General features: G+C 41.7%; 55 protein-coding genes and 1 pseudogene. 9 read left to right on the forward strand and 47 right to left on the reverse strand.

Features of this window, described 5'->3' with window-relative positions; genetic code table 11:
• The 5 genes and pseudogenes from V7D18_RS10090 to rimP all read right to left on the reverse strand — a co-directional run.
• The coding region (locus V7D18_RS10090) for a translation initiation factor IF-2 N-terminal domain-containing protein (protein WP_426153964.1) at positions 1-438 on the reverse strand (438 nt) is incomplete at its 3' end.
• A 55-nt stretch (positions 439-493) separates the two neighbouring features.
• Positions 494-823 (reverse strand): annotated as a pseudogene (locus V7D18_RS10095) (L7Ae/L30e/S12e/Gadd45 family ribosomal protein); the annotation flags it as partial.
• Positions 816-1085 (reverse strand): RNase P modulator RnpM, encoded by a 270-nt coding sequence (gene rnpM / locus V7D18_RS10100; protein ID WP_104435550.1) that lies wholly within the window; start codon positions 1083-1085, stop codon positions 816-818. The pseudogene V7D18_RS10095 and the gene rnpM, both read right to left, overlap by 8 nt.
• 35 nt (positions 1086-1120) lie before the next feature.
• Complete coding sequence (gene nusA / locus V7D18_RS10105) at positions 1121-2266, reverse strand: transcription termination factor NusA (protein WP_426153967.1); 1146 nt, start codon at positions 2264-2266, stop codon at positions 1121-1123.
• 29 nt (positions 2267-2295) lie between these two features.
• Entirely contained in the window at positions 2296-2763 is a 468-nt protein-coding gene (gene rimP, locus V7D18_RS10110; RefSeq protein WP_426153969.1) for a ribosome maturation factor RimP, read from the reverse strand.
• Positions 2764-3030: 267 nt separating this feature from the next.
• Here rimP and V7D18_RS10115 point away from each other — a divergent pair, with 267 nt between their 5' ends.
• Both V7D18_RS10115 and V7D18_RS10120 read left to right on the forward strand, forming a co-directional pair.
• Positions 3031-3798, forward strand: coding sequence for an ABC transporter ATP-binding protein (locus V7D18_RS10115; protein ID WP_426153971.1), 768 nt, complete (start codon positions 3031-3033; stop codon positions 3796-3798).
• Complete coding sequence (locus V7D18_RS10120; RefSeq protein ID WP_426153973.1) at positions 3791-4588, forward strand: ABC transporter permease; 798 nt, start codon at positions 3791-3793, stop codon at positions 4586-4588. Before V7D18_RS10115 ends, V7D18_RS10120 begins: the two co-directional genes overlap by 8 nt.
• A 149-nt stretch (positions 4589-4737) precedes the next feature.
• On the opposite strand, the gene V7D18_RS10125 is transcribed toward V7D18_RS10120, so the two are convergent.
• The 7 genes from V7D18_RS10125 to V7D18_RS10155 form a co-directional block, all read right to left on the reverse strand.
• Positions 4738-5355: a helix-turn-helix domain-containing protein gene (locus tag V7D18_RS10125; protein ID WP_426153975.1), complete on the reverse strand. Its 618-nt coding sequence runs from the start codon at positions 5353-5355 to the stop codon at positions 4738-4740.
• A gap of 226 nt (positions 5356-5581) precedes the next feature.
• Positions 5582-6598 carry a pirin family protein gene (locus V7D18_RS10130; RefSeq protein WP_426153977.1) on the reverse strand — a complete coding sequence of 339 codons (1017 nt, stop codon included), beginning with the start codon at positions 6596-6598 and terminating at the stop codon, positions 5582-5584.
• Positions 6591-7052, reverse strand: coding sequence for a MarR family winged helix-turn-helix transcriptional regulator (locus V7D18_RS10135; RefSeq protein WP_426153979.1), 462 nt, complete (start codon positions 7050-7052; stop codon positions 6591-6593). Before V7D18_RS10135 ends, V7D18_RS10130 begins: the two co-directional genes overlap by 8 nt.
• 160 nt (positions 7053-7212) lie before the next feature.
• Complete coding sequence (locus V7D18_RS10140) at positions 7213-7560, reverse strand: type II toxin-antitoxin system RelE/ParE family toxin (RefSeq protein WP_426153981.1); 348 nt, start codon at positions 7558-7560, stop codon at positions 7213-7215.
• Between the two features lie 8 nt (positions 7561-7568).
• Complete coding sequence (locus tag V7D18_RS10145; protein ID WP_426153983.1) at positions 7569-7730, reverse strand: hypothetical protein; 162 nt, start codon at positions 7728-7730, stop codon at positions 7569-7571.
• An 82-nt stretch (positions 7731-7812) separates the two neighbouring features.
• Positions 7813-8115, reverse strand: a complete 303-nt coding sequence (locus V7D18_RS10150) for a type II toxin-antitoxin system RelE/ParE family toxin (RefSeq protein WP_426153985.1) — start codon at positions 8113-8115, stop codon at positions 7813-7815.
• Between the two features lie 3 nt (positions 8116-8118).
• Positions 8119-8367, reverse strand: coding sequence for a type II toxin-antitoxin system prevent-host-death family antitoxin (locus V7D18_RS10155; RefSeq protein ID WP_426153987.1), 249 nt, complete (start codon positions 8365-8367; stop codon positions 8119-8121).
• 270 nt (positions 8368-8637) lie between these two features.
• Between V7D18_RS10155 and V7D18_RS10160 the strand changes: the two genes are divergently transcribed.
• Positions 8638-9999, forward strand: a complete 1362-nt coding sequence (locus tag V7D18_RS10160; protein WP_426153989.1) for an MATE family efflux transporter — start codon at positions 8638-8640, stop codon at positions 9997-9999.
• Between the two features lie 70 nt (positions 10000-10069).
• On the opposite strand, the gene V7D18_RS10165 is transcribed toward V7D18_RS10160, so the two are convergent.
• The 8 genes from V7D18_RS10165 to V7D18_RS10200 form a co-directional block, all read right to left on the reverse strand.
• Positions 10070-10423 (reverse strand): hypothetical protein, encoded by a 354-nt coding sequence (locus V7D18_RS10165; RefSeq protein WP_426153991.1) that lies wholly within the window; start codon positions 10421-10423, stop codon positions 10070-10072.
• 10 nt (positions 10424-10433) lie between these two features.
• On the reverse strand, positions 10434-11399 hold the full coding sequence (locus tag V7D18_RS10170; protein WP_426153993.1) for an ABC transporter ATP-binding protein: 966 nt from the start codon (positions 11397-11399) through the stop codon (positions 10434-10436).
• The gene (locus tag V7D18_RS10175; RefSeq protein ID WP_426153995.1) at positions 11392-12471 is read right to left on the reverse strand and encodes an ABC transporter ATP-binding protein; all 1080 of its coding nucleotides are present in this window, start codon (positions 12469-12471) and stop codon (positions 11392-11394) included. Before V7D18_RS10175 ends, V7D18_RS10170 begins: the two co-directional genes overlap by 8 nt.
• A 12-nt stretch (positions 12472-12483) precedes the next feature.
• A complete protein-coding gene (locus V7D18_RS10180) occupies positions 12484-13401 on the reverse strand; it encodes an ABC transporter permease (RefSeq protein ID WP_426153997.1) in 918 nt (305 codons plus the stop codon).
• 17 nt (positions 13402-13418) lie between these two features.
• A complete protein-coding gene (locus V7D18_RS10185) occupies positions 13419-14378 on the reverse strand; it encodes an ABC transporter permease (protein WP_426153999.1) in 960 nt (319 codons plus the stop codon).
• Between the two features lie 87 nt (positions 14379-14465).
• Entirely contained in the window at positions 14466-16205 is a 1740-nt protein-coding gene (locus V7D18_RS10190) for a peptide ABC transporter substrate-binding protein (RefSeq protein WP_426154001.1), read from the reverse strand.
• Between the two features lie 181 nt (positions 16206-16386).
• The gene (locus tag V7D18_RS10195) at positions 16387-18069 is read right to left on the reverse strand and encodes a M3 family oligoendopeptidase (RefSeq protein WP_426154003.1); all 1683 of its coding nucleotides are present in this window, start codon (positions 18067-18069) and stop codon (positions 16387-16389) included.
• A 1-nt stretch (position 18070) separates the two neighbouring features.
• Entirely contained in the window at positions 18071-19183 is a 1113-nt protein-coding gene (locus tag V7D18_RS10200) for an ArsR/SmtB family transcription factor (protein WP_426154005.1), read from the reverse strand.
• 299 nt (positions 19184-19482) lie between these two features.
• Here V7D18_RS10200 and V7D18_RS10205 point away from each other — a divergent pair, with 299 nt between their 5' ends.
• Complete coding sequence (locus V7D18_RS10205; RefSeq protein ID WP_426154007.1) at positions 19483-20046, forward strand: GNAT family N-acetyltransferase; 564 nt, start codon at positions 19483-19485, stop codon at positions 20044-20046.
• Between the two features lie 25 nt (positions 20047-20071).
• On the opposite strand, the gene V7D18_RS10210 is transcribed toward V7D18_RS10205, so the two are convergent.
• The 5 genes from V7D18_RS10210 to V7D18_RS10230 all read right to left on the reverse strand — a co-directional run bounded on the left by V7D18_RS10210 (position 20072) and on the right by V7D18_RS10230 (position 26334).
• Positions 20072-20326, reverse strand: coding sequence for a hypothetical protein (locus tag V7D18_RS10210; protein ID WP_426154009.1), 255 nt, complete (start codon positions 20324-20326; stop codon positions 20072-20074).
• Positions 20327-20427: 101 nt separating this feature from the next.
• Positions 20428-21252: a MerR family transcriptional regulator gene (locus tag V7D18_RS10215; RefSeq protein WP_426154011.1), complete on the reverse strand. Its 825-nt coding sequence runs from the start codon at positions 21250-21252 to the stop codon at positions 20428-20430.
• Between the two features lie 19 nt (positions 21253-21271).
• Entirely contained in the window at positions 21272-22615 is a 1344-nt protein-coding gene (locus V7D18_RS10220; RefSeq protein ID WP_426154013.1) for an MATE family efflux transporter, read from the reverse strand.
• Between the two features lie 138 nt (positions 22616-22753).
• Positions 22754-24526: an ATP-binding cassette domain-containing protein gene (locus V7D18_RS10225; protein ID WP_426154014.1), complete on the reverse strand. Its 1773-nt coding sequence runs from the start codon at positions 24524-24526 to the stop codon at positions 22754-22756.
• Positions 24523-26334, reverse strand: coding sequence for an ABC transporter ATP-binding protein (locus tag V7D18_RS10230; protein WP_426154015.1), 1812 nt, complete (start codon positions 26332-26334; stop codon positions 24523-24525). The genes V7D18_RS10225 and V7D18_RS10230 overlap by 4 nt, the downstream gene beginning before the upstream one ends.
• Positions 26335-26530: 196 nt before the next feature.
• Here V7D18_RS10230 and V7D18_RS10235 point away from each other — a divergent pair, with 196 nt between their 5' ends.
• Complete coding sequence (locus V7D18_RS10235; protein ID WP_426154016.1) at positions 26531-26911, forward strand: cupin domain-containing protein; 381 nt, start codon at positions 26531-26533, stop codon at positions 26909-26911.
• A 75-nt stretch (positions 26912-26986) separates the two neighbouring features.
• Here V7D18_RS10235 and V7D18_RS10240 read toward each other — a convergent pair whose 3' ends face one another.
• Positions 26987-28981 (reverse strand): FAD-dependent oxidoreductase, encoded by a 1995-nt coding sequence (locus tag V7D18_RS10240; protein ID WP_426154017.1) that lies wholly within the window; start codon positions 28979-28981, stop codon positions 26987-26989.
• Between the two features lie 245 nt (positions 28982-29226).
• Between V7D18_RS10240 and V7D18_RS10245 the strand changes: the two genes are divergently transcribed.
• Positions 29227-30789 (forward strand): PucR family transcriptional regulator, encoded by a 1563-nt coding sequence (locus V7D18_RS10245; RefSeq protein WP_426154018.1) that lies wholly within the window; start codon positions 29227-29229, stop codon positions 30787-30789.
• A 59-nt stretch (positions 30790-30848) separates the two neighbouring features.
• Here V7D18_RS10245 and citC read toward each other — a convergent pair whose 3' ends face one another.
• From citC to V7D18_RS10285, 8 genes are read right to left on the reverse strand one after another with little or no spacing between them, the layout of a single operon-like run.
• The gene (gene citC, locus V7D18_RS10250; protein ID WP_426154019.1) at positions 30849-31844 is read right to left on the reverse strand and encodes a [citrate (pro-3S)-lyase] ligase; all 996 of its coding nucleotides are present in this window, start codon (positions 31842-31844) and stop codon (positions 30849-30851) included.
• 11 nt (positions 31845-31855) lie between these two features.
• Complete coding sequence (gene citG / locus V7D18_RS10255) at positions 31856-32746, reverse strand: triphosphoribosyl-dephospho-CoA synthase CitG (RefSeq protein WP_426154020.1); 891 nt, start codon at positions 32744-32746, stop codon at positions 31856-31858.
• Entirely contained in the window at positions 32747-34309 is a 1563-nt protein-coding gene (gene citF, locus V7D18_RS10260) for a citrate lyase subunit alpha (protein WP_426154021.1), read from the reverse strand. It abuts the gene before it with no gap.
• A gap of 1 nt (position 34310) precedes the next feature.
• A complete protein-coding gene (locus V7D18_RS10265) occupies positions 34311-35213 on the reverse strand; it encodes an aldolase/citrate lyase family protein (RefSeq protein ID WP_426154023.1) in 903 nt (300 codons plus the stop codon).
• The gene (gene citD, locus V7D18_RS10270; protein ID WP_426154024.1) at positions 35210-35509 is read right to left on the reverse strand and encodes a citrate lyase acyl carrier protein; all 300 of its coding nucleotides are present in this window, start codon (positions 35507-35509) and stop codon (positions 35210-35212) included. The genes V7D18_RS10265 and citD overlap by 4 nt, the downstream gene beginning before the upstream one ends.
• Positions 35510-35522: 13 nt before the next feature.
• Entirely contained in the window at positions 35523-37811 is a 2289-nt protein-coding gene (locus tag V7D18_RS10275) for a hydratase (RefSeq protein ID WP_426154026.1), read from the reverse strand.
• 49 nt (positions 37812-37860) lie between these two features.
• Positions 37861-39003, reverse strand: coding sequence for a 2-methylaconitate cis-trans isomerase PrpF family protein (locus V7D18_RS10280; protein ID WP_426154027.1), 1143 nt, complete (start codon positions 39001-39003; stop codon positions 37861-37863).
• A gap of 14 nt (positions 39004-39017) precedes the next feature.
• Positions 39018-40292 (reverse strand): SLC13 family permease, encoded by a 1275-nt coding sequence (locus tag V7D18_RS10285; protein ID WP_426154029.1) that lies wholly within the window; start codon positions 40290-40292, stop codon positions 39018-39020.
• A 195-nt stretch (positions 40293-40487) separates the two neighbouring features.
• Between V7D18_RS10285 and V7D18_RS10290 the strand changes: the two genes are divergently transcribed.
• On the forward strand, positions 40488-41396 hold the full coding sequence (locus tag V7D18_RS10290; RefSeq protein ID WP_426154031.1) for a LysR family transcriptional regulator: 909 nt from the start codon (positions 40488-40490) through the stop codon (positions 41394-41396).
• A gap of 60 nt (positions 41397-41456) precedes the next feature.
• Here V7D18_RS10290 and V7D18_RS10295 read toward each other — a convergent pair whose 3' ends face one another.
• From V7D18_RS10295 to V7D18_RS10350, 12 genes are all read right to left on the reverse strand, one after another.
• Positions 41457-42029, reverse strand: coding sequence for a nitroreductase family protein (locus V7D18_RS10295; RefSeq protein ID WP_426154033.1), 573 nt, complete (start codon positions 42027-42029; stop codon positions 41457-41459).
• Between the two features lie 159 nt (positions 42030-42188).
• Entirely contained in the window at positions 42189-43721 is a 1533-nt protein-coding gene (locus V7D18_RS10300; RefSeq protein WP_426154035.1) for an ABC-F family ATP-binding cassette domain-containing protein, read from the reverse strand.
• A 400-nt stretch (positions 43722-44121) separates the two neighbouring features.
• Positions 44122-45309, reverse strand: coding sequence for an MFS transporter (locus V7D18_RS10305; RefSeq protein ID WP_426154037.1), 1188 nt, complete (start codon positions 45307-45309; stop codon positions 44122-44124).
• Positions 45310-45321: 12 nt separating this feature from the next.
• Complete coding sequence (locus tag V7D18_RS10310) at positions 45322-46536, reverse strand: HD-GYP domain-containing protein (protein ID WP_426154039.1); 1215 nt, start codon at positions 46534-46536, stop codon at positions 45322-45324.
• 286 nt (positions 46537-46822) lie between these two features.
• Positions 46823-47713 carry a TIGR03943 family putative permease subunit gene (locus tag V7D18_RS10315; protein WP_426154041.1) on the reverse strand — a complete coding sequence of 297 codons (891 nt, stop codon included), beginning with the start codon at positions 47711-47713 and terminating at the stop codon, positions 46823-46825.
• Positions 47710-49257, reverse strand: a complete 1548-nt coding sequence (locus V7D18_RS10320) for a permease (protein WP_426154043.1) — start codon at positions 49255-49257, stop codon at positions 47710-47712. The genes V7D18_RS10315 and V7D18_RS10320 overlap by 4 nt, the downstream gene beginning before the upstream one ends.
• 3 nt (positions 49258-49260) lie before the next feature.
• Positions 49261-50223 (reverse strand): CobW family GTP-binding protein, encoded by a 963-nt coding sequence (locus tag V7D18_RS10325; protein ID WP_426154045.1) that lies wholly within the window; start codon positions 50221-50223, stop codon positions 49261-49263.
• A gap of 22 nt (positions 50224-50245) precedes the next feature.
• Positions 50246-51052 (reverse strand): metal ABC transporter permease, encoded by an 807-nt coding sequence (locus V7D18_RS10330; RefSeq protein ID WP_117416245.1) that lies wholly within the window; start codon positions 51050-51052, stop codon positions 50246-50248.
• Positions 51039-51746, reverse strand: coding sequence for a metal ABC transporter ATP-binding protein (locus tag V7D18_RS10335; RefSeq protein ID WP_426154047.1), 708 nt, complete (start codon positions 51744-51746; stop codon positions 51039-51041). Before V7D18_RS10335 ends, V7D18_RS10330 begins: the two co-directional genes overlap by 14 nt.
• A gap of 19 nt (positions 51747-51765) precedes the next feature.
• Positions 51766-52722, reverse strand: coding sequence for a metal ABC transporter substrate-binding protein (locus V7D18_RS10340; protein WP_426154049.1), 957 nt, complete (start codon positions 52720-52722; stop codon positions 51766-51768).
• Between the two features lie 55 nt (positions 52723-52777).
• Positions 52778-53089 carry an AraC family transcriptional regulator gene (locus V7D18_RS10345; RefSeq protein WP_426154051.1) on the reverse strand — a complete coding sequence of 104 codons (312 nt, stop codon included), beginning with the start codon at positions 53087-53089 and terminating at the stop codon, positions 52778-52780.
• Between the two features lie 23 nt (positions 53090-53112).
• Positions 53113-53520 (reverse strand): Fur family transcriptional regulator, encoded by a 408-nt coding sequence (locus V7D18_RS10350; RefSeq protein WP_288827246.1) that lies wholly within the window; start codon positions 53518-53520, stop codon positions 53113-53115.
• A 207-nt stretch (positions 53521-53727) separates the two neighbouring features.
• Here V7D18_RS10350 and V7D18_RS10355 point away from each other — a divergent pair, with 207 nt between their 5' ends.
• Together V7D18_RS10355 and V7D18_RS10360 are read left to right on the forward strand one after the other, a co-directional pair.
• Positions 53728-55536, forward strand: coding sequence for an aminotransferase class I/II-fold pyridoxal phosphate-dependent enzyme (locus V7D18_RS10355; protein ID WP_426154053.1), 1809 nt, complete (start codon positions 53728-53730; stop codon positions 55534-55536).
• A gap of 18 nt (positions 55537-55554) precedes the next feature.
• Entirely contained in the window at positions 55555-56133 is a 579-nt protein-coding gene (locus tag V7D18_RS10360; RefSeq protein WP_426154055.1) for a class I SAM-dependent methyltransferase, read from the forward strand.
• Positions 56134-56213: 80 nt separating this feature from the next.
• Here the strand turns inward: V7D18_RS10360 and aspS are convergent, their stop codons facing one another.
• On the reverse strand, positions 56214-57539 hold the full coding sequence (gene aspS, locus V7D18_RS10365) for an aspartate--tRNA(Asn) ligase (RefSeq protein WP_426154057.1): 1326 nt from the start codon (positions 57537-57539) through the stop codon (positions 56214-56216).
• Between the last annotated feature and the right edge of the window lie 132 nt (positions 57540-57671).

Raw genomic sequence — 57671 nt, forward strand, 5'->3', positions numbered from 1 at the left:
TCTTTCCTCACGGTTTCCCTGATAGCTGCCCTGCGGTCTGTCTTCACGGTTTCCTGCACTGTGCTCTCTCACTGCACCTTCTGATGTATGCTCATTCCCCTGACGGGTTCTTTGCATGTCATCTCTCTGTCCCGTGTTCTGGGCAGGTTTCTGGGCAGGTCTTGATGTTCCCTGTCCCTGTGGCTTCATCTGTGCATTCTGCGGTCTGAATACAGCCGCAATTTTTTTCTTTGGTGCTTCAGAATCATCACTGTTTGCTGCCTCAGGACGTGCAGGTGAAGTTCCCCTGCTGCCTGTCACTTCCTTTTTTACAATTGATGCCTGTTCATCGGTGATGTTTGAAGAGCTTTTTAAATTTATATTATGTTTTTCCAATATGTCCAGTATCTCCTTACTCGTGTCTTTTCCCAGTTCTTTTGCCAGATCATAAACTCTCATGCTTTCCTCCATTCTGTGCACATTCATCAGCACATACCGGTAGATGTGAAGGATCATTCTCACACTGACTACCTGCATTCGTATTCATTAGTTTCCCGATTGCCTTTGCAAACCCATTATCCACGACAGCAAGAGACGTCCTCATCTCCTTACCCATAGCGTGACCCAGTTCTTCCTTTCCTGCAAAGAAATAAATTGGTACCTTATAGTAAGTACACGTATTGGTAAACATCTTCCTTGTATTGTCTGAGGCTTCCTCAGAAACGATCACTAACGATGCTTTTCCTGCCTTAACGGATTTCTCAGTCATGAACTCTCCGCTTGAAATCTTTCCGGCTTTTGTTGCAAGCCCGATCAGATTCAGAATTTTCTGTCTGTTATCCAAACTGCTCCATCTCCCTTTCCAACGCTTCGTAAACTTCTTTTGGAATCGACATTTTAAAGGAACGCTCCAGCCCCTTACTTTTTACTGCTTTTTTGAAGCATTCCATGGAAGGACATAAATAAGCTCCCCGTCCATTCTTACGCCCGGTTCCATCAAGAACAAAGCTGTCTTCCGAAGTTTTTAAAACACGTATCATCTCTTTTTTATTTTTCATCTCACCGCAGCCGATACACTGTCTGAGCGGTACCTTTTTTGTACTCACGTCTCCATCACATCCTACATTATTATTCCTGATAGCTACTTTTCGGTATCTTCTTCCTGATATTCGTTTTCAAACTCTTCCTCATAGTCACTGCTGCTGTTTGCGCTGTCCTGATACTCAAGACCAAGTTCTTCAAAGAGACCAAGCTCTCTTGCCTGTGTTTCACTCTTGATATCAATCTTGTAACCGGTAAGTCTTGCTGCAAGTCTTGCATTCTGGCCTTCCTTGCCAATTGCCAGTGACAGCTGGTAATCCGGTACAATTACCTGAGCCTCTTTGGATACTTCATCAGCCACAACGCAGATTACCTTTGCCGGACTGAGTGCATTCTCAATTAAGTAAGCTGGATTGTCATCCCAGTTAATAATATCGATTTTTTCTCCCCTTAACTCATTGACGATGGAATTTACTCTGGCTCCGTTTAAACCAACACATGCACCTACCGGATCAACATTGGTATCGTTGGATTTTACGGCGATCTTGGTTCTGGAACCAGCTTCTCTTGCGATTGCCTTAATCTCTACTGTTCCGTCCTTAACTTCCGTTACTTCAGACTCAAACAGGCGTTTTACCAGGTCCGGGTGTGTTCTTGATACGGAAATTCTCGGTCCTTTGGGGGTATCCTTCACTTCCAGAACAAAAACCTTGATTCGTTCGGTAGCCTTGAATACTTCTCCCTTTACCATCTCCGTTTCATTTAAAATGGCGTCTACCTTGCCTAAGTTGATGCTGACGTTTCTTCCCAGATATCTCTGTACAATACCAGTAACGACTTCCCGTTCCTGACAGTACCAGTCATTAAACAGTGATTTTCTGCCTTCCTCACGAATCTTCTGAAGAATCACGTTCTTAGCATTCTGTGTAGCAATTCTTCCGAACTTTTTCGAGTCTATAGGACAATGAATCACATCTCCGATATCGTATTTGGGATCTGTCATCTTTGCCTCTGCCAGGCTGATCTGCAGCAGAGGATCTTCAACTGTCTCCACCACTTCTTTTTCTGCGGAAACGTTAAAATCACAGGTATCGCGGTTGATGCTGACTTTAATATTATCCGCTTTTCCAAAGTGGTTCTTGCACGCAGTAAGGAGAGAATTCTCAATCGCTTCCAACAGGGTCTCCTTGCTGATACTGTTCTCCTTTTCCAGAATATTCAGTGCTTCTAACAGTTCCTTATTCATTTTTTTATCCTCCTAATATCTCTTACTGTTTAGAAATCAAATGCCAGCCGGATGAGTGCGATCTCCGGTCGGTTGAGCGTAAGCTCTGATCCATCTTCCTGGGCAATGGTTACAGTATCCCTGTCATAGGATAGCAGCGTGCCAGTAAAATCCTTTTGTTTGTTCAAAGGCTTATACAGCTTAATGTCCACATCTTCTCCGATGCTTCTGTCAAAATCCTTATCTTTTTTTAAGGGTCTGCCAAGTCCCGGGGAACTGACCTCCAGAATGTAGCTGTCTGCAATAAAATCCTTTTCATCCAGCCAGTCTCCCAGCTTTCTGCTTATAATTTCACAGTCATCAACTGTAATTCCGCCTTTTTTATCAATATAAGCCCGTAAATACCAGTTTCCCGCTTCTTTTACATATTCCACGTCAACCAGTTCAAAATCGTTCTCCTTCATAAGGGGCATTAAAAAGCTCTCTGTCTTTGCCTCATACTCTTCTCTTTTAGCCATTTTCTTCCCACCTTTCCAAACAAAATGGAAAGAGTGGACTTGCGCCCACTCTCTATCAGTCAAACATGCTTGTTATCTTGAATAGTATAACACCCTTTTCCTGGCATTGCAAGGCTTTTTTCTCATTTTTTCTGATATTTCCATCTATTATTTGAATTTCTTAAATTGTTTCTATACCATGATAGGACAAAGTTTTCTTCACACTCCTTTTTTTTGTACATATTATAACACTATATCAGAGTTAATTCTGTCAAATAAGGAGGACCCATGAAACCAAAACTGGAAGTTCGCGGGCTCAGTTACTCCTATCATTCCCTTGAGGGTGAGACACTGGCCCTTTCCAATATATCCTTTACTGCTGACAACGGGGAATTCCTTGCTGTGGTCGGTCCCTCCGGCTGCGGGAAATCAACCCTGTTATCGCTTTTATGCGGACTGCTGATTCCCGATGAGGGGGAGATCTTAATCGACGGCGTGCCAAAAGCCGAATCGGTTGTTAATATAGGTTATATGCTGCAGCGTGACCATCTCTTTGAATGGCGCACCATAATGGGAAATGCTGAGCTTGGACTGGAAATTCAGAAAAAACGAAACAGCAGCTCCAGAGAAAAGCTTCATAACATGCTTCATACTTACGGTCTTGGCAGTTTTGAAAATGCAAGACCGTCCGAATTGTCCGGCGGTATGCGCCAGCGTGCTGCTCTGGTCCGCACCCTGGCACTGGAACCGGACCTTCTTTTATTAGATGAACCATTCTCCGCTTTGGACTATCAGACCAGACTTTCTGTGTGTGATGATATCAGTTCTATTATAAAAAGCACTCATAAAACCGCTATCCTGATTACCCATGACCTCTCTGAAGCCATCAGTGTGGCGGACAGGGTGATTGTCCTGACAAAGAGACCTGGCAGAATCAAGGCTGTTGTTCCCATCTCCTTCGGCAGCCAGGACATCCGGCCTCTGGACCGCAGAAATATGCCGGAATTCTCCGTTTATTTTAATCAGGTATGGAAGGAGCTGCAAAATCATGATTGAGACACATCCAACCTTAGCCCAGCAGGCATTTATTGAGAAAGAGAAAATACACCGCCGGAACGTAAGAGTCTGGCGCTTTATGCTGCTGGTCCTTCTGCTCTCCGTCTGGGAATTATGTGCCAGACTGGGCATCATCAACGACTTTATTTTCAGCTCTCCTTCCAGAGTTACCATCTGCTTTCTTGAAATGGTAAAGGATAAAAGCATCTTCATGCACATAGGGGTCACCGTCATGGAAACACTGGTCAGCTTTGTACTGGTGGTCCTGTGCGGCTTCCTGATTGCCGTTCTCCTCTGGTCAAGCCGCAGCATATCGGAAGTTCTGGAGCCGTATCTGGTCATGTTAAACAGTCTGCCCAAATCTGCTCTTGCCCCTATTTTAATTGTATGGCTGGGTAATAACATCAAGACGATTATCGTAGCTTCTATCTCTGTGGCTGTATTTGGGTGCATTATGACACTCCATACCGGATTTTCACAGACAGATCCTGATAAAATCAAGCTGATTTATTCGCTGGGGGGGAATAAAAAGGATGTGCTGTTAAAAGTGCTGCTTCCGGGATCGGTACCGCTGATCATCAGTAATATGAAGGTGAACATCGGACTTTGTCTGGTTGGGGTGATTATTGGAGAGTTTCTGGCGGCCAATAAGGGGCTGGGATATCTGATTATTTATGGAAGCCAGGTGTTTAAAATGGACCTGGTGGTGATGAGCATTGTGATCCTTTGTATTGTTTCGGCGATTTTGTATCAGGGGATTGCGTTGCTGGAGAAGAAGATTCGTTTCTAATTGTAAAGTTGTAAAAAAGGAGTTTTTATCAAATGGGAAATCTCTATATGATAAAAACTCCTAAAATTATTTATTAATTATTACACCAGAAGGACTGAACTTTGGATCTGGCTGTAATCACAGGAATATCAATGCTATGTTACATGTTTTTATTCAGACCACTGCATTTGATTATCTGGAATTCCTAATTCCCTACAGCGTTCACATACTAACCGTTTTTCTTCCTGATTTCCAATGCTGTATTTCAATATTAAGTTCTTGAAAACGATATACTTAATATCATCAGACTTGAAATCTACAAACCAGTTTTCGTTTGTTGTATCACCTGTTTTCATCACTTTTGAAATTTCTTCGGGAAAATCACTGTGTTTTGTAAGAAAAAACAATACAGTCCAATATTTTGTTTTTCCTCCGGTCTTCCATATCTCTACTTTTTTTATTTCCAATAGATCAAGAACGTTTTCGTCGGTAATACTTTCCTTTATTAAAACTCCCTCATATAATCCACTCTTATCATTTATTTCCAAACTCTTTCCACAGCACGAAACTTCTTTTACTCCATCAATATCAAATTCATCTTTTAACAATTCATCAATGGAAACCTTAAATAATCTGCTTAAAAAAATTATTTTTCCTGTTTCCGGTATGGCAATATCTGATTCCCACTTAGTAATTGCCTGTCTGCTTACATTGCATTTCTCTGCTAATTGTTCTTGTGTAAAGCCGTTCTCTTTTCGTAAATATTGTATTTTCTCAGATAATTTCATAAAGACTCCCTTTTTAACTAAATAATAGTTTTAATATTTCCATTCTAGCAGAGACAATTTAGAATAGCCATTAACTATAAAGTTCTTTCACGCAACCAGTGGTTGCCAAGAAATCTAGTCTATCAAAGGATTTCCTTGTTAAAAATGAGAATAAGGTTTTAACTTTTATCTATCCGGCTATTTTGCGAAGCTGACGCTTATACCAGACTTATTCTGCCTGCTGTAATTATTTTTTTACCACACTTCCATCCGGGTAACGGGCGAATCTTCCCATTTCCCGTTCATGTACCGGTTCATCATCTGGCCATGGCCAGCCTCCAAACCCGGTCTTCTGATAATCCTCATATGCCTTTCTTATTTCCTGTTCGGAATTCATTACAAAGGGACCAAATTGCGCAACCGGCTCGTTAATCGGTTCTCCTTCCAGGAGTAAAATATAACTGGTTGTATCTCCATTAACCACCGTAACCGGATCTTCTCCGGAAAGTTTGATCCGGGAAGAGGGGTCAATGTTTTTACCATCTATGGTAATGTGACTGCCTCCCTTATAAAAATACAGGTTCCGGTTTAAGGTCTTAGAACCTGGAGCGATATGAAACTCTGCCTCAGGCTCCAGTATGACAAGCTGGATTCCCACATGATTTTCTTTCTTTGCTGCCCATGAATTTTTCGTTGGCTCCAGGCTCTTTTTGTCTCCATATTTTCCGGCAATTAATCGGATGGCTGCTGTCTTACCCTTTTCATTTGTATGCCTGATCACTGGAATTTCTTCTGCCCAGAGCATCTTGTAATCCGGTTCTGTGAATTTACTCTTTGCCGGTAAATTCAGCCAGATTTGAAATAATTCCAAAGGATTTTTCTGATCCTGATGAACCAGCGGGAACATCTCTACATGCTGGCAGCCTGCTCCGGTTGTCAGCCACTGGACATCTCCGTTTCCATAACGTCCTTCCGCTCCCTTGGAATCAAAGTGGTCAACAATCCCTTCCAGTACAACGGTAACAGTCTCAAAACCACGATGAGGATGAACCGGAAATCCAGGAACTTTTTCTCCATGATACATACTAAAGCCGTCTTTCCCGGAAAAATCATTTCCCATATTTCTTCCGGCTAAAGAAACCGCAGGTCCCTGTACCTCATTCCCTGCCGGGAATTGATCTTTATGATGCATGCATGCCAGAAACGGGCTGTCCATTCCCCATTGAAATCCTATTTTTTCAATTGCCTTTATCTTTTTACTCATTTGATTCACTCCTTTTGTTTATTTTTTTCAACAGATGCACCAGCATTTCCTTTTCCTCTTCATTCAGTCCGGTAAAACTCTCTGCTAAATCTTCCACATGCCTTGGGAAGATCTCTTCGATTTTATCTCTCCCTTTTTGCGTGATTGCAATGATACAGGACCTTTTATCATTTGGATTGGGATGTCTTTCTATCATGGCATCTTTTTCTAAGTTGTTAATTACCACCGTCATATTACCGGAGGTAGAAAGAATACTGTCAATGATCTCGTTAATTGTTAAATCGCCTTTGTGGTACAAGGCCTCCAGCACAGCAAATTGTGCTGATGTAAGACCCCCTTGGCTAAAGATGGCACCCGCTCTTCTGTGAAGTGCCTGGGTTGTTCTGCTAAGTCCAATGAATGCTTTTAAATTGGTATCATTTTCTTTTCCATAAGATATCGTGTTCTTTTTCATAGTTTTAATATATCACTAATTAGTGATATTGTCCAGACTATTTTAAAACATAGGAATATATATATCTTGGATTTTCACAAGCCACCTGATAAAATCGAATCACTGGAACTTTAACTTTTAGTTGGAAATATGAATCGATATGATTATGTATTTATATGAATTAATAGATTATCTGATCAAAAGATATTATTCTGTTTATAATAGACTGCCAATGCAGCCTGTCTTTCAGAATTCGTATTACAATAACCTTGTTTTCTTTTACTACAAAAAACAGGAGATAAGAACTGTGCGGCTTATAATATACTTCAAGCCCTTGAATCAACAGTCCTGTTTTAGCATAGGCTTTTGAAAAAGGGCTTAATTTTGATATCACATATTTGATATTTTTTGAAAACGCTTCTGCTGTCTCTCGATATCTAAATGTGTTCAAAATATACCTTTTTATCTCTACAATATCATTTCTTGCATCAGATGTCAGGCATACTTTATAATTTGTTGAATTTTCCATACATTCTCCTAAATCGCGTCAATTTCTTCCCATGCTTCTTCAATTGTATACAGGGAACCACGCTCCATACTTTCAACTCCTTTTTCCAGCTCTGATCTTAATGCCTGTATTGCTTCAGCTTCTGTGTAATTTATCTTTTCAGACACTTGAACCAGATTTGATTTTGCCATTATATTTGCCTCCTCTCACGTTTTAATTTAATATTAATTATACTTTAATCCATCATTAAAAACAAGCCAACCCCCATGTTCTTTACTGAAATAAGATGCCCGTAATATCCTGATACCTGTCAATCACACGATAGATTTCCACGAAATCCTGTCTTATCCGGTACAATACAATATAGTTTTCATGCATCAGATATTTGTAATCTGTTTTGAAGCTTACCCGCTTCGACAGACTGGCTCCAATGTTTGGAAACTGCTGAATATTTTCAAGGCTTTTGTAAATTTCATAAACAGTTTTTTCTGCTGCTTCTTCATTGTCCTCAGCTATATGATCCTGGATTTCCTTCAAATCATCTGCCACGCGAGGATTAATCCGTAATTTCATCAATTGTTATTCCTCCACAGCAGTCTTCAATTCATCAAGACTCATCCAGCCAGTTCCATCTGCAACTGCTTCTTCAGCTTCCTGTAATTTAGCTAATAATTTTTTTTCAGCCCGGTCTCTTTCGTAATCTTCAATATCAAGAACCACGAATCTTCCTCTTCCATTCTTTGTTAAAAAGACTGGTTCCCCAACACGGCAATTTTTTAACACTTCGTTATAATTCCTCAAATCAGATACTGGTAAAATGCTGGACATATCATCAACTCCTTCTTTAAATAATATTTTCGTTTATATTTTATTATACGTTAAAGCGCTGTAAAATTCAACTTAAAATTTTACAGCACTATATCATTTATATTATTTCGTACTCACGGCTCTTTAAGATGGAATACATCAGGAAATTTCTTTATTAGAAAAAAAGAATAAGTTTTAGTTTGACTTTCCATTTCCTCAAGAGTATATTTTTAATTTGTACGGTACTGACCAAAAACTCTACCGCAAATCTACTAAATCAGGTGAACCGACATGAAGTCAAACTTTTTAAAGCAAAGCACCGAGCAGCGGCGTGATTTAATTCTTAACGGCTCCGTCTTTGCAACCATATTATTTCTTTCCGTTCCCACCCTTATGATGGGTCTCATCCAATCCGCTATACCGGTCATCGATGGCTTGTTTCTTAACAACCTTGTAGGAACCAGTGCGGCAAGCGCCGTCACCTACTGCACCCCCATTGTAAACATGGTCTCTGCCCTGGCACAGGGAATAAGTGTAGCTGGAATGGCCATTATCGGCCAGTCCAACGGAAACGGGGATTTTAAGAACAGCCGGAAGATATCCACTCAGATCATCGTTTTTACTTTTTTATTGGGTTTTCTCCTTGCACCGATACTGATTGCCCTTGCCTTTCCCATTTCCGCCCATGTAAATAAAGATATTTCCCACAACGTTTTTCTCTATCTTGCATTGAACGCCTGTGTGACACCCTTTTCCTTTATGGAATCTATTTATAATTCCATAAAGAATGCCAACGGCAAGCCAGAGGATACGTTTGTCCGGATGGTGATCATGCTGATTTTAAAAATTTTATTCAATGCCGTCTTTATTGCAGTATTCCGCTGGGGTCTTGTTGGCTCTGTTATGGCCTCCCTTGCATCGAACTTTTTAATTACGGGATGGATGTATTTTGAATTATTCATTAAAAAAACGGGAGAGCGCTTTGTTCTGACCGGCTTTCGCTTTGACTGGACCATCATTCACACCTTACTGCGAATCGGTTTTCCTGCCATGCTTTCCAGCCTGATGCTCAACTTAGGCTTCTTCCTGATCAACAATGAAGTGGAAAAATACGGGGCTGTTGTTTTAAACGGGCAGGGAATTGCCAATAACATTACATCCATATGCTTTATACTGCCCTCATCCTTCGGTTCCGCAGTCACCACCATGGTCAGCATGAATATCGGAGCGAAACAGCCTGAGAAGGCAAAAAAAGCCTGTCTGGATGGTTGTATCATAAGTGCCATTACTGCTGCGCTTTTAATCGCTCTGGTGGTACCTCTGTCATCAAAACTTACGGTGCTGTTTACCAGGGATGCTTCCGTCCTCGCCGTGGCAAACCAGGCGCTTCATATTTATACTTATTCCGTAATCGGCTTTGGTATCTGTATGGTTCAGCAGGGAGCCTTTATCGGTCTTGGAAAAACGCGGATTACTCTCTTCATCAGCCTGCTGCGGGTATGGCTTCTGCGATACATATTTATATTGGCAACCGAACACTTTCTCAGCTTTTATTCCGTGTTCTGGGGAAACCTGTTTTCCAATTACATGGCTGCCCTCATTACCACCATCCTGATTTTGAGGGTAAAATGGATTTCCGACATAAACTACTGACAATCTGATAAAAGGAGCTTCTGCCGCATATCCAACATGCCGCAAAAGCTCCTTTTTCCAATTCCGGTGACTAATGGTTTAACATAAATAAAATCTCATCTATTATGCATCCATATAACAAAATAATAATACTCATAATACCGATTGTTACCCTGTATGAAAATATTTTAAATCTCTTTTTCCACTCGTACCAGTCTTTTTCTTTTTCCCTGTCTCTTTTTAAGATAGATACAGCAGCTATCATAAGTCCTATGCTTCCGGATGCGAATAAAACTGCTTTTATGTTTTCCAGAACAGTGATCAGACTTCCTCCTGATATAATAAAACTGCACACACCACTAACCAACACTAATATAATGCTTACAATACTACTGTACTTCAGACATTTATAAAAATCCACTCCGGCAGCCTTTAAACGTTCCATAATATTCAACCTATTTATTATATAAGTGGCAGGCAACATAATGCCCCTCTTCCACTTCTGTTAATCCGGGGACTTCACATCTGCACTGATCGGTTACTTTCCGGCATCTGCCCTGGAACTTGCACCCTGGCGGCGTGTTAATGGGACTTGGAACATCACCTTCTAACATAATTCTCTGCCTGGAATCTTCAACTTTAGGGTCAGCAATGGGAATAGCTGACATTAACGCCTCCGTATAAGGATGAAATGGATGGCGGTAAAGAGTTTCCGATTCTGCAAGCTCCACAATAGACCCCAGATACATCACTGCAATACGGTCAGATATATGTTTGACCATCGCTAAATCATGGGCAATAAATAAATAAGTCAGTTTCATTTCCTGTTGAAATTGAATAAGCATATTAGCAATCTGCGCCTGTATCGATACATCTAATGCTGAAATAGGCTCATCACACATAATAAATTTAGGTTCAACTGCAAGTGCTCTGGCAATCCCGATCCTCTGCCTCTGTCCGCCTGAAAATTCGTGGATAAAACGGTTGGCATGTTCTTTATTCAGACCAACTAATTCCAGCAGATGAGCAATCTTTTCATCTTTTTCCTGCTTTGTTTTGGCAAGACCATGAATTTCAATCCCTTCACCAATAATCTCTGCTACTGTCATTCGGGGATCTAAAGAAGCATAAGGGTCCTGAAAAATGATTTGGACGTCTTTGTTAAAAGCCTTTTTTTCTTTTCCTTTTAATTTATGTACATTCTGTCCCTTATAGTATACTTCCCCATCCGTTGCACGGTACATTCCAACAACCGTACGGCCGCAGGTTGTCTTTCCACAGCCCGATTCACCTACAAGGCCTAAGGTTTCACCTTCTTTAATGCGGAAGGAAACATCATCAACCGCTTTTAAAAGCTCATGTTTTCCAACATTAAAATATTTCTTTAAATGTTTTACTTCTAAAATATCCTGACTACTCATTTTTTTCACCCTCAGCTGCTTCAAAACCAGTTTCATTTACAGTTATTATCGTTCTGTCATCAAGGAACATTTTTTTAACAGATGCTGGTACTTCCTTGTGATGCAGCCAGCAGCGCGTATAATGACCAGTCTCAAAATCAGTTACCTCAGGCATTTCTTCCAGGCAGACATTCATACAATAATTACAGCGTTTGGCAAAAGCACAGCCTTTTGGAGGGGAAATAAGATCAGGCGGAGTCCCTTTAATGGTCTGCAAAAGCTGCTTGTTTTTCCACTCTAATTTGGGTACACTGCCAAGCAGCGCTAACGTGTACGGGTGCTGTGGATGATAGAAAATCTCTTCTCTTGATCCGCTTTCAACAACCTGTCCTGCATACATAACAGCAACTTTATTCGCAGAACCTGCTACAACACCAAAATCATGAGTAATTAAGATAACAGCAGTATTCAGTTTCTCTTTCAGGCTTTTTATAAGCTCCATAATCTGTGCCTGAATCGTTACATCAAGAGCCGTAGTCGGCTCATCCGCAATCAGGATCTTAGGATCACAGGCAATCGCTATTGCTATCATTGCCCTCTGCCTCATACCGCCAGAAAATTCAAATGGATACTGGTCAATCCTCTTTTCCGGATTGGGAATCCCCACTGCTTCTAATAATTTTATGGCCTCCTGTCTTGCTTCTTTTCTGCTGATCTGTCTATGCTGGACTATATTTTCTACGATCTGTTTTCCGATTTTCATGGTTGGATTTAAAGAAACCATGGCATCCTGAAAAATCATGGAGCATTCACCGCCCCGAAAGGCTCTTTGCTCTTTTTTACTCATTTCTATTACGTTCTTTCCTTCATAAATAATCTTACTGCCCTTTTTGATTTCTCCCTGGGGAGCCTTCACAAGAGACATAATGGCTCTGGAGGTTACACTTTTGCCGCAGCCTGATTCACCAATAATAGCTAACACTTCACCGGCTTTTACATCAAAGGAAACGCCTCGTACCGCCTGTACTTCTCCCGCATAGGTGTGAAAAGAAACTTTTAAATCCTCAACTTTTAATAAGGTTTCCTGATTCATAATGATTCCCTCCTAGTCTCTAAGCTGCGGGTCAAGCGCATCCCTTAAACCGTCACCTAAAATATTAAATGCCAATACAAGCAAACATAAAAGTAAGCTGGGATATAATAAATGAGCAGGATAAAATGCCATGGCTTCCTGACCTGCTGAAAGTAATGTTCCCAAACTGAAAGCAGGCGGCTGGAGACCGACTCCTAAAAAAGAAAGCACGGTTTCATCAAAAATAATATAAGGAATCGATGTGGCCAGATCCAGAATTAATAAACTTAACGTATTGGGAATTAAATGTTTCACAATTACTCTTGCGGAAGATGCTCCTAAAGCCGCTGATGCCATTATGTATTCACTTTCTCTGAGCTTTAAAATCTGACCTCTTACCATGCGGGCTGTACTGGTCCAGTTGGTGATACATAATGCAAATAATAAAGGGAGATATCCATTTCCTAATACAACCAGAATGATTAAAGTAACAATCAGATAGGGAATACTATTTAACACCTCTACCATACGCATCATGATGTCATCAACAAAACCGCCCAGGTATGCCATAACCGCTCCATAAATACAACCAATAATCACCTTAAGGCTTGCAGCGACAACAGCAACAATAATAGAAAATCTTAAGCCTTTCCATAAACGGGAAAAAAGGTCTCTTCCTAAATAATCAGTTCCCAGCCAATAGGTACTGCCCGGCGGCAGATTTTTAATTTCCGGCATTAATGTTGTATAATTCTGACCGCTTAAGCCAGGTCCGATCACAGACATAACAAAAAGAATCATGAGTACGGCCATTGATATCATGGCTAATTTATTTTTCTTTAATCTGCGCCATGCATCCTGCCAGTAACTGATATTGGGTCTGACGACTTCGTCAGCATTAAACTTAGACTGGTCAGCGAGTTCAAATCTTTTATCTGCCAATGAATTCATACTACTTCTCCTCTCCGTTATTTCCCGGCACCGATTTTAATTCGGGGATCGACAATAACATATAAAATATCTGTTATCAACATTGTTATAACCGTAATAATGGCATAAAATGTTGTTCCTGCCAGGACAATCGGAATATCTCTTCCCTGAACAGCTTCTATATAATATCGTCCCATTCCCGGAATGGAGAAAACGCGTTCGATGAACAGAGAACCCGTCAGTATACCTGCCACAGTTGTGGGCAGTACGGTGATAATCGGAATAAATGAATTTCGTACAACATGATTTTTTACTATCTGCATTTCAGAAAGACCTTTTGCTCTTGCTGTAAGGGTATATTCCTGATTAATGCTTTCCAGCATACTGGTTTTCGTCAGTCTTGAATAATAGGCAATAAAACTGCAGGAACCTGCTATGGTTGGAAGAATCGTAAACTTCCAGCCCCCAAACCACAAATCTTTTCCTTTCGGCCAGCCAATAATAGGCAGCTTCAGAAGCTCTCCATTTGCACAATATTTTTGAAGCAGAAGTGATACAACCAGCGAAGGCATGGATACTAAAATCATAGCTCCGACTAATATGACCTTATCCCAGAAACTTCCTCTCTTCATGGCTGCTATAATACCAAGTAAAATACCTAAGGTCACACCTAATAAAATCTGCTGAATACTAAGCCTGACTGTCACCGGAAGCTTCGCCTTTAAATTTTTGTTAAAGGTTTCCCCTGGTCTGATGATGGATTCTCCAAAGTCTCCATTGATAATCAGTCCCTTCATGGTAATTACATAACGCTCTGCGACCGGTTTATCATACCCGTATTTTTCTATAATCTTCGTCTGCACCGTTTGCGGTAATTTGGCAATCTTTGAAGTCAGTGCATTTCCAGGAATTGCTGACAGTAAGAAGAAAGTAGCTGTCACAATCAAAAACAGGGTAACGAGCATTTCTATTACTCTCCGGGCGATGTATTTTGCCATATTCATCATTCTCCTACTCTATAAAGGATACCACACAGACACACAGGCTTCTGCCGATGCGCTATGTGGTAAGACCTTTCAATCTATTTATTCCTCCACAATATAAGCATATTTGAATTCATATTTTCCACCAAAAACAGGATACTGAAAACCATGAAGACGATTATTAATATAGCTGTGTTTATCACGATAAAGGAGAGGTTTGATTGCTGCGTCATCTTTGATCAGGATGCTTTCTGCTTCCCCATATAGTTTTAACCGTTTGTCATTATCCTGTTCTTTCGATAACTGGTCCAGGACCTGATCATATTTTTCACTTGAATACTTACCATAATTGCTGCCTCCGCCGGTTCTGAAGATATCAATAAATGTCATAGGATCATTATAATCTGCTCCCCATACCTGCATACAGATGTCAAACTCACCAGCAAGCTGAGCTGCATTTGCAAGTCCAAAGTCACCAACAATATTAAGGTCTACCTTAATGCCTAAATTGTCCTGTATCCGCTGTACTACATACTGCTCAATGTCTTTTTCTATTGTTGATTCGCCATAGCCTAAGAATTGGATCGTAATCGTACTTAAATCATCTGTATCTTTTCCAAGTTCTTTTAATCCTTCATGAAATAACGCCTGCAATTTTTCCGGATTATTGGCATATTCGTTATATTCATCTTTAATTGGTTCTGCTACTTCTGTCCGGTATTCTTTATCCCCAACTTTAATATTGGGTGTTACAAGTCCATAAGCGGCGGTATATCTGCTATTATAAACAGAATCGATAAATGTCTGGCTGTCTAATGTATAAGCGACTGCCTTTCTTACTTTTGCATTCTGCATCAAACCACTTGGACATGATTCCTGTGTATTAAATTCGAAAAACTGTGAAGCAACATCCCCATCCGTATAAAGCTGGCATTTACCTTCACTTGCTGCCTGATCCCATTTTTTTAAGTAATCACCGGAAGCTGCTACAAAATCCAATTGGCCTGCTTCAAATAGCTGGAACTGGGTAGCGGTTTCATCTACCTGCTGTAAGTCGATTTCATCTAAGAATACATTTTCTGCATCCCAATACTCCGGATTTTTTACTAAAACAGTACTTTGGCTGGCTGTATATTCCTGTACCATATACGGACCGCAGGATAAAGTCTGCATTGCATCCGTACCATATGTATCACCATATTTTTCAATATTATCTACACGGATTGGATCAAACATTGTATAAGCTAATTTATCAATAAAGTATGGTTCAGGTGCTTCCAGCGTAAACTTTAAAGTATAATCATCAACAGCTTCTACACCAACTTCATCAAAACCACATTTACCATTGTAATAGTTCTCTGCATTTTTAATGGGAAATGCAAAAAAAGCATATGGACATGCCAAATCCACGTTCAGTACTCTTTCTACCGCATCTTTATACTGGCTGGCAACTACTTCTTTCCCATCAGACCATTTGTTTTTTCTTAAATGAAACGTATAGGTAAGACCATCTTCAGAAATTTCATATTTTTCACAGCCTGTATTTTCCAGAACTCCATTATTCTCTCTGAATAAACCTTCGCACGTTGCTAAGAAAAACGAACCTGACTCAGAATCACCAACCTGTGCGGTATCAAATGTAACTACATGAAATTGCATGCCATGTGCAATCTGTTCGGATGCAAGTGTCTCTCCGTTTGGTCCTTTTTTCCCATTTTCTGATGTTTTCTGAGTACCTGCAGCATCTCCGCCTGTAGTTTTACCAGCAGAACCGCATCCTGCTAAACTGGATGCAACCAGTCCTGATACAATTAACATACTAAAAAATTTTCTTAATTTCATTAATATCCATCCCTTTCGTTTCAATTTTTATAATAGATTAATTTTTAATTTTTATATTGCCTTATTGTTTTGTAAGCACTTATGGGAATGAATCATCTCTGTTACTCTTTTTCATCCTGATCCTCCTTAAAAATTTTTATAGATTTAACGATCAGCTGACGGCTTCTCGTATCCTATACATTTATGACCTGTTAATATATAATCGCTCCAGTTTCTCAACGATTTTCTTCACACAGCCATCTTCAAACGGGCTGTCTAACCCTGCTTCTTTCAGCATATTTGTAAAGAAATCACCAGCTGATAAAGTACAAAGCTTTAAATAGCTGTTCCAGGCCTCCTGATAATCTTCATCCATTCTTATTTTGTACTGGAATGCGCAAATCTGGGCAATACAGTAATCAATATAATAGAAGGGGTCGTCATAGATGTGTGGCTGTTTTTGCCAGAATCCCCCTTTTTCAAAGTAAGGAAATCCCGTATAATCCAAATGCGGCCGATATTCCTTTTCTAACTGCTTCCAGGCAATATGCCTTTCCTCCGGTGTCATGTCAGGATTTTCATATACCATGTGCTGAAATTCATCTACCATACATCCATAGGGAATAAATATGGCGGCGTCTTCTAAATGCATGGAAAGGTAATCATCGGTTCGCTCCCCAAAAAATTGATTCATCCATGGTTCAGTAAAAAATTCCATTGACATGGAGTGAATCTCTGCTGTTTCCATAGTGATATCAGCATGTTCTCTGATCGGATCCTTTCCTGAAAGAAATCCCTGGAACGCGTGACCGCATTCATGAGTAATTACGTTGATATCTCCGCTCGTTCCATTAAAATTTGCAAAAATGAAGGGGGAATTATAAACAGGAAGGTAGGTCATATATCCCCCCGCCCGTTTTTTCTTTCTGCCCAACACGTCAAACAATTCATTCTCAGTCATAAAATCAAAGAATTCCTTTGTTTCTTCGGAAAGTTCTCCATACATGTCCCGTGCACCAGCCATGATCTCTTCTGGAGTGCCAATTGGCTCCGGATTACCATCAACAAAGAAAACACCTTCATCTGCACAGGATAAAATTTCCAGTCCCAGCCGCTTTTTTCTTCTTTCATGAAGCTTTTCTGCAAATGGTACAAAATACTCCTTTACCTGTTTTCTGAAATTTTCTACCATATCTTTTCCATAGCAATTTCTTTTTACACGATCATAACCTAATTCTACAAAATTAACATGACCTAATTCCTGCGCCTGTTTTGTACGGTTTTTCACCAGCTTATCATAGATGGAATCAAGTTCCTCACCGTTGGCTTCAAAAAAGGCGCAATATTTTGTATATGCTTTCTGCCGTACTTCTTTATCCTTATGGGTTAAATATTTTCTTAATAAAGAAAGGTTAAGTATCTCCCCATCCCAGTCAATCTCTGCACTGGCAATCAGCTTATCGTATGCAGTTGCCAGGGCATTTTCTTCCTGTTTAAGCGGAATCAGCTTTTTATCAAACGATCTTATACTCAGCTCAATATTCTTAAATGCTACAGCTCCTGTTTTTTCTTCTAAATAGGTTCTATATGGAGATTCATACATCTGCCGTTCATAGTTTACAATCATATCAAGAAGTTCAGGCTCTGTTTCATCATAATAAGCCTGCTCTTTTTCATAGAAATCATCTGTTGTATCAATGTCATGTCTGATTTTTGCAATTGTAATCATTGTTTCGATTTCATCTTTGAATTTATAATACTTTTTATGAACCTCGAACTGGGCTTCACCACTTTCTGCTGATGCGAATTCTTTCATAAGTTCTTCAAACTGAACCTTTTTTTCTTCTAAATTAACTCTTTGATATGGCATTTCTTTAAACTTCATTTCATTCCTCCAATAATTTATTTTTTGTAACTTCTAATAAATAATTGACAGCTTCCTTGTTCATTTGATAATAAACTCTGTTATCTGATTTTTCTATATTAATAAGACCCATCTTCATAAGCGTATTCATATGATGGGAAATCGTAGCAGTGGTAAGCTTCAGTTCTGATGCAATTTCCTGTCCATATGCTTTTTGGTTCCGTATAAACCGTAAAATCTCAAATTTACTGGGATCAGATAACAGCTTTAATCCATTGCTTAGTTCCTGATTTGTCAATTGTCTTTTTGTAACCTGATAATTACAGTCAAACAGTATTCCCACATCTAATATATGGTAATCTCCCATATTCTCATCATTGCCATAAAAAATGACACGGTTGCAGCACATAATTTGTGTTCGTATAAACGTTGGTTTACTGGGATAACTGTCTTCACTGATGTTATAAAAACTATTCATTAATTTATGAAAATTATGCTGCTCAAAATATTCCACCCAATACTCAGTCGCTGCTTCTTTTAATTCCACTAATGTTTCTTCATGCTTTTTTAAAGCCGCAACCGTCTGATCAAGGATTTCATAAAGATTATCCAGGTGCCTGCCGGAATGCTCTATTAATTCCAATAATTGCCACTTTTGCGCTGGTTCGCATTCCAGGCTGCCGATTCTGTCTGTAAATGAAACCTTCTGACCATTTTCATAAACGGAAGTCTTCAAATCCACATCATCAAATGAAAGTTCTAAGGTATTATCATTTTTTATAGAATCAAATGACTGTTCAATATAACTTTTTATATCATTCTTGCTGCCGGATAATATGGAGTGTCTCATACATTGATATAATATTTTTGCCATACATATATGATCTGATATGAATTTGGTAAAATAGAACTTAATATCAGGATTGTTCATATCTGTATGTTTCTCGATGTCTTCCTGAATCAAGAATAATTTATCCAATTGATAGCAAATCTTTGCATGCTTCTCTTCATCTTTGCGTTTCAGAAGATCAATTTTTAAATTTTGATATGAATTTTTATTAACTATTCGAAACAATAATTCAATGCTTTCTGTATAATAATCAATTTCTTTTATTACCGTACACTCTATGCTCATTTACAACCTCATCGCTTTAAAAGTATAGTCCATCAACATGATGCATAAATAAAGTCTAATTTTTTTTATTATAGCATCAATTAGAAGGTTGTCAATGAATATGTTAGATAAGCATCAAATATGATACAATTAACTTTATTTATGAAAGTATTTTGTTTATTTATGCATTCATTTCGTTTATAATAGTCAGATGCTCTGAAATTATGCTGTAAAAGCCAGCTTTTTTGTGGTATAAAGGAATTTGACTGGCAGCGCCAAGGCATGTAAGTTCAGATATGGAGAAAGGAATTAATAAAATTATGAAAGATATTATATATGAAAACGTCCCAATTATAACCAAAAGATTATGTATTAAAAAAATCACTGAAGAAGAGTTAATTCTGATCAGAGGTGAAACAAGTGAAGATTTTTATAAAATGACATGCAGGCCAGTCATTAAAAGAGAAAAAAATGAGTTGGAGGAATTATATAAGAATATGATTCAAAGAGATAATACTGTTATCTTTTCAATAATCAGAAAAGAGGATGGGGCTTTAATTGGTAAAGTATCATTTAGCGACTATAATCCCAGAAACAGCAGTATGGAATTAGGATATAATATAATCCCCCGATATAGAAAAAACGGATATATGAGTGAAGCACTTATGAATCTTTTTGATGTCTTATTTGGGATAATCGGGATAAACAAAATATATGCCCAGACTGCAAGCTTTAATGCAGAATCAATCGGATTATTGAAAAAGATGAATTTTAAGAAAGATGCTATTTTAAGAGAACATCATGAATTGGATGGAAAACTTTATGATGATTATATTTTTTCAATGCTGTGTAAAGAATGGGAATGTTTACATAAATCAAAATAAAGTGCTTTATAATGTGTCCTTACCATTATGCAAGGGAGGTTATGATACAGCCAAATGCACCATAATCATTCGATCGACCAGTGCCGTAATAAAAGATGGTACCATCCTGTTTTACTTCCTTACGAAGGTGGAACTTAGCAAAAGATTCATCCAAAGCCTGGTATATGCTTTCAACCTTATACCTATGATCCTCAATAATTTTATTTTCGTCTAATTTTATTTCTAACTTAAGCATACTATCTCCTTTCTGTTTCTTATTAATGTTTGTTGACATTTCCATATGTTTACAGCTCCGATCATAAGATCAAAATTTCAATAGCATCTGTATGATATAAATAAAATTATACTAATACCCTAATTAAAATACAAAAAAAAGATTTTTCAGTCAGATACTGGTATTTGTATTTCTGTCACAAACTTTTTTGTATCATCAGTTATCCCGTAATCAATCATCGTAATTTCTTTGGAAAATCCCGTAATATGATAATTATGTTCAGAAATAAAATCCGCCATCTTTTCATACTGTACGACAGAGTTCATATGGCTTCCGCAAAACCGCAGCGTTACGCAGGTTTCTTCGGGCAAATCCTCGATTGGTCCAGAATAAGCATCTTCTTTGTCTAAAAGCAGAAAAACCATATCGTATCTGTCATATTGCCCCTTTAATAGTCTGTCCTTTGCTATACCTACACCGACTTTCCCCAGAAAAACAACCGTATCCCGCTGATCCTGCTCCAGCCGCCGAATCGAAGATTCTAAATCAAGATACGATTCTATGGATAACGTACTCTCAATCCATGCAATCCGCCGTGGAGCAATGTGCTTCACCTTAATGATATCAAGTTCAGAGGAAAGAGCATCCTCAATCTGTCTTAACCGGTGCTCTATCTTCCTCTCAATTATTTTTAATTCTTTTTGCTTGTTAATAACAGCTTCCTTTTGCTGCCGTAACATCATCTGCATTTTATCAATATCACGGTTATTTAAGAAATCTGCAATTTGTTCTAATGGCATGTCCAGTACACGTAAATACCGGATTGTGTTAAGGCACTCAAACTGACGTGTACTGTAATAGCGGTAACCTGTTTCATCGTCTGTATATTCCGGCTGCAATAGTCCCGCCTTCTCGTAGTGGCGCAGGGTACCTACACTTAAATGAAACAGCTTGGCTACATCGCCAATTCTAAAAAGCCCGCCTTTTTCCATCTGCTCTCTCCTCCAACATTCATATGGGACCGGTTAATTTGCCAGGATGCTTACTCATCCAGATAAAAACACTGACACAGATAATAACTGACAGAACTGATCCTACGGGAGCTGCAATTCCCATTGGATACAGTGTATCCGCAAAATAAACTGATGCCAGATATGCAAGCGGTATACGTGCACAGATAATTGAAACTAAATTGTGTATAAACGATATTCCGGACAAACCATATGCACAAAAATACCCGCTGAAACAAAAATGAATCCCTGCAAAAATGCAATCCCAGACATAACTGCTCATATACTGCCCGCCAAGCACAATCACTTTGGCATTATCTGTAAACAGCCCGATTGCCGGTTCAGCCAATAATTGCATCATAACTGCCGAAAATGCGCCGAAAGTAACCGTTGTTAATATTCCAACCCAAAGCGTCTGACGGGCACGTTCATGCTTGCCTGCACCTGCATTTTGTGCGGAAAGCACAGAAACGGTGGACAGCATAGAGGAGGGAACCAGAAATAAAATGCCGATAATTTTTTCCACAATCCCCACCGCTGCTGCATCATTTAATCCCCTGTTATTTGCAATTACAGTAATTACGATAAATGCGATCTGAATAAACCCATCCTGTAATGCCACGGGAATACCAACTTTAAGTAAATTTCGCATTACTGCTGTTATCGGTTTCAAATCCTTCAGAGAAAGACTTACCATTTTTCGTTTTCTAATAAAGACCATCGAGACAATAACGCTGATCGTCTGCGATAATGTTGTCCCCAGTGCCGCACCGGCTGCTCCAAGTTTTAATATACCGATAAACAGATAATCCAGTACGATGTTAGCCGCACAGGCTACTGCGATAAAACACATAGGGCTTTTGGAATCACCCATTCCGCGAAAAATAGAACTGATAATGTTATATCCAGTAATAAATGGTATACCAATCATGCAGATTGTAAGATATGTAACCGTCCCTGAATAAGCTTCGGCAGGTGTTAACATAATGGCAGCGATTGGTTTTACTGCCATGAGCAGTACTATCATAATAATAACTGATAAAGCCATAAACAGAGTAATTGTGTTCCCGATGGCAGCAGATGTCTGTTTACGATCTCCGGCACCCACGGAACGCCCAATCATCACGGTTGCCCCCATTGCCAGTCCGACAATCATAACCGTCACCATATGCATAACCTGGCTTGCTATAGAAACTGCTGTTATACTGTCAACTCCGTTAAATTGTCCGATTATAAACAGATCGGCCATCCCGTACAGCGTTTGAAGAAAATAAGATAATAAATACGGTAATGAAAAATATGCAACGGTCTTAAATACACTGCCTGTGGTTAAATTCTTTTCCATAAATAAATTCGCATCCTTCACTTGATTAATATAAGTATATCATAATGTCTACAATCGTTGTAGAGTCAATACACATAAAAAAACGCCATAGCTGACTACGGCGTTTTTTATTAAATTATAAGAAAGCGCGCTTCCATATTACTGATACCACTGCGCCTGTGCCTCAAACATAACACGATAAGTTTCATTGTTCTTAAGCAGTTCCTCATGCGTTCCTATTCCTGCTATGGTTCCCTTTCCCATCACAACAATCCGGTCCGCAAGTCTGGCTGAACCGATCCGGTGGGTAATAATAATCGCAGTCTTGTCTTTTGACAATTCTGCAAACTGGCGGTAAACTCTGGATTCTTCCAGAGGATCAATGGATGCAGTTGGTTCGTCAAGCACGATTAATTCATGCTCCCGATACAAACCTCTTCCTATGGCAATACGCTGCCACTGCCCCCCAGACAGATCCGTACCGCCAAATTCTCTTGCCAGCATCGTATCGATTCCATCTGTCAGTTCTCCGCTCTTTCCCTCCAGGTTCACTTCTTTTATTACCTGTCTTAACCAGTTTTCTTTCTGAACATCAGCAGAATCACTGATACTGATATTTTGTCTCAGAGTCATCTTATACCTTTGGAAGTTTTGGAAAACACCGGAAGCTTTTTTAAAAACCACATCAGGAGATATTTCTCTGGTACTGCAGCCGCCAATCAATACATCACCGTCTTTTGGCAGGTATAAACCAAGTAAAAGCTTGGCAAAGGTTGATTTTCCTGCACCGTTCTCTCCCACTACCGCAATGGTTTCCCCTTCTCCTATAGATAAATTTACATCTTTTAAAATCATAGTTTCATTACCGGGATATGCAAATGATACACCATCAAATTCAATGCCGCAATGAGCTAACTCAGCTGTTTTCCCTTTTCGTTCAGGCAGCTTCATAAAGTTTAAGGTATTATTGACTGCAGGTAAGAAATTAGAAATATCACCGATACAATATTGGACGTAATCCATATAATTAAACATCTGATCAATCGATGTAAAGATCGCCGCAAATGCCGCAGTTCCCAGAATCCCCATTTGTAAATACCGGTACATCAGTCCCAGTATCACTATGTAAACCAATAGACTCAGCAGCCGGAGCCCTAATTCCACCAGAGAACTTTTCCGTTCTGTTTTCCAGGATTCCTTTTGAAACAGAAGAATCGAGATCTCATGAAGCTCCCGGAAAAAAAAGACGGCTCCCAAAAGCCTTGTTTCTTTTACATATTCCCTGTCAGCGATGCATGCCTGATAATATTCCATTTTCCGGCGCAGAGGTGCCGCACAATTCTCCAGTTTTTCATAGTATCGGGTTCGTAGATACTGTCCGCCCAGCGTAGGAAGCAGGACCAGTAAAATTCCCAGACACAGGGCCGGATGAATCCGGTAAATGTATACAGACAAAAACAGAAAATACGGAATATTAAATGCGGTGAGTGATAGCAACAGCTGAATCATTTCACCTGACTGCTCCACTCCCTTATAAGCCTGATTGACCGAATCCAGCACAGTGCTGTCCTCATAACGGATCGGTTCAAGCCTGGCTGCTTTTACATTTACCAGCTTTCCAAGCCACCCTCCAAGGCGCACACCTAAATCTTCCATCATCAGATCTGATGCTCCCTGGAGCAAAAGAGTAATCAGGGTGAACGCTCCCCAGAAAATACCAATTCCTATTACTATCCCAAGCTTGTGATTATAAGGCAAACGCCCTGCAGCCTCAAAGAAATACTGTTTAACCGGTGTGCCTGCGGCGGTTGCAAGACCAACAACAGCACACAAAGTGACAGAGGTAGCGGTATGTAACCTGTCATTTTTCCATAGTATCCCCAGCAGTTGGGCAAATAGCGGAACTGCAGATGCCTGTGTTTTCTGCTTCATTGATACCACCTCCTCTGACTCTCGAACATTTCAGCATAAAGACCTTTTTGTTTCATTAATTCTTCATGATTACCAAATTCTTCAATATGGCCATCTGCCAAAACAAAAATCTGATGTGCCAGCCGGGTAGATCCCAGCCTATGACTGATGAATAGTGTGGTACGCCCACGGCTGATGCTCTCAAATTCCTCATATACCCTGCTTTCACTGATAGGATCAAGAGCGGCAGTGGGCTCGTCCAGAATCAGGACCGGTGCTTTGCTGTTAACTGCTCTTGCCATAGCCAGCTTTTGCCATTGACCTCCCGAGAAATCCACACCATTTTCTTTGATCTTTCCAAGGTTCGTATCAAGACCCTGAGGAAGATTACAGATCTCATCATATATTCCAACCGTTTTTAAGGCATCTTTTATTTCATCTGTTTTTTCTGCCTCATCCATGAATGCTGCTGCACCTACAGCAACGTTTTCTTTTATAGAAATGTAATATTTTGCAAAATCCTGGTACAAGCCGCAGAACATGGCCTTTATCTGCGGTTGTGTATAGGTTCTCAGTTCTATCCCATTGATTAAAATTTGCCCTTCATACTGATGATAAAGACCAGTAAGCAGCTTGGTGATAGTTGTTTTTCCTGCACCGTTTGCTCCTACAAATGCATAGTGCGCTCCATTTTCAACGCGAAAGCTTAAGTGCTTTAAAATCATATGATCGGATCCCGGGTAGGAAAAGCTTACGTCTCTAAACTCCACTTCTCTTATTTCCACTGACTCCTTAACAGGAGGTGCATCCACCCCTGGTACCTCTTCCAAAGCGGCAAACGCTGTAAGATCTCTTAAATATTCCCTGCACTGGGAAAGCTGGGATACGGCTTTTGTCAGTTCCACTCCAACCATATTCACCAGATCGTACATTCCGGTAGCAAGGGCAATAAACATACCAGTGGAAATCTGGCCGGTAGAAACCGGGAACAGCAAAGCGATTACAATGAAGGAGGAAAGAATGGTGATAACGGCACTTCCTCCCCTCACGCTGCAGGCTAACTTTAAGTTTGCCCTCCATTTTATGAGCCTGGCTTTCTCATATTGCTCATACCAGTCCCCATTCAGCTTATCAGAATAACCAAACAGCGTCCGCTCATTGACTGCCTCACGACCAGAAAGCACACTGGCAAGATACTGATAGCGGCGTTCATGATCTGCAACCTGCTTCTTTGCATTATAATTCTTCTCTCCGGTTTTTAACGACAGGATAATTAAAGGAATGCAAAGAACTGCTGTTAGAATACCAATCCACCATACCTGCGTAAAAACAATATACAATACACCAAATATTCGGATTACATACAAAATCAGATTGTAAGAACGCTGCAGCATCATGGTGATCTGCCGTTCGGGCTGCTTACTTACCCGATTAATCAGATTCCAGCTATCTTCATTTTCAATCAGATAATAAGAAAGCCTGGAGCGCTTCTCTGTCAAAGTCCTGTTCATTTGGGCTGCAGCACGGATCCTGATGCGGTTTGTAAAAACTACTCCGACCCGAAAGGAAATTCTTCTCCACCCCACACAAACTGCCAAAATAGCAAACCACACAAACACACTGCTCCACCGTCCATTGTTCTTTAACGCAGTGTCGGCAGTATCCAGAAATTTTGCCAGAACCGCCACCTGAAATACAGCAGAAAGTGCAGTCAGCAGTTTCTGGATTCCTAACGCTGAAGCAGCCTGCGGATCACAGGCAAATGGAATTGCAAAAAAATCCACCCAACCGTACTGTTTTTCTTTAAGTCTGAATTCTCTTTTGCTCAATCATTGACCCCCCTTTTCCTTTTTTCCATAATTTACCTAATTCATCATATCAGGCAATTATAAAATGGGCAATATAATTAAACAGTTTAGGAGGACAATTTAGCGAACTATTACTCTGCTTGCAAATCACAAAATTCAGGCTTATACTGAAGAAAACAAATCTCTGTTTAGGATAGAGTACAAAGGAGTGTTTATAATGAATTTAGAAATTTATGATACTGCAGACTCAATCTACGTAGAAAAAGAGAACCGGACAAAGGTCAATTATTTCATTTTTGATGAATATGAAATTCATCTCAATACCCTTCCCCCTCATTCCATTCAGGAATGGCACAGACACCGAAAAATTGAAGAAGTTATATTTGTAATTTCCGGTAAATTAAAAATCTTATGGAAAGAAGCAGAACAGACAGAATGCCGGGTTGTTTCGGAAAATTCAATCGTCAGAGTGAAAGATTCCATTCATACACTGGAAAATGATTCCGATGAGGATGTCCGGTTCCTGGTTTACAGAATGGTGCCTGACGGCGTTGATAAGAGATCTATTATAAAAAATGATAAAGAACTCATCATATAGAAATAAAAGGAGTTTCCACCGTACAGACTCCCATGCCTGCTGCCTGCCCGGCAGAAACTCCTTTTTCATCCCATATTAAATATTCGATGCCACCTCAAATGAATCCCATATCGCGTACATTATATTGGAAACCTTTCTTGCATCTCCAAGTATGTAAAGATCTTTGACTTCATGCTTTAATTCATTATAAAGTCTGTTTTCCGAATCATAACCCACTGCAAGTACAACAGAATCCGCACTTAATTCCTGTTCCCCTGTACCAGTTTCAATTAAAACCCCCTGGTCAGTCGTCCGGATTGCTTTGGAACCCGTATAAACAGCAATTCCTTTGTTTTGAATCAATGATAAAAGCATGCTGATGTTGGCAAAGCACAGCGGTCCATTTAGTTTTAACAAACCATCCTGGGTTTCCACAATAGAAACATCTTTTCCGTTATTCTTCAGCCACAAAGCCAGTTCACATCCAACCAGACCTCCGCCTAAAACCACCACACGGCTGCCGGGATCCCTGGTTCCAAGAAGCACTTCTTCGGCTGTGAATACTTTACTGTCATCTCCAAGACGAAAGACCTTGGGTTTTGAACCGGTTGCGACAATTACAGTGTCCGGACTGGCTTTGCGGATCATTCCAGGAGTTACCTCCGTATTATAATAGACCGGTACTGAAAGATCTCTCAGCGTATTTTCATACCAGTTTGCCAGTGCATGATCATCTTCTTTAAAGTCCGGTGTTCCTCCGGGAATTAAATTTCCCCCCAGGCGGTCTGTCTTTTCATATATCACCGGCTGATGGCCTCTCATACTCAGCACCCTGGCAGCTTCGCATCCGGCCACTCCTCCACCGATAATCATTACCTTTTTCTTTTTCAGAACAGGCTTCAATTCTGTAATCCGTTCTCTTGCGCAGGAAGGGTTAACCGCGCAGTTAAGCCAGCCATAATGAACCATGCGGCCCAGGCAGCCCTCATGGCAGGAAAGACATGGGCGGATCAGCTCTGACTGACCGGAACGCAGTTTGTTTACATAATCAGGATCTGCAAGCAGCGGACGTCCAAGTCCGATTAAATCACAGCTTCCGTCTTCCACAGCGGAAAGTGCCAGATCCGGATTATCCATGCGGCCGGCACAGATAACAGGGCCATTTACCGCTTCCTTAATTGCTTTTGCGTAAGGGATGTAAAGTCCTTTCTTTTGATACATCGGTGGGTGATTCCAGAACCAGGCATCGTAACAGCCCACATCCACATCTAAGGAATCATATCCATACTGCTCCAGCAGCTGTGCGGCTTCAATCCCTTCCGGCAGGTCACGTCCTTTTTCTTCAAACACCTCACCAGGAAGAGCGCCGACACGCCAGTCCTTAATAAATGATTTGGGACTGTAGCGGAGCGTAACAGTGAAATCTTCTCCGCAGGTTTTCTTAATTTCCTCCACGATTTCTCTTGCGAAACGAAGGCGGTTTTCCAGGCTCCCGCCATATTCATCCGTTCTGTTGTTGAAAAACGAAATCGCAAACTGGTCAAGGAGATACCCCTCATGGACTGCATGAATCTGAATTCCGTCAAAACCGGCATTTTGGGCAATTGCCGCTCCTTCACCAAACCGTTTTACAATGCGGTGGATCTCTTCTTTTGTTAAAGCCCGGCAGGGTATATCAACCCAGCGGTTCATAATTTCCGAGGCAGATACCGGTTTTAGATCCGGATCAACCGGAGGTGCCACACGGCCAAATCCTGCACTTAACTGGAGAAATACTTTGGCATCATAAGCATGAATCCGCTCTGTCATCTCTCTTGCAGTCCGGGTAAAATGCACCGGGTTGATAGTCGGACATGGCGTGCTTGGCATAGAGTGATGTTCTGCCTCATTATCAACAAAGCATACACCTGTAATGATAAGCCCGGTTCCGCCCTTTGCCCGCTCCACATAATAATCAACTCCTCTCTGGTTGAAGCCTCCCACGGAGTCTCCCAGACCCTGAGGTCCCATAGGCGCCATAACAAAGCGGTTTTTCAATGTGACACTCCCGATTTTAACCGGTTCGAAAAGCTTTTCATATTTGTTCTGCATATTTTTCCTCTCCTTTTATTGGTACTATGGAAAAATAGTATCAAATACAAAGGGAAAAGGGTATGTCTGAATCTATAAACTTTTATCTGTTTCTTATTGGTTTTGCTAAGATTTCTTTTGTTATATGAAACAATTTCATCTGCTTTTTTTATTTTTTTGTAACAATTCATTCTGGAACCCATATAAAAACGGTGTTATAATATCTCTCATAATGATCTATTATTACAGACGAAAAGAGGACGCTTATGGCAAAGCATATGAAAAATCTGGCGGAGTTTTTAAAGAACTACAGCTGTCATTGTCATTTCAGTAATGATTTCATCATCAGATCATGCCGATGTCTGGATGGCTTTCCTGAAGCATTCTGCTCAGATATCATTTACATCGCACATGTCTCAGACCTGCCTGATTCTCTCCCGCTTTCAGAAGCTGTCAATCTTTTACTCATTGGGGATAAGGAACTGCCCCGTTTCTATGGCGCAGAAAATAAAATCAACTGGATTGTCTGTGATCCCGGTCTGGTAACACTGCCAAAGTTAATTAACCTGACTGAGGAATTCTTTTTTGAGGAACTGACCCTGTACCAGTACAAGGAAGAGATGATCCGCGCATTAAACGATCCGGATGCCATGAAGAAAATGCTGGAAGTGACTTATAAATATGTCCAAAATCCGTTGAGAGTGATTGATTCCGCCCATAATCCCGTGGTTTCCTGCTGGGATGAGGAACAACTGGATGAGCCCCAGTGGATGGAATATAAGGAGAACCAGACTTTCTCCCAGAAATACAACGATACATGCAACGCCGATTACGCATTTCAACGTCATATGCTCAATTCCCCGACACCGTATATTATGAATTATCCGGAGATTTATAAACACCGCCAGCGTATCCTGCGCATCAGACAAAGCCATATGAACATTGCCTTTGTCAGCGAACTGGAATACAACCACCCCTTTACAGAATTTACCAGTGAAATATTACAGGTCTTCGCCCATTTTGCAGGAATCCGGCTATGTAATGATGCGCATTTTTACTGCTCCTACGATTCCCCATTATCGGAAATACTTCTTTATGTTTTAAAAACGCAGCAGCCCAATCCGGAAAAGATCAGGCAGCTGATGAAAAAATCCGGTCTCCATTTTAAAAAATACTTATACTTAATCTATATCACAGACAACGACCTTTTTGACTCCAGGGAGAAAATGGTTTATATTTGTACACTGCTGGATAAATTCTTTACTGGTGGGCTGACTCAGATGATCGAAGGTAAAATAGTTATCCTTCTGGATTCTGATCAATGCATGAAGTCTCCCCTCGATGACGACCGCCTGCAGAACTTTCTTCAGATTCTAAGTGCAAATCATATTTTTGCTGCAGTAAGCCGCGCTTTTTTGGACCTTTCACAGGCAGGTTATGCCTTAGAGCAGGCAAAAAAGGCCTTTGATTTTTCAAAGCAAGAGGGATGCACCGGTCAGTTGTTTTTTTATGAAGATTATATTTTAGAAGATCTGGCAGAAACCTACCTGCTTCATAACCCGCCTGTTCACATGATTGAGCCGGGTCTTAACGAACTGATTGAATATGACAGGATCCATGGTACGGCCTTAATGGAAACACTCACCTGCTACCTGGATCATCATCTGGATCTGCACACTGCTTCTGAACGTTTGCATATCCATTTTAACACTCTGAAATACCGCATGCAGAAGATGAAAGATATAACCGGACTTGATTTAAACAATATTGATGTTATTATGAGGATCAGGCTGTCTTTGATTGTCATTAAGTCTGGAGATTTTACATAGTTATGCACAAATGCAAAAAACTGCCGCACTCAGTGAACCAGTGCGGCAGCTCTTTATACTTATGATTTTTGTTTTAAATATCTCCATGTCGTTTCCGGCACCAGTCTTTGTACATCCTGGAACCTGCCTTTTTTAACCGCTTCTCTGACTCTCGAAGCGCTGATGACTTCTTCTCCCTGTGTTTTTCGTTCAATTTCTATAACTTCTATTCCATACTCAGGAAGAATCTGTTTCATTGCGGTATTATAAGAACCGGTTACTCTGCATATAGGCTCTGTTCCTACAAAGCGTCTGGTTATGCCAAGAGGAGGGGCAATTTTTTCTGCAAACAGTTCCAGATCAAATTCACAATTGGCTTTATTGGCAGACACCTTTTCTTTCAGATAATAAGTGGGAAAAGTGGCAGCAGAAACCATATAATCAGACGCCTGATGAACAATGACTCTTTTTAAATCTTCTGTTCCCCGTAAAACCATCTGATAACGGTCTTTTGCGCTGTAAAAGGTCCGCTTATCCGATAATACAAACACATGCAAATAGTCACACTGCTTCAAAGCTTCTTCTATTAAATACCGGTGTCCCAGTGTAAACGGATTACAGTTGGCAACAATTGCACCAACTGTAATCCCATAATCTTTGGCATCGATTGGTGTTATTTCCTGTATTGCCCGGATGAATTTTTCAAATCCCTGTTTTTCATTCTCCATAAACAATACAGATTTTGTTCGGAACACGGTATAAAATCCTAAACTTCTAAACATTTCCTCATTCTTTGGTTTTGTATATAAGACAAGCCTGCTTCTTCCACGCTCAAACTCGTACTGAACCAGCTGGGAAACCACGCTGCCTGATAATCCTTCTCCAAGATGAAGAGGATCCACTGCAATGCACTTTAACACATTCTCTTCCACTGAACCTGCTGCAATGATTTTGTAATCATCATCAAGTACACACGCACTATATTCAATCCCCTCATCATAGTTAAGATCCTGACTGGCTAAAAATTGTTTTAATTCTTCCAGTGCACGGCCCTGCAACGGTCTTCCTTCCAGCATAGTTCACCTGCTCACTTTCCTGTGCACGCATCCTCAATCTCAGATAAAAAGATGGAGGCCGCCAACAAATCGGCACACCCGCCGCTGCTATAGTTTTTATGAATAAAATAGGTGTCCAATTCCGTCAGCTTCTCTGTTGCACCTTTGGAATAGGCACCGCCTGAGAGCAAAAACTCCTGTGACAGCTTCTGCACTTCCTTAAGCCCCTCGCTCCTGCACCTGGACAGGATATTTCCATCCTCCACCTGACTCATCAGGGTAAACAGCGCCTGGATTTTCACCAGATTCCAGTTCCTTCCTTCTTTCTTTCCCTGTCTTATAACCGGTAATGCCAGGTTTATCACGGAAGGATAACCATCTGCCGCCTCTCCCCTGATTCCTCTGGAACCATAAGTACATAAATTCTTTTGACCATGGGTATCTTTACTGTTCTGGATCTGTATGGAGTCAAGTTCATTTAATAAAATATTCTTAACCATTTTTTGTTCCTGCATAATCAGCCTGCTTATGGACACCTGACCATACTTTTTAAAACAGCTTCCAGCAGCCGCACATAAGATACCCATGGTAAACACTGCACCTTTATGGGTATTAACCTGGCCGGTGGCTTCATACATCGCCTTTTCTGCCTGAATACCAATCTGGCGGATCTTTAGAAAACATCCTTCTGGTTTTTCAGACATTTGAATTCCTGTTTCAGCAAATCTGCAAAAATATGGCAGCAAAGCATCTGCGCTTCTCTTAAATGTAAGCAGATTCATATCCAGGTGTGCTCCATTACTGAGCGGATCCACGAGCCCCGGTTTTGGCGCTGTATAAACTTCCTCTAACAGTGCCAATCCCGCCATATTCCCAAGCCAGACGGCATAATTTTCACATTTCTTCTTATCTGTTTCTATCATCTAATTATCCGCGAAAGTATATTCTTTCACCTTGCGCACTACATCTAATATGGTTCCATCCCGGCTTTCGATAATCCCTACAACCTTATCATCAAATTCCACTTTCTCCGGTTCTCCTACCATGGAATAGGCAATATCACGGAGTTCCTCAATTGTCTTAAAAGGAAGATCGACTCCTTTCATGCAGTCAATTAAGTCCTGTCGCTTCGGATTGATTGCAATTCCATAATCAGTCACTACTACATCAATACTTTCTCCCGGAGTGGTCACTGCAGTTACTTCCGTACAGACAGCCGGAATTCTTCCTTGTAACAGCGGAACGATGACGATCGCACACTTGGCACCGGCAGCTGTGTCCGGATGTCCTCCCTGCGCTCCGGTTATCTCTCCGTCTGATCCAACCACCACATTGCAGTTGAAATTGACATCTACTTCAAGAGCAGCCAGTATTACAAAATCCAGTTTATTCACTACTGCACCTTTATTAAAAGGATTTGCATATTCTCCGGCAGAAATACGGAAATGTTTTAAATCTTTTACCGACTCTACTGCATCAAGGTCAAAATCCTGGGTATCCAGAAGGCAATCCACCTGATTATTTGCTAACAGATCACACATGGGCTTTGTCAGGCCACCAACACCGAAACGCATGCGGATATTGCGTTCCTTCATTATTTTAGCAAGTGAAATGGTAGATGCAATGGATGCTCCGCCTACCCCGGTCTGATAAGAAAATCCATCTTTAAAATAAGGAGTATTTACAACAAACTGGGTGCAGTAATCAGCCATCATCAGCTTTCTCATATCTGTGGTGGGTTTTGCAGCACCTGTGGCAATTTTATCGGGATTGCCAATGGCATCTACCACAACTACATAATCCACCTTTGTCATGCTGATATGGGCTGGAAAATTGGGGAAAGGTACCAGGCAGTCTGTAATTGCTACCACCTGATCCGCATAATCTGCATCCACAAGGGCATAAGAAAGAACTCCGCAGTTACTCTTGCCGCCAATCCCACGGCAATTGCCGTAATCGTCACAGGTGGGTGCACCGATAAATGCAATGTCAATTCTGGTTTCTCCGCTTTCAATGGCACGAACACGGCCTCCATGAGAACGCATGATAGCCAATCCTTTTAATTTACCGGCGGAAATGGCCTTTCCAATTTTTCCTCTGACACCAGAAGACTGAATATTGGTTATGGTTCCATCTTCAATATATGGAACGATTGGATCGTGAGCCTTACCAAGGGAACTGGCGCAAATGGTGATGTCTTTAATGCCCATCCGGTGTACTTCTTCCATTACCATATTTACAATATAGTCACCTTCCCGGAAGTGATGATGAAAGCCAAGAGTCATACCATCTTTTATGTTGCATTTCATCAGCACATCATGAATGCTGTCTACTAATTTACTCTTTGAATTATCACTCACAGATCTGGTTACAGGACCATCCTTTTTATAAGTATATCCATCTCTGTAGTGAATCCCCTGGAATACTTCCTTTCCAGTAACTTTTAAGATCTCTTCCGGGATATCTCTTCCAACTGCATTTATCATTTTACAAATCCCCCTTATATACGCCCGACGCTTTAGCCATATAAATGGTACGTATTGCACCGTCATAAAATGCGATATCAATCATCTTTCCGTCAACGGTAAATACGCCGATTCCCTTTGCCTTCTTATCATTGATTTCCTTGACTACCTTTTCTGCAAAGATAATATCTTTCAGTGTTGGTGTAAATATTTCATGTACAATACTGATCTGTCTTGGATTTATAATTGATTTTCCGTCAAATCCCATTAAATGAATGGATTCTACCTCTTTCCGGAAGCCTTCCATGTCATCTAAATTCGTATAAACGGTATCAAAGCACTGGACCCCGGCTGCTCTGGCTGCGATGATCATCTGCTGCCTTGCACCCATAAGCTCTACTCCGGTTCCTGTAATATGAGTCTGCAAATCTTTGGTGTAATCACCGCCGGAAAGAGCAATACCAAAAAGTCTTTCTGAGGATTCACAGATATCAAGAACTTTCATTACTCCTCTGGCTGATTCAATGGCCGCCATAATAAGCGTCCTTCCTTCGGGAATATCAAACTCTTTTTCTGCCGCAGCAACCGTTTCCTCAACCAGCTTCACATCCTCTGCCCGCTCTGTTTTCGGAATTCGTAAGGAATCACATCCACCTGCTACCGCACAGCGGATATCTTCCTTCCAGTAAGGGGTATCCAGGGCATTGATCCGGACCACCCGTTCACACCCATGGTAATTGATTTCTTTCAGTGCATGATATAGGGAAAAACGTGCAGCATCCTTCTGGTTTTCGGCCACTGCATCCTCTAAATCCAGCATAATGGAATCTGGCTTATAAATGTAGGGATCTTTGATTAAACCCGGCTTCTGGGCATTTAAAAACATCATGGATCTTCTTAGTCTTTTCTTTTCCGGATTCATCATCGAACAGCTCCTCCCCATGGAAGATTTTCAAATTGCCCGATAGAACGGAACAGTGCCCCTTCCACACGCGCTTTTATTGTACAATCCAGTGCTCCTTTGTCTACGATAGAGATTTTCACCTGACTGACTTCCATATTCTTAAGAGTTTCCATCACAACCTTTTTGATCTGATTACCAAACTGATTGATAACCACACTTTCCAGGTTAAATTCTATGCCATCATTACCAGGTTCTACCGTAACCTGGCAGTCGCTGGATTCCAGTGTTCCGGCCATTGCCGGCTGCACGATTTCCATATTGCTCCTCCTCTTATTTCCGTTTTCTGTTGTAATTGATCAGGCTTCCCGCTTTTACAATCTCACGTTCTTCCTGTGTCATATCCGTGATATATAAATGAATTTCTTCGGCTGAATCTTCTTTTATCACATAGGCTGTGATATCTGACATATTTCCGCTTTCCAATGCAGTTCGTACTCCAGGGACAAATATATAATCGCCTGTTTCAAATTCCGGTTCGTCCTTCATCTGAAATGGCAGCATTCCCCAGTTCATCACATTAGAACGATAGCGTTTCGTCGCATATTCTCTGGTTATGTTGGCAAGTCCGCCAATGACTCTCTGACAGCTGGCCGCCTGTTCTCTGGCTGAACCATCTCCCGGCTTGATTGCATAAATCATACTTCCAATCTCTGTATCCGATAGTTCGATGGTATCCATACCAGGTATTTTTTTGACTGTATCATAGATCTTTGTAAGCTCCGGATCCAATTCTGCCGGAGAATTTCCTGCAGTTCTTGCTTTTTCCAGACGGTCAACGCTTTTGCTTCTTTCCACATAAGCCGGATCTCTTCTGGATAAGGTAAATTCAGCAAGTCCCAACGGATTGGATCGGTAAGAAGCGGTTTCACCAGATGGAATTAACTCATCTGTGGTTGTAACCTCATCCATAATCTTAGAGCACACTTTTAAAAGAATGTTCTCTGTCAAAGCACTCATTTCCGGCCAGTCTTTAATATTGGGACCGCATACCAGTTCTTTCTCTTTTTGTTCCTGATTAAATCCCTGGTATATTCTCTTTTTATATACAGTGCTGTCAAACTGATAATCCGGGATATTTTCCCAGCAGTCAAACGCTTCTGCCGAAGTAAGCACGCCTCCGTTTGCTGCAGTCGCCGCAATGGAACGGGCATCCATCAGTGCAACAGCTGCCATCTGACCGTTTCCAGGCTTGGAGCCTTCCCGGTTGGGGAAGTTTCTGGTGGTGTGGCGGATACTCAGCCCATTATGAGCAGGAGTGTCACCGGCACCAAAGCATGGTCCGCAGAAAGCAGTCTTTAATACAGCTCCTGCCTCCATTAAGTCTGTCACAGCACCTTTTTTCACCAGATCCATGTAAACAGGCTGTGAAGAAGGATAAACGGAAAGGGAGAACTCACCATAGCCGCAGTCTCTTCCCTTTAAAGCTTTGGCAGCTTCTATAACATTGGTATAATTGCCTCCGGCACAGCCTGCAATAATTCCCTGCTGAACCTGAAGTTTACCATTGATAATTTTATCGGTCAGAGTAAATGGAGCACGTCCCTTGCTTACTTTCTCTGCCTCTTTTTCTACCAGACGGAGAATGTCGCCCAGATTTTCACCCAGCTCATCAATTTCATAGGTATTGCTTGGGTGGAAAGGCAGTGCAATCATAGGTTTCACCGTACTTAAATCCACATAGACACAGCCATCGTAAAAAGCCCTGGCTGCAGGTTTTAATTCCTGGTAATCTGACTCTCTGCCATGAACGGATAAGTAACTTTTTGTATCCTCATCAGTACTCCATATGGAGCTTAAGCAGGTGGTTTCCGTTGTCATTACATCAATTCCATTGCGGTAGTCCGTGCTCATAGAGGCAATTCCTGGTCCAACGAATTCCATAACCTTATTTTTCACATAACCATTTTTAAATACTGCGCCGATAATTGCCAGGGCAATATCCTGCGGACCCACTCCGGGATTAGGTTTTCCTGTCAGATAGACTGCAATAATATCCGGGTAAGCCAGATCATATGTATCGCAAAGAAGCTGTTTTACCAGCTCGCCGCCGCCTTCACCAATTGCCATGGTTCCAAGTGCGCCATAACGGGTATGGGAATCAGAACCCAATATCATCTGACCTCCGCCTGCATGCATTTCCCTCATATACTGATGAATAACAGCAATATGAGGCGGTACATAGATGCCACCATACTTTTGAGCCGCTGACAAACCAAAAACATGATCGTCTTCATTTATGGTACCGCCAACTGCACACAAAGAATTGTGGCAGTTGGTCAGTACATAAGGAATCGGGAATTTATCCATACCAGATGCTTTCGCCGTCTGGATAACTCCTACAAAAGTGAGATCATGGGAGGTCATGGCATCAAATTTAATTTTTAAATGGGACATATCTTCAGAAGTATTATGGCTCTTTAAAATACCATAGGATATGGTCCCTTTTTTTGCTTCTTCTTTTTCTGAATCTGTCAGGGCTCCTGATTTCAGGTAATCTTCCTCAGAAACAATTTCCTGACCATTCATCAGATATACGCCGCTGTCATAAAGTTTTACCACGTCTTAATCCTCCTGCTTTCTAACAATTAAGTTGTTTCATCATTCCCTGTCAGCAATATGTAATTCCTTCCAGTATCAGGTTTGCGGTGCGAAATCCGAAGGTATCTTCCACGATCGTTTCATTTCCTTCCACATGGAAATCAACACCTGCTTCCAAAATACCGCCTGCATGACCGATACGGATAAACTTTGTATCTGCTCCCGGTCTTAAAACCTCATTTACCACACTGCCAGGAATAATGGCCGCCGCCGCTGTACACATGGCACCAGTCATGGCGTAGGTAGGGTGAGTCTTCTGCATGGACATCATACGGGATAACAGATCAATGCTCTCTCCCTTTATGGTACTTCCCGAGTTGGTCACATACTCATCGGGTTCTGCCACAAAAGTCATTTTAGGAATTCCCGGCATCTCCCACGCTGATTTTTTATAGTCGGTTATTAATCCCATTTTTACAGCTGCCAGCCCTCTTACTGTCTCTAATAGATCCAGTTTTTCCTGATCAGAATCCAGTTCTTTTGGAAGTTCTTTTCCTGTCAGTCCCAAAGCAGAAGCCTTTACAAATACCAAAGGATTGGCTGCATCGACAATAGATACTTCTACCTGGCCAAAGCCCGGAACCTCCAGCACATCTACAGCATTTCCTGTAGGCAGAAGTTTTCCGGAAACACTTCCTGCAGGATCTAAAAACTTCAGCTTAACCGGAGCACCTGTTCCCGGAACTCCGGCGATGGCAAAATCACCATCGTATTTGACTGCTCCGTCTTCTACCTGTACCTCTTCTTCAATAATTTTCCCGGTATTGGTATTGAACACTTTAACAGTTGTGACCGGCTCAGTTATTTTTACAAGTCCCTGTTCAACTGCAAAAGGACCGACTCCTGAAGAAATATTGCCGCAGTTTCCTTTATAGCTTACAAGGGGTTTATCCACTGATACCTGTGCAAAGGTATAATCCACATCTGCATCTGCACGGCTGGATACTCCTATAATTGCAACCTTGCTGGTGACAGAAGCTGCGCCACCCAGACCGTTGATCTGCTTAATATCAGGACTTCCCATGATTTTCATGAGAACTTCATCTCTTTCCTGTTCTACAGAAGGGAGATAATTTTCCAGTATGTAAACACCTTTACTGGTACCTCCCCGCATAATGGAACAGGGAATTCTTCTTCTTTGCCTATTTAACATTATGCTTCCTCCAATTAGCGAATAATTCCATAAATTCCGATTGTTGCTAAAATTGCATTTGCAATTACACAAACAATTGCAATCAGAAACAGGCGGCCGAACAGTTTATTCTGCTCCTGATCTTTATTTTCAGAACTGGACGCTGTCATATATGCTGCCAGAATGAGTCCGCCACCGGTAGATGCCGGGCTGAATGCTGCAGATAAAGAAGAAGTAATTACTACGCTGGCAAGCTGTGCAAAACCGGCGTTGCCAGTTCCTAATGACTCGACGATCGGACCAAGTGTAGGAATCATGGAAGGCATTACCACACCTGTCGTTGAACTGAAAAATGACAAAACAGAAGAACTGATTGCAATGATTGGAGCCGCTGTCTTTGGTGTCATGATAGACAAAAGTCCTTTTGACATCAGGTCCAGTCCGCCAAGCTCAATTACAACATTCATCAGAACACCTACGCCGCAGATTAAGATGAGTGTTCCCCATGGTACTTTTACCAATGCTTTCTTTTCATCTGTTACGCCTAAAATCACCAATACTGCCGCAACTAAAAAGGAAGCCAGACCTACATTGATATTAAAGCCAACAACCATGATTACCATCACCAGTACGCCAGTGATTGTGATCCACTGCTGTTTATTCAGATGCTCTTTTACTTCCAGAGATGCAGTACTTTTATTAGCAGGTTTAATCTTCCAGATCTTATAATAAATAGAGAAACCAATCATAAGAATAGTTGACCATAAAATACAATTCCACATGACTGGAAGTTCAAATCCGGTAAAACCAGCTTCTGTTCCCAGCTTTTCCATTAATACTCCCGGAGGTGTTAATGGGGACAGAGTGAAACCATTGGCTGCTACTTTAGCTGCCAGTGCAAACAACAATGGATTTTCTCCCATATTGACTGCAATCGTTACTGCAACAACAGTCATTAAGTTTCCTACCGCGATATTGCCTGGCCCGATAATAGTCAGGAATCCAGCTACAAGGAATATAATGACAGGAACCAGATAAGTTCTCTTTCCCGCAAGTCCGATTCCTTTTTTTGCAACAAGCTCCAGTGTACCATTCACCTGTGCAACGCTGAACAAGAAGGATACACCAACCAGTGTAATAAACAATTTCGCATCAAAACCGGCCAGTACCTTGCTGTCACTTAAGCCCCCCAATCTGGCGAGAATCAACGCTGATCCGATTGCCAGGACACCAATATTGCACTTTTTAACAAATCCAATTGCCACTACTACAAACAAAAATAGTATAGATATAATATCTATGTAGTTCATGCCTGTTCCACCTCATTATTAAATTTTTTCTTTACGGTTACCATCTCTGAATTATATAATCCTATCGATAAAAACAATATAACATGTTCAAAACTATATGTCTAATTCATGTTTTCCATAAAAATTATAGTTTCTGGCTATAATATTCTTGTATTTTTTAAAGGTTTCAGGTAAAATTATTACAGAGGTGATACCATGGACTTTAAAGATTTGAATTATGTTTTAGCTGTTGCCAAGCATCAGAATATAACCAAAGCTGCTAATTCCTTATATATTTCCCAGCCTACGCTTACAAAATTCCTGCAAAGCCTGGAAAGCAGCCTTGGACAGAGACTGTTTAAAAAAATTGGAAACCGTTTCATACTCACTTATGCCGGAGAGAGATACGTAAAAAAAGCCGGAGAAATCCTCCAGCTGAAAAAAGAATTAGACAATGAACTGTCAGATATTATTAAAAGCAATATCGGTGTATTAAACATTGCCTTTCCTGTCATGCGGGGAACCTACATGCTTCCATGCACGCTTCCTATTTTCAGAAGCCTGTATCCAAATGTTATTATTAATATTAAGGAATCCTCTTCAGCCACCCTGGAGAATATGATCCTTTCCGGTGAGACAGACCTGGCGTTTTTTAACAAACCCGTGAAAAGCCCGGAGGTAGAATATGAAGTGATCAGTCATGAAGAGATGCTTCTGATCATGTCAGTCAATCATCCTCTGGCAGACCAGGGGATAACGAAAGAGGGATGCACCCGTCAATGGTTTGATTTATCACTCCTTCAGGATGAACGTTTCATTCTTCAGGAAACAAACCAGCGTTCACGCCAGACGGTAGACCGTGTTTTTCAGCAAATTGGATTTCAGCCGAATAAGATGCTGATTACAAGCAATATCAGAGCAGGCGCAGAGTTGGTTTCAAAAAACTACGGTGTTGCCTTTGTTACTGATACACACTTAAAACATATGAATTTCCTTGATAAGCTGGTGTGTTTTTCCTTTGGCACGCCTAATACAATGGTGGATTTTGTGGCCGCTTACCGTAAAGGATCGTATCTGAATTACCATGCAAACGAATATATAAAAATTGTAAAAAACTTCACTTAAAGACAAAATCGAAAAGCTGCCAGGCAAACATGCCCGACAGCTTTTCGATCTTTTATTCTTTTATTTTTTTACAATAACTCTTTTCCCAATATCTTCTTTCTCTTTCGCGTCCGGTTCTGCGCCGATGCCGCCAAATGGCATCTCTGCGATGAGCTTCCAGTGATCCGGAATATCAAATAATCTGGCAACCGCCTCATCAATCACCGGATTATAGTGCTGAAGAGATGCTCCGACTCCCATTTCCCGTAAAGCAGTCCAGACATTGGATTGAAGCATTCCGTTCGCCTGATTGGCCCAGACCGGGAAGTTATCTGCATAGAGGGCGAACTGTTCCTGATAGGATTTTATAACCGACTCATCGATAAAATACAGAACCGAACCATATCCGCTCTTAAATGTATTAATCTTTTCCCGGTCTATCTGTCCGCCAAACGCATCATACACACTGTCCCACAGCTGATCCTGCTTCGCTCCGAGAGCAACAACAACTCTTGCGCTCTTCATATTAAAGGCATCCGGGGTAGCTTCCGTTACCTTTCTGATCATATCCAGTACTTCCTCTTCCGATACGGGAAGGTCACGGTTGATATTATAATAAGTTCTTCTCTTCTCAAGGCTCTGAATAAATGACATAATATCTGTTCCTCCTTTATTTTATTTGAAACCACTATGGAAATCATCTCTAATCCTGTGTGTTTTATTCATATAATCTGTTTTGTTATTAAAATACTACCACATTATTCCATGGAAGTCAATATGGTTTTAATAAATTATATTTAGTAAAATTAATTCTCAATAAGAACTGATTTCAATCACTCTGTCAACCCAGTCTCTGTAAAATGATACTTCATGGGAAACCAGCAAAACAGTGCCGGGAAATTCAGATAATGCTGCCTTAAGCGCCAGTTTCGCCTGTACATCCAGATGATTGGTGGGCTCATCCAGGATGAGAAAATTATAAGTTCTTCCTGTCAGCAGGCACAGCTTTACTTTTGCCTGCTCTCCTCCGCTTAAGGTTCTGATGGGCTGAAGCGCATGTTTCCCCGATATTCCATTTAAAGCCAGCTTTTTTCTTACCTCCTTTGTCTCCAGGGATGGAAAATGATCCGACACGATCTCTATGGGAGTCAGACAGTCATCTTCCCATATCTGATCCTGCTCATAATATCCAATGACCGCTTTTGCAGAAAAACAATACTCACCGCTTAAAGCAGGAATCTCATTCATCAGGGTTTTTAACAGTGTGGATTTGCCGGCTCCGTTAAATCCCGTTATAACTACTTTTTCTCCCTCTTTCATGGAAAAATTCACGGAGGATAAAACCGGAAAGCTGTAGCCAACCGTCAGATCTGATACTTTCATTTTTCCTGTCGAAGAGAGCGTCCCCTGATCAAACTGGAAAAATGGTCTGATTTCCTTCTGCTCCAGCGCCTCCAGCCGTTCCATATGATCAAGCTGCTTTTGCCTTCCTCTTGCCATTTTCGATTTTCTTCCGGCTATATTTTTGCGGATAAATTCTTCCGTCTTTTTAATTTCTTTCTGCTGTGCAGAATATTGTCTTGTATAATTTTCCCGTAACTGTATTTTCTTTTTCAGGAATTCTCCGTAGGAACCAAAGTATTTTACTATTTTTTTATTATCAATATCACAAATCCAGTTTGTTGTTTTAGTAAGAAACCCTTCGTCATGAGAAACAATGATAAATGCCTGCCCGATGCCGCACAGATAATCCTGGAGCCAGACAATATGATCGTGGTCCAAAAAATTGGTCGGTTCGTCTAACAGCAATACATCCGGCTTCTCAATCAACAGCTTTGCCATAATGACTTTTGCCCTCTGGCCTCCGCTCATTTCTCCAATTGGACGGGTAATCCCAATAGATGAGAGCCCCAGCCCCTGACAAACCAGATCAATCTGTGAATCAATCCGGTAAAAATCACGCTGTTCCAATGTCTCCTGATATCCTGCAGCTGCCTTAAGAGCACCTTCCTGTCCCTCGGCTGCACGGGCATACAGCTCATTCATCTTTTTCTCCATGATGTATAGTTCTTCAAATGCAGTTTTTAAAAATGCTTTCATTGTCATGGAACCGTCTATACTGGCGTATTGATCCAGGTAACCGGCTTTTGTACCCGGATACCACACCACTCTTCCCTGATCCGGTATGATTTCTTCTGTACAGATTTTAATTAAGGTACTTTTTCCTGTACCGTTCTGACCCGTAATTCCAATATGTTCTCCTTTATTAAGAACCAAATCTGTTTCATGAAACAGCTGATTATCTCCAAATGAATGAGATAAGCCTGTAATCTCCAATAAACTCACGTCTATATTCCTTCTTTCCTGTGTTCATTTCAAATACAGACGTATTTCCTCTTTCTATCCTAATATCCCTGTTGCTGATTTTTTTAAATAAAAAAACAGAAGACATGGATACAATCTCCTCTGCCTTCTGTCCGGATTTTCTACAACAAAAGGCCATGAACAAACAAAACATTGTCCATGACCTTATAGCGCAAAAAGAAGCAGGGAAAACAGGCATCAAAAGAAGAAACAGCCTGTAACGCTGTTCTTATTGCTGCACTGTCTCCCGATGAATTCTATAAGCGTATCATTAACCGCCATACTCTGTACAATGTTTCACCGGGTTGATTTGTACAGAGCTCATTCGTCTTGTCAATTGATCGCTAATAAAAATACTCATATCTGCTCTCCTTACATTTGATTATCTGACTATATCACCATCTGGTTTTTCTGTCAACCCGGGCGCTTCTATTTTAAGCTTCCCCCTGGCGGGTATCAGCCTCCACACAAGAACACTGATCACAGCCAGAAATGCAGAACAGACAAAATAAGGTGCCCTCCCGCCAGCCAGTTGGAATACACTTCCTCCGATAAAAGGACCAATGATTCCGCCCAGACTGGTACCAAACATATACTTTCCGTAAAAATTTCCCATTACCCGTTCCGGAACTCCTTCCACAAACAATGCATCCAGGGAATAATCCTGGGCAGTAAGGGCTAACTCATACAATGTCCAGATAATCGCAAATATCCACAGATTCGGACTGAAAACCAGAAAAATAATGAGCACAGCAGCAATCAGCGTAAATGAAAGAATGGTTTTTTTATATCCCAGCCTGTCTCCGATTTGTCCGATTCTGGGACTAAGAAAAGCAGAAAGCATTACCGGCAATAGAAACACAACTGCTACAGCTTCCATATCCACATGGTATACTTCCATCATATACGGAATAATCAGCACTCCTGCCATCCTCACCGGTATGCAGTAAAGGAGATTTAAAATCCATATCTTCTGTTCCAGCGGGGTATAAACTGCCTTTTCAGACTGGGAAACAGGTTCTTTCGTGTGTGAAGATCTTTGGGTAAATGTATACACCAGTGAAACCATTGCAAAAGCGGCACTGATTAAAAACAACCTGTTCCATCCTTCTAGAAAATCAGAGCGGCTGAACACGTAAAATGTCAGACCGATTCCCAGGATTCCTCCGAATTGCCGGTTACTGCTATATCTTCCAAGTCCCTGTGCAAAGCTGGTTTTCTCTGCCGTGATCAGGCTGACTGCAGAAATTGTTAAGAGAATCCCTGCCGCTCCCTGTACCATTCTTGCAGCCAGTAAGTATCCAAGACTTCCTGCCTTTGCAAATAAAAAATAAGCCAGTCCATACAGGAACAGGGCACAGCATATTACCGTGTAACGGCTGTAACGGTCGGATACCTTTCCAATCAGCAGCCTCATGATCAGTTCTGAAAATGAATAAACAGAATACAGAATGCTTAATTGAAATACGGTATACCCCAGTTCGTTTGTATAAGCAGGCAGCATCGCGTCGAAAACAAGGAAGGGCAGCGACACCAGCACAATGGACAATGCGACTTTTTCATACTTCATATTTTATTCCCCCTATATCATGATACCAAATGCCTGGTCGATATCTTTTGTAATTACGCTATCCACAAAACCATTACCTGCCATATCAGAAAGAATCTTAATGGCCTGACTGTGCCCCATTCCCTTCCGGTAGGGACGGTCTTCGGTAAGAGCCTGATATACATCAAGACACCCCATCAGGCGGGAATTGAAATCCAGTTCATCCCCTGTCTTACCGAAAGGATATCCCTTCCCGTTCAGTTTTTCATGGTGGTTGGCTGCCCATTCCGTAATGTCTTCAAAGCCTCTGATGTTCTCAAGTGCAACTCTTGTATAATACACATGTCTCTTTACTGTCTCAAATTCCTCCGGAGTCAGGGCACGGGGAACATCCAGAATACTGTTTGGTACAGCCAGCTTTCCTAAATCATGTAAGTCAGCTGCAATGATCAGCCGGGCAGTCTCCTCCTGGCCTTTCTTATAATATTCCGCCATTCTGGCTGCTTTTTCTGCCAGACCTTTGGAATGGCGTCTGGTAAAACTTGATTTTGAGTCAACAATTCTGGAAAACACACCGGTAACCTGGCGGATTTTATCCAGGGGCACCTCCATCTCAAAGGATGGGACCAGAGCGTCAAGAGCCGGCTCAATCCTGTCATTGCTTAGATTTTTCCAGAGAGACTGATCCTCCACCATCTGATGAAGGATTGCAGCAAGCTGCGGTGAAACCATGCCTGCCTCACAACTGTCCACCCACTTGAGCACCTTTTCGTGGGAATAATCTCCGCCTGCATATTTAAAATAGTTTTCAAAGCTGTCAGCTGCAGCTATAATCTGTGAAATAAGCGGTATCTCATCGCCCTTTAACCCGAAAAACCCATTTCCGTCATAGCGCTCATGATGGTAAAGTATCACATTCAGAGGCTCTGTCAGAAACGGGTAGTCTTTTACATTCTTTTCTCCAATCACACAATGACCTCTGGAACCTTCAAATCCTGTCACTGCATGATCCCCTTCCTGGGGAAGCTGTTCATAGAGACTTGATTCACTTAAACCGTTATCATGGAGAATGGAGAGCGCGGCGGCATCGTAAACCTCTTCTTCCGTTAAATCCAGTCTCCTTGCTATGCATAAGGTCAGATAAGCAGTTCTCTTTCCATGATTCGACTGCATTCCCAACCGGTCCATCTCTACAAAGTCCAATGCAAATGAGACAGCTATCAGAAAATCATTTAAGCTGAATTGCATGTTGTATCGGCTCCTTCCGTATCCATTTCTGTTGTATTACTGATTTACTGATAATTATTACATAATAAGGTTATTGTAAATCAGTGTGAAATGTCTGTCAACCGGACTTACTTAAATTATACCGGATTGATGAGGTGGGTATTTCTGGCTTAGATTCATGTAGAGAAATTTGCAGGTATGTTTAAATAAAAAAGAAATGTCTTTGCTGATATATAACTATATATCTCACAGAAACATTTCTTTTTTAGCTTCTGATTCATGCGTACCTCACGTAGATACGTTTCTATCAGTAATATGGATAAACATACTCCTGCTGTGGTTTCTCCGCTGCCACCATATTTTCTGCATCAATGGTAGGATATCCGTCTTTTACTGACAGCTTTCCGGTGACCGTCACCCAGTCATTTTCTTTAAAGCTCAAGCCTTTTGTATCATACGCCATCAGCCCCATGGGCGCCATATCAGCAGAACAGCACCACATAGACAGACGGACCAGCGCGAATTCATTTTCCTGGCGGTTCTCCAGATCCAGAAACACAAACCCCTTCATGGTAACTGTATATCCCTGGTATTTGTCTGCATGAGCTCCAAGCTCTGTCATCCACGCATAATAATCATCGTCTGCAATGGTGATCGTTCTGGCTTTCTCATCAAGCCCATTTAATCCGGCTCCTTTTAAAAGCTCAGGCTGCTGGCTTTGTGTCTGTGCAGCATCATCTGCATTCCCCTCATAGCCGGCACTGTAATCCGGCTGCTCTGCCTCTGTTTCATCTTCATAATAATCAAACCCGGATGTTTCCTGTTCACTGGCACTTCCAAAATCGATTCCAGTCCCTTCCGAAGAGGAACCAGGTATACTGGAGCTGGAATAGTTCTTAATCGCTGCACTTCCTGCAGGAGGGGCTGGCGGTACTGTTAAAATCAGAATCGGAATTCCAAGAACCAGACAATGAAACAGCCTGCCCTTATATTTTGGGCGGAAAATCTTCCCTGCCCCCATGGCTGCCCACAGTACCATAAGTGCGGACAGGCCATATAAATAAGGCTTCATTCTCGGCGTCACATAGGAGAGATAGCCGCCTGTAACAGTCAGCCGGAAAAGCAGAATTCCAAAAAGCAGATAGCAGGCAGACTCCGTCAATGCCTGCACATTGATTCCTTTCCCTTTCAGCTTCATATCCGGATCCCTCCGCTTCCAAGCAATGCAAACATACCCACTACACCAAAGCAAATCAGGAATGTTGTAACAAAAAGACGGACAATAAACTTTTTCTCAAATCCGCCAAGAAGCATTGCTCCATTTTTCAAATCAATCATGGGACCAAATACCAGAAAGCCCATCAGAGCCCCTGCCGGGAAAACACCTGCCATGGTTCTTGCCACCACCGCATCGGATGAAGAACACAAAGACAGGATAAATGCCATTGCCATCATAAATGCCACCGAACCCAGAATGGGAATTCCGGCTCCCGACCGGGTCATTCCCGGCCAGACTTCCTGCAGTACAGTGGAAACAAAAATGCCGGTAAGCAGGTATTTACCAACTGTGAAAAATTCATTCTGGGCGTGACGCATCATGAGAAAAAAACGGGAAGCTTTCGTCTCATCCGCCCCAGGGATCTCATAATCCCCGTACGTTTCTCCCCCCTGTATGGACGGATCCGCTAACAGTATCTTTTGAGGCTGAGATACAAGATAAGTAAGACCGGTCAGAACTGCGCACAAAATCCCCAGACCGCATCTGGCTGCAATTATCTTAAGGTTCCCATTAAAAGCATACCAGGTAGACAAAATCACCACCGGGTTTATCACGGGAGAAACCAGCATAAAGGTAACTGCTGCAGACAGCGGGACTCCCTTTTTTACCAGACCTTTAAACACCGGTACGGAAGCACAGTCGCAAACCGGAAGACAAAATCCGGCTGCAATGGCAAAGAGCTGCCCCATAACCACATTCTTTGGAAACTTACTCCGGATCCAGTCTGCAGGCACATAAACCTGTATGGCGGAGGAAAGCAGCACTCCAATAACAAGAAAGGGCACCGCCTGTAAAAACACGCCCAGAAACAACGTGACAAATGATCCCAGGAACGAATTTGCAATCAGATAAATAATGGCCACAGCTGCAGCCAAAAGCAGCAGAAGCTGGGATTTCACTTCATACCGGAACATATTTTTCTTAATACGGTCCCATTTTCCTTCTGTAAATACACGGATATCCGGATTAATACGAAAAAGCGCCTGGGCACTCTGCTCCGCCTTTTTTAAATCCTCTGTTCTTAAATATGCCATATCACTGGCTGCGATCTGGGACATGGAAATCTGCCCGGAGTCTGTGATCCGGTGCTTCAGTTCTTTTTCCTCCCCCACATAAACAACCTTTTCCACATTGATGGCCGGCTTCATGTGAAACTGGAGAAACATCTCCTCAAATTTGTGAAAATGCTCCATTCCATTCCACTCAATCAGGATTAAATCAGCCGGATCAGCCAGAATTTCTTCGCAAATCGAGTCAGCCACCAAAAACGGTGACTCCTCTATTTCTGCCTTAGAATAATAAAGGGAGCGCACGCCTTCGCCTTCGGCAAGGGGTGTATCGCCCCGTTCAAATTGAATCACCAGGACTTCCTGTTCAGAAAGTTCTTCCTTGATTAACCGGTTTATCAGCGTTGTTTTGCCGGAATCAAGAAATCCTGTGATTACCCATGCAGGAACCACCATGCGTCATTCTCCTTTAAACAATGTAATAATCTGCTGTTCCTTTATTCCTGTTCCTATGAAGCACACACTGTTTCCCTCTCCCCGGTAACTTTGAATCTTAAGCATACCGGGTATGTAATGAAATGAAATGCTTCCCTCTGGACCTTTCACAATCCCTTTTCCTCTGAGAATCATTCCATCTGCCTGCCCGGTTACCCTGTTAATTTTCACCTTCAGTTCGGCTTCTGACAGAAGTTCATCACACTCAAAGGTAACCGATGAAAAGATCTCTCTGGCAAAATGAAACAGGGGACGCACGGCAGATTCTCCCTTTCCGCCGGAACGGATCTTCCTGTTCAAAGCGGCGGGCTTTTTAAGCTCTTGCTGTAAGGTCTCCGCCAAAGTTACCCGGTTCCCCTCACGAAATACATCTGCAGGAATGCTGTCCCAGAAATCCGCTTCAATTCTGGCCTCAGAATTCAGTTTCCTGATTTTCCCCATGACGTCTTCTGTCTCTCCTGCTCTTTCGCTTATATGGCTTAAAAGAATTAAATCACCGAACTGAATCTGGTTGATAAACACTTCTCCGAAATTTTCTCTGTATTTATCAAAATTCATCACATCCACCACAGTAATGCAGCGACGGATCTTCACAATGTCCTTCCGGTTCATGCATACCTTAATAATATCCGACAGCCGCCCCGCTCCGGACGGCTCCACTAAAATCACATCAGGCCCATATTCCTCTGCAATCTGTCCCATGGCTCTGTTAAAATCTCCGGTCAGACTGCAGCAGATACACCCTGAATTTAAGCTGGTCACAATTAAACTGTCACCTTTTAAAAGCTCCGCATCGATTCCGGCATCTCCGAAATCATTTTCAATCACTACAACCTTCCGGTTCTGAAAAACAGCGGGGACCATCGTCTGAATCAATGTGGTCTTACCTGCCCCCAGAAAGCCGGATATGATATACAAATCTATCATCTTATCTACTCCTTATCGTGACCTAGCCTTTCACTCCGAGCAGCTTCTTTCCAATAAATATAAGCAGAAGAAAAACGACCCCCACTAAAACAATGGTTCCTCCCGGTTTTAACCCCAGATAATAGGCCGCAAAAAGACCGATTATCATAAATATCACATCAAAACCAATGGCATAAAGAACCGTCTGCCTGTAATTTTTTGAAAACTGCATGGAACAGGCTGTGGGAATTACCATCATGGAAGAAACAATTAATGCTCCTACGGTCCTGGCCGCTATGGAGACTGTAACTGCTGTTAACACGGTAAATATAAAATTCACTATTTTCACCGGAACTCCGGCAAGTCTGGCGCTCCTCTCATCAAGCGCGATATAAAACAGCTCTTTATAAAGGAGTAAAAACAGCAGGAGGACCGTTAAGGACACTCCAATCACCAGAAACATTTCCATATCGCTGATTGCTACAATACTGCCAAACAGAAAGCTGTTAAAATTGGCAGAATTCTTCACAAAACCGGAAAGTACACCTGCCAGACCGATTCCTGCAGACATGATAATCGCAATGGACATTTCTGAATAACGGGGCAGCTTTCTCCGTATGGCCTCGATTCCAAGGGCGGCCATGATACAGGCTGCCACGGCTCCGGCTACCGGATTGATCCCCATAATAAGCCCGAAGGCAACTCCTGCAAGGGAAGTATGGGAAAGCGCATCTCCAATCATGGAAAGTCTTTTTAATACAATCACGACACCAATACAGGGAATTACCATTGCAAGCAGGATTCCCACCACAAAGGCCCTCTGCATAAAAGCATAATTAAAGATCTCCATCACAGTCAGCCTCCCCTGGGATTGTTATTTGTCTCATTACTCCATCCTCCAGCCGAAAGATGGTATCTGCCAATCCAGCCAGCCGTTTCCGGTCATGTGTTACCATAAAAACAGTCATATGATCATCGCGATTGAAATTCTTTATCAGGCGGTAGAACTCTTCCGTATTCTTTTCATCCACACCGGTGGTCGGCTCGTCAAGAATCAGAAGACGGGGCCTGTTAACCAGGGCTCTCGCCAGCAAAACCCGCTGCTGCTGTCCGCCTGAAAGCTTTCCGATCAGGCGCTTTCTGTATGATTCCATTCCCACCTCGCAGAGCGCTTCCGTCACTTTTTCCTTCTCTTTTTTTCCTGCAAAATGAAACAGCCCGATCTGGCTGTACAAATTCGCCTGAATGATCTCCTCAACGGAAGCTGGAAAGTCCTTATAGGTATCCATTCCGTTCTGGGGAACATAGCCCACTTCTTTCCAGTCACAAAACTGACGGATGTCCTTTCCCAGCAGCTTAAAGCTTCCTGCCTCTCCGGTTAAAGACAGCTCTCCCAAAAGTATCCGGATCAGCGTACTCTTACCCGCTCCATTATCACCGGTGAGTGCGGCAAAACCGCCTTGGGGAACGGTTAGATCCACTCCGTTTAAAACCCGTGTTCCTCCGTAGGAAAATGTCAGTCCTTTCATTTCAATCGCGTTCACATGCTTACTCCTGTTCTTTTTATTCCAGCGCTTCCTTTAAGACGGTGAGATTTTTCTCCATAACGGTAAAATAATCATCCCCATTTTTTAACTGCTCATCCGTCAGTCCTTCTAAAGGATTTAAAACTTCTGTTTTTGCGCCGGTTTCTTTTGCTATGGTCTCCGCCACTTTCGGGCTGACCAGATCTTCAAAAAATATGGTTTTCACCTTATTTTCCTTTACGTAATCTATGACTTCGGCCATTCTTGCAGGATCCGGCTCTGAATCCGGTGTCAGTCCCTCAATTCCCATCTGAGTCAGTCCATAAGCATCGCAAAGATATCCGAATGCCTCATGGGCAACTACCACCGACTTGTTTGGCAGCGGAGACAGGGTGTCTTTAAATTTCTTGTCCAGTTCATCAAATTTACCGGCATAGGTTTCATAATTAGCCTGGTAGTATGCTTCATTCTCAGGGTCTGCCTTTACAAAGGCATCCTTGATATTTTCCATCTCTTTCTTCGCGTTAACCGGGCTCAGCCATACATGAGGATCAAACTCTCCGTGCTCATGTTCCTCACTTTCAGCTTCCTGGCTTTCCCCCTCCTCATGTTCGTGCCCCTTCATCAAAGTGATTCCCGAAGATGCCTCTGTAACAGTCAGATTCTTATTTTTAAGAGTTTTTAACACATCCTCCGCCCAGTGCTCCATTCCGGCTCCGCTGTATATAAATACATCCGCTTTTTCCAGGCTTGTGATGTCCTTTGTTGCCGGTTCCCAGTCGTGAGGCTCTGTTCCTGCAGGAACCATATTGGTAACATCTACTTTATCGCCGCCTATTTTCACGGCAAAATCATACATTGGATAAAAGCTTGCCATAACACTCAGCTTTCCGCTGTTATCTGCTTCCTTTTTTTGTCCGCAGCCTGATAACAGTGCTGCAGAAACTGCAGCTGTAAAAAGGACTGCTTTCATTGTTCTGTTTGTCTTATTCATTTATAAAATCCTCCGGTTTTTTATTTATTTCTGATCCCTGTATGTATCATCCTATTCAATTATCCATACGGATCTTTAAATCCACCAGAGAGACCGGACACAGAAAACGTCCTGCAAAATAAGGCAGCACTGTATAGTTTGTAATCTGGCAGGAAACAGCCACCACTGCAGCTGTTCCGATTGCCTCAGAAATAACGCTGATTGCCGAAATACATATCTCAAGCTCGTGACAGACTCTGCAATGTCTGCCTGTGCATTCGTGGGAAAGGTGGGTGAATACAAAAAACGATGAGCCCCATAAAACCATTATGAGAATGAAAGCTGTCACAAGGGCTGCCCATTGTCTTAAATTTAATCTGCCTTTCATAATAAATCCTTTCCTGCCTGTTGTTACTGCTGGCAACCGCTGCAATAGCCATAAAGCACCATGTGCTTCTGGTCCAGCTTAAATCCATGATCTTCATGGATATGGCGGTAAAATTCATCCAGTCTGGAGCATTCTAAGGGAATCATGGATCCGCATTTTAAACAGACCAGCTTTCCCACATTCCGGTTTATTTCCTCACCAATATATCGAAACTGGGCCTTCGACCCGTCAACAGACGGAATTTTCACAACCACTCCATCCTCACATAAACGTTCCAGGGCACGGTATACCGTAGTCTGTCCTACATGAATCCCGTCCTTTCGAAGACTTTCCATAAATTCTTCCACTGTACAGAATATTTCTTTTTGTTTTTTTAAGCAGCTGACAATCATTTCCTGCTGCCTGGTCCGGTATCTTCCACGTTCTGCCATATTCATCCCCTATTTTCGAAATCAGAAATCATTTTCATATTATAGCACTCTTCCATTAAATGTCAAGGCGAATTCGAAAACCATTTTCTGTTTCCATTGAGAAAATTCATCTTTTACCTCTTTTGGCTCTTGACAATGAGTTTTTAAACTGCTATTATGTTCATAAATTTAGAAATATTTTACTTTTTGAACAAAAAGGAGGAGCCTATGCAAGCAATCATCCTGGCTGCCGGTATGGGACGGCGTCTGAAACAGTTAACCGAGCATCAGCCCAAATGTATGGTACCCGTCAACAAAATTCCACTTATTGAACGAATGTTAAAGCAGCTTGACCAGTATGATCTGGAAAAGATCATACTGGTGACTGGTCACAAGGGGGAACTTCTGCGTTCCTTTGTGGAATCCCTTTCCCTTCATACTCCGGTAGTTTTTATTGATAATCCGGTTTATGAAACAACCAATAACATCTACTCACTTTATCTGGCCAAGGAGTATCTCCTGGAAGATGACACTCTGCTTCTGGAATCAGACCTGATATTTGAACAGGAGGTATTAACCCAGATCATTAAGGACCCCCGTCCCAATCTGGCTCTGACCGCTCCCTTTGAAAGCTGGATGGACGGCACGGTGGTACTCATTGACCAGCAGGATAATATCATGAAGTTTTTAACCAGAAAAGACTTCCGCTTTGAAGACATTCATTCCTACTATAAAACGGTTAACATATACAAATTCAGCCAGAACTTCTCCTCCACCCATTATGTTCCCTTCTTAGAGGCATACAGTAAAGCATTAGGAAATAACGCCTACTATGAGCAGGTACTGAAAGTCATCTCCCTTCTGGATGATCACGATTTAAAAGCCTCCCGTTTGGAAAATGGCTTCTGGTACGAAATCGATGACGAACAGGACTTGGATATTGCAGAATCCATTTTCACAGACTCCCAAAGCAGACTGCTCCGCCTGTCTGAGCGGTACGGAGGATACTGGCGTTATCCGGGACTGTTGGATTTCTGCTATCTGGTAAATCCCTATTTCCCTAACAGCCGTCTCATGGGAGAGATCAAGGCCAGTTTTGAAATTCTCACAACCAGCTATCCTTCGGGACTGGATATCAACAATCTCCTTGCCGCAAAGTCTCTGGGACTTGATAAAAACCAGGTATTAACAGGAAATGGAGCCACGGAACTGATCAAGCCCCTCCTTCGCAGCTTTAAAAAACCGGTTGGCGTTCTCCGTCCTTCTTTCTCGGAATATGAAAACTGCGCTGGTTCTGCTATCCCGTATACCATTCCCACCAGGGATTTCACTTATACGGCACAGGATCTCATGGATTTTTACAGTGATAAGGAAATCGACGCTCTTGTTTTAGTGAATCCGGATAATCCTACGGGAAATTACATAAAAAAAGAAGATGTTCTTAAGCTCGCCCGGTTCTGCGATGAAAGAAACGCTCTGCTGATTCTGGATGAATCATTTCTGGATTTTTCAGATAAGGAAGAATCGCCGTCTCTTATGACACCGGAGCTGTTAAACGCCAACCAGAATCTGGTGCTCATGAAAAGTATATCAAAATCCTATGGTGTACCGGGATTGCGGCTTGGAATCATGGCCTGTGCCAATGCGGATATTATCGCTCTTGTACGCAAAGAGCTTCCCATCTGGAACATCAATTCTCTTGCGGAATATTTTCTTCAGATATTTGAAAAGTATCAGGGGGATTACCATGATGCATTAAAGCAGTTTCAGGAGACGAGAAATGAGATGTACGGACTGCTGGGTTTCATAAGACAGCTGACTTTATACCCGTCCCAGGCTAATTTCATTCTCTGCGAAGTAAAGGACGGCTGCTCTGCCCATCAGATTTCCGAACTGCTTTTAAACCGCTACAACATTCTTGTGAAGGATCTCTCCCATAAACCGGGAATGGAAGGCAGAGAGTGCATCCGGATCGCAGTGAGAACCAAAGAGGATAATAAACGTCTATGCGACTCTTTAAAACATATATTACGATAATTTCAGGAGGTAATTAAAATGAATGCACAGGAAACAGCAAACGAAACATGGAAACAGATCTGGGTGAGAAAAGGAAAGGCAGAAGGAAAAGACTTACTCTCCTTTGACGGCTACGAAGCAACTCAGGTGGATATGGAGGAAGTGGCCCGTCAGATTACAAAACGGCTGGATATTCGAAAAGGTGACAAAGTTCTGGAAGTAGGCTGCGGTGCAGGTGCAATTGCCCAATACTTAGACTGTGACTACACAGGTATCGATTATTCCCACACACTGGTCAAAAAACATATTGAAATACTTCATAATTCCGTATTGACCGGAGAAGCTGCAGATTTACCATTTAAAGATCATTCCTTTGACAAGGTGATCTGCTACGGAGTTTATCTCTATTTTGACGATAAGGAATATGCAAAAAAAGCAACAAGCGAGCTGTTACGAGTTGCCAGAAAAAGCGTGCTCATCGGCGAACTCCCCATTCGTTCCCACCGCAAAGAACATCTACTTTTTACAAAGGATGAATTTGAGGGCTGGGAAATCAGCGACGGTTTCTACGATCCTTACAGGAGTGACCGTTTTAATGCAATTTACCGCCACATTTAATAATTATAGAAGAAACTGTTTTTATAAGCCCCGTCTGATTAAGGATCGGGGCTTATAAAACAGTGATTCCAGGGACTGACTTACGGCGTCACCCGGTTTAAATCTCTTGGGAAAAGTGAAGACAGGCGCACATTATCCTGATCAAGCAGTCTTCCTGTAAAACGCTCCAGCCCCAGGCCCAGACCGCCATGAGGCGGCATACCATATTTATGCATCATAAGATAGCTTTCAAATAAATCTGTATTCATTCCCCGGCTTCTCATTTTATTTAACTGCTCCTGATAAGAATGAATTCTCTGGCCTCCGGTCGTAATTTCCAGACCTTTAAACAGTAAGTCAAAGCTTTCCGTTACTTCCTGATTCTCTTCACTGTCCATGGCATAAAATGGCCTTTTCCTGCTGGGATAATGAGTAACAAATACAAAGTCACTTCCTGTTTCTTCTTTTATGAGCTGAGAAAGTAATTTTTCCTCTTCCGGCTCAAAGTCATCATAGTCCGCAATTGGTCTGTTGAATTTTTTAGAAATCAGCTCTTTCGCCTCCATAAATTTAATTGCCGGAATTTCCTTTATATAAGGTAGTTTTACGTTTAAAATCCCCCGTTCCTCTTCATAACCGGCTTTCAGCACTTCCATCACATGACGAAGCATTCCTGTTTCCATTTCCATAATATCTTCAAAGTTTCTGATATATCCCATTTCAAAATCCACACTGGTATATTCATTAAGGTGTCTGGAAGTATCATGCTTTTCAGCCCGGAATACCGGTGCAATCTCAAAAACCCGTTCATAGACACCCACCATCATCTGCTTATAAAACTGAGGACTTTGAGCCAGATATGCCTCCTTGCCAAAATAATCGAAGCGGAAGATATTGGCTCCTCCTTCGGCACCTGCATGAACAATTTTCGGAGAATGGATCTCTGTAAAATTCTCCTGTTTCAGAAATTCACGGATTCCCAGAGTGATTCCCTCCTGTAATAAAAATATAGCCCGTTCTCTTTCATTACGCAGAGTCACTGGTCTGAAATTCAGGAGATTTTCCAGGGAAGTATCCACCCGTTTATTATTAATAACAATGGGAATCTGCTGAACCGGCTTTGATAAGATTTCCATATCCAGCAGCTGAAGCTCAAAACCTGTTTTAGACCGTTCCTCCGGGATGACCTGTGCTGTTACAGTCACGCAGCACTCTTCGGACAGGTCTTCCAGCTCAAACACGGAATATTCTCTGCTGTAAATACATTGGACCACTTTTCTTTTTGTTCTTAGCAGGATAAATGCAAACCCGCTCATTTTTCTTATTTTATAGATGCTTCCATGAATTTTTATCTTTTCACCAAGATGACTGTTCAGATTCTCAGCTTCTATAGTTTCATTCTCTATAGTTCCAACAATATTCTTCAATATTTTTTCCTCCAGGATTTATGGGATACAAGATTAAAACGGTCCCTTTCCATCCATAAGGACATCATCCATATGCCCCACACGATCACCACCTCTCATGATTGCCCGTATGGGTAAAAAAATAGAACCACA

Source organism: Lacrimispora sp. 38-1 (assembly GCF_049890855.1).
Taxonomy (GTDB): domain Bacteria; phylum Bacillota; class Clostridia; order Lachnospirales; family Lachnospiraceae; genus Lacrimispora.

Bases quoted from the DNA above. Each gene is read 5' to 3' on its own strand.
- nusA (WP_426153967.1), bottom strand. From the start codon at position 2,266: ATGAATAAGGAACTGTTAGAAGCACTGAATATTCTGGAAAAGGAGAAC.
- V7D18_RS10345 (WP_426154051.1), bottom strand. From the start codon at position 53,089: ATGAAAGGCAGATTAAATTTAAGACAATGGGCAGCCCTTGTGACAGCT.
- citD (WP_426154024.1), bottom strand. From the start codon at position 35,509: ATGGAAATCGTGCAGCCGGCAATGGCCGGAACACTGGAATCCAGCGAC.
- V7D18_RS10225 (WP_426154014.1), bottom strand. From the start codon at position 24,526: ATGAAGCAGAAAACACAGGCATCTGCAGTTCCGCTATTTGCCCAACTG.
- V7D18_RS10315 (WP_426154041.1), bottom strand. From the start codon at position 47,713: ATGAAGCTGAAAGGGAAAGGAATCAATGTGCAGGCATTGACGGAGTCT.
- V7D18_RS10160 (WP_426153989.1), top strand. From the start codon at position 8,638: ATGAAGTCAAACTTTTTAAAGCAAAGCACCGAGCAGCGGCGTGATTTA.
- V7D18_RS10320 (WP_426154043.1), bottom strand. From the start codon at position 49,257: ATGGTGGTTCCTGCATGGGTAATCACAGGATTTCTTGATTCCGGCAAA.
- V7D18_RS10220 (WP_426154013.1), bottom strand. From the start codon at position 22,615: ATGGAAAAGAATTTAACCACAGGCAGTGTATTTAAGACCGTTGCATAT.
- V7D18_RS10265 (WP_426154023.1), bottom strand. From the start codon at position 35,213: ATGATGAATCCGGAAAAGAAAAGACTAAGAAGATCCATGATGTTTTTA.
- V7D18_RS10195 (WP_426154003.1), bottom strand. From the start codon at position 18,069: ATGAAGTTTAAAGAAATGCCATATCAAAGAGTTAATTTAGAAGAAAAA.
- V7D18_RS10295 (WP_426154033.1), bottom strand. From the start codon at position 42,029: ATGTCATTTATTCAGAGCCTTGAGAAGAGAAGAACTTATTATAATATC.
- V7D18_RS10350 (WP_288827246.1), bottom strand. From the start codon at position 53,520: ATGGCAGAACGTGGAAGATACCGGACCAGGCAGCAGGAAATGATTGTC.
- V7D18_RS10145 (WP_426153983.1), bottom strand. From the start codon at position 7,730: ATGGCAAAATCAAATCTGGTTCAAGTGTCTGAAAAGATAAATTACACA.
- V7D18_RS10200 (WP_426154005.1), bottom strand. From the start codon at position 19,183: ATGAGCATAGAGTGTACGGTAATAAAAGAAATTGATTATTATACAGAA.
- rimP (WP_426153969.1), bottom strand. From the start codon at position 2,763: ATGGCTAAAAGAGAAGAGTATGAGGCAAAGACAGAGAGCTTTTTAATG.
- citC (WP_426154019.1), bottom strand. From the start codon at position 31,844: ATGCTGGAAGGAAGACCGTTGCAGGGCCGTGCACTGGAAGAATTAAAA.
- V7D18_RS10305 (WP_426154037.1), bottom strand. From the start codon at position 45,309: ATGAAGTATGAAAAAGTCGCATTGTCCATTGTGCTGGTGTCGCTGCCC.
- V7D18_RS10115 (WP_426153971.1), top strand. From the start codon at position 3,031: ATGAAACCAAAACTGGAAGTTCGCGGGCTCAGTTACTCCTATCATTCC.
- V7D18_RS10285 (WP_426154029.1), bottom strand. From the start codon at position 40,292: ATGAACTACATAGATATTATATCTATACTATTTTTGTTTGTAGTAGTG.
- V7D18_RS10140 (WP_426153981.1), bottom strand. From the start codon at position 7,560: ATGGAAAATTCAACAAATTATAAAGTATGCCTGACATCTGATGCAAGA.
- V7D18_RS10155 (WP_426153987.1), bottom strand. From the start codon at position 8,367: ATGTCCAGCATTTTACCAGTATCTGATTTGAGGAATTATAACGAAGTG.
- V7D18_RS10170 (WP_426153993.1), bottom strand. From the start codon at position 11,399: ATGAGTAGTCAGGATATTTTAGAAGTAAAACATTTAAAGAAATATTTT.
- V7D18_RS10210 (WP_426154009.1), bottom strand. From the start codon at position 20,326: ATGGAAATGTCAACAAACATTAATAAGAAACAGAAAGGAGATAGTATG.
- V7D18_RS10130 (WP_426153977.1), bottom strand. From the start codon at position 6,598: ATGAGTAAAAAGATAAAGGCAATTGAAAAAATAGGATTTCAATGGGGA.
- citF (WP_426154021.1), bottom strand. From the start codon at position 34,309: ATGATAAATGCAGTTGGAAGAGATATCCCGGAAGAGATCTTAAAAGTT.
- V7D18_RS10325 (WP_426154045.1), bottom strand. From the start codon at position 50,223: ATGATAGATTTGTATATCATATCCGGCTTTCTGGGGGCAGGTAAGACC.
- V7D18_RS10290 (WP_426154031.1), top strand. From the start codon at position 40,488: ATGGACTTTAAAGATTTGAATTATGTTTTAGCTGTTGCCAAGCATCAG.
- V7D18_RS10240 (WP_426154017.1), bottom strand. From the start codon at position 28,981: ATGCAGAACAAATATGAAAAGCTTTTCGAACCGGTTAAAATCGGGAGT.
- V7D18_RS10360 (WP_426154055.1), top strand. From the start codon at position 55,555: ATGAATGCACAGGAAACAGCAAACGAAACATGGAAACAGATCTGGGTG.
- V7D18_RS10215 (WP_426154011.1), bottom strand. From the start codon at position 21,252: ATGGAAAAAGGCGGGCTTTTTAGAATTGGCGATGTAGCCAAGCTGTTT.
- V7D18_RS10330 (WP_117416245.1), bottom strand. From the start codon at position 51,052: ATGGAGATCTTTAATTATGCTTTTATGCAGAGGGCCTTTGTGGTGGGA.
- V7D18_RS10165 (WP_426153991.1), bottom strand. From the start codon at position 10,423: ATGGAACGTTTAAAGGCTGCCGGAGTGGATTTTTATAAATGTCTGAAG.
- V7D18_RS10120 (WP_426153973.1), top strand. From the start codon at position 3,791: ATGATTGAGACACATCCAACCTTAGCCCAGCAGGCATTTATTGAGAAA.
- V7D18_RS10190 (WP_426154001.1), bottom strand. From the start codon at position 16,205: ATGAAATTAAGAAAATTTTTTAGTATGTTAATTGTATCAGGACTGGTT.
- V7D18_RS10310 (WP_426154039.1), bottom strand. From the start codon at position 46,536: ATGCAATTCAGCTTAAATGATTTTCTGATAGCTGTCTCATTTGCATTG.
- V7D18_RS10125 (WP_426153975.1), bottom strand. From the start codon at position 5,355: ATGAAATTATCTGAGAAAATACAATATTTACGAAAAGAGAACGGCTTT.
- V7D18_RS10245 (WP_426154018.1), top strand. From the start codon at position 29,227: ATGGCAAAGCATATGAAAAATCTGGCGGAGTTTTTAAAGAACTACAGC.
- V7D18_RS10235 (WP_426154016.1), top strand. From the start codon at position 26,531: ATGAATTTAGAAATTTATGATACTGCAGACTCAATCTACGTAGAAAAA.
- V7D18_RS10355 (WP_426154053.1), top strand. From the start codon at position 53,728: ATGCAAGCAATCATCCTGGCTGCCGGTATGGGACGGCGTCTGAAACAG.
- V7D18_RS10180 (WP_426153997.1), bottom strand. From the start codon at position 13,401: ATGAATTCATTGGCAGATAAAAGATTTGAACTCGCTGACCAGTCTAAG.
- V7D18_RS10205 (WP_426154007.1), top strand. From the start codon at position 19,483: ATGAAAGATATTATATATGAAAACGTCCCAATTATAACCAAAAGATTA.
- V7D18_RS10175 (WP_426153995.1), bottom strand. From the start codon at position 12,471: ATGAATCAGGAAACCTTATTAAAAGTTGAGGATTTAAAAGTTTCTTTT.
- V7D18_RS10280 (WP_426154027.1), bottom strand. From the start codon at position 39,003: ATGTTAAATAGGCAAAGAAGAAGAATTCCCTGTTCCATTATGCGGGGA.
- V7D18_RS10135 (WP_426153979.1), bottom strand. From the start codon at position 7,052: ATGAAAAAGAACACGATATCTTATGGAAAAGAAAATGATACCAATTTA.
- V7D18_RS10185 (WP_426153999.1), bottom strand. From the start codon at position 14,378: ATGGCAAAATACATCGCCCGGAGAGTAATAGAAATGCTCGTTACCCTG.
- V7D18_RS10340 (WP_426154049.1), bottom strand. From the start codon at position 52,722: ATGAATAAGACAAACAGAACAATGAAAGCAGTCCTTTTTACAGCTGCA.
- citG (WP_426154020.1), bottom strand. From the start codon at position 32,746: ATGATAGAAACAGATAAGAAGAAATGTGAAAATTATGCCGTCTGGCTT.